General features: G+C 70.1%; 56 protein-coding genes (2 of these 56 cut by a window edge). 23 read left to right on the top strand and 33 right to left on the bottom strand.

All coding sequences use genetic code 11. The features are described from left to right. The 6 genes from treY to rpsP all read right to left on the bottom strand — a co-directional run. Window positions 1–2,144: the 5' portion of a malto-oligosyltrehalose synthase gene (gene treY / locus ACTIFV_RS09430; RefSeq protein WP_439592528.1), read on the bottom strand. The gene continues 178 nt to the left of window position 1, outside the view; 2,144 of the gene's 2,322 nt are visible here — the first part of the coding sequence; it begins with the start codon at window positions 2,142–2,144; its stop codon lies beyond the left edge, outside the window. Window position 2,145: 1 nt separating this feature from the next. Then, a complete protein-coding gene (gene glgX, locus ACTIFV_RS09425; RefSeq protein WP_439592692.1) occupies window positions 2,146–4,356 on the bottom strand; it encodes a glycogen debranching protein GlgX in 2,211 nt (736 codons plus the stop codon). Window positions 4,357–4,443: 87 nt separating this feature from the next. Further along, complete coding sequence (gene trmD / locus ACTIFV_RS09420; protein ID WP_439592527.1) at window positions 4,444–5,133, bottom strand: tRNA (guanosine(37)-N1)-methyltransferase TrmD; 690 nt, start codon at window positions 5,131–5,133, stop codon at window positions 4,444–4,446. A 1-nt stretch (window position 5,134) separates the two neighbouring features. Continuing rightward, window positions 5,135–5,731 (bottom strand): ribosome maturation factor RimM, encoded by a 597-nt coding sequence (gene rimM / locus ACTIFV_RS09415; protein ID WP_439592526.1) that lies wholly within the window; start codon window positions 5,729–5,731, stop codon window positions 5,135–5,137. Continuing rightward, the gene (locus ACTIFV_RS09410; RefSeq protein ID WP_248149121.1) at window positions 5,731–5,961 is read right to left on the bottom strand and encodes an RNA-binding protein; all 231 of its coding nucleotides are present in this window, start codon (window positions 5,959–5,961) and stop codon (window positions 5,731–5,733) included. The genes rimM and ACTIFV_RS09410 overlap by 1 nt, the downstream gene beginning before the upstream one ends. A 4-nt stretch (window positions 5,962–5,965) precedes the next feature. Continuing rightward, window positions 5,966–6,394, bottom strand: a complete 429-nt coding sequence (rpsP, locus tag ACTIFV_RS09405) for a 30S ribosomal protein S16 (RefSeq protein WP_439592525.1) — start codon at window positions 6,392–6,394, stop codon at window positions 5,966–5,968. Window positions 6,395–6,585: 191 nt separating this feature from the next. On the opposite strand from rpsP, the gene ACTIFV_RS09400 reads away from it, so the two are divergent. Continuing rightward, the gene (locus ACTIFV_RS09400; protein WP_439592524.1) at window positions 6,586–7,749 is read left to right on the top strand and encodes a glutamate--cysteine ligase; all 1,164 of its coding nucleotides are present in this window, start codon (window positions 6,586–6,588) and stop codon (window positions 7,747–7,749) included. Here the strand turns inward: ACTIFV_RS09400 and ACTIFV_RS09395 are convergent. The 6 genes from ACTIFV_RS09395 to ACTIFV_RS09370 all read right to left on the bottom strand — a co-directional run bounded on the left by ACTIFV_RS09395 (window position 7,735) and on the right by ACTIFV_RS09370 (window position 14,381). Beyond that, window positions 7,735–9,405 carry a glycosyltransferase gene (locus ACTIFV_RS09395; RefSeq protein ID WP_439592523.1) on the bottom strand — a complete coding sequence of 557 codons (1,671 nt, stop codon included), beginning with the start codon at window positions 9,403–9,405 and terminating at the stop codon, window positions 7,735–7,737. The two genes, ACTIFV_RS09400 and ACTIFV_RS09395, sit on opposite strands and share 15 nt — an antisense overlap. Then, window positions 9,402–10,559, bottom strand: coding sequence for a hypothetical protein (locus ACTIFV_RS09390; protein WP_439592522.1), 1,158 nt, complete (start codon window positions 10,557–10,559; stop codon window positions 9,402–9,404). Before ACTIFV_RS09390 ends, ACTIFV_RS09395 begins: the two co-directional genes overlap by 4 nt. A 94-nt stretch (window positions 10,560–10,653) precedes the next feature. Continuing rightward, window positions 10,654–12,207, bottom strand: a complete 1,554-nt coding sequence (ffh, locus tag ACTIFV_RS09385) for a signal recognition particle protein (protein WP_439592521.1) — start codon at window positions 12,205–12,207, stop codon at window positions 10,654–10,656. Window positions 12,208–12,219: 12 nt separating this feature from the next. After that, window positions 12,220–12,714 (bottom strand): RNA polymerase sigma factor, encoded by a 495-nt coding sequence (locus ACTIFV_RS09380; protein ID WP_439592520.1) that lies wholly within the window; start codon window positions 12,712–12,714, stop codon window positions 12,220–12,222. Then, the gene (locus tag ACTIFV_RS09375) at window positions 12,711–13,328 is read right to left on the bottom strand and encodes a hypothetical protein (RefSeq protein ID WP_439592519.1); all 618 of its coding nucleotides are present in this window, start codon (window positions 13,326–13,328) and stop codon (window positions 12,711–12,713) included. Before ACTIFV_RS09375 ends, ACTIFV_RS09380 begins: the two co-directional genes overlap by 4 nt. Window positions 13,329–13,397: 69 nt before the next feature. Further along, window positions 13,398–14,381, bottom strand: coding sequence for a TetR family transcriptional regulator (locus tag ACTIFV_RS09370; protein ID WP_439592518.1), 984 nt, complete (start codon window positions 14,379–14,381; stop codon window positions 13,398–13,400). A 76-nt stretch (window positions 14,382–14,457) separates the two neighbouring features. Between ACTIFV_RS09370 and lipB the strand changes: the two genes are divergently transcribed. Together lipB and lipA are read left to right on the top strand one after the other, a co-directional pair. After that, complete coding sequence (gene lipB / locus ACTIFV_RS09365; protein WP_439592517.1) at window positions 14,458–15,096, top strand: lipoyl(octanoyl) transferase LipB; 639 nt, start codon at window positions 14,458–14,460, stop codon at window positions 15,094–15,096. Then, the gene (lipA, locus tag ACTIFV_RS09360; RefSeq protein WP_439592516.1) at window positions 15,093–16,115 is read left to right on the top strand and encodes a lipoyl synthase; all 1,023 of its coding nucleotides are present in this window, start codon (window positions 15,093–15,095) and stop codon (window positions 16,113–16,115) included. Before lipB ends, lipA begins: the two co-directional genes overlap by 4 nt. A gap of 20 nt (window positions 16,116–16,135) precedes the next feature. Here lipA and ACTIFV_RS09355 read toward each other — a convergent pair whose 3' ends face one another. The 3 genes from ACTIFV_RS09355 to smc are packed head-to-tail and all read right to left on the bottom strand — an operon-like array spanning window position 16,136 to window position 21,091. After that, window positions 16,136–16,636 (bottom strand): DUF2004 domain-containing protein, encoded by a 501-nt coding sequence (locus tag ACTIFV_RS09355; protein ID WP_439592515.1) that lies wholly within the window; start codon window positions 16,634–16,636, stop codon window positions 16,136–16,138. A 57-nt stretch (window positions 16,637–16,693) separates the two neighbouring features. Next, on the bottom strand, window positions 16,694–17,566 hold the full coding sequence (gene ftsY / locus ACTIFV_RS09350; RefSeq protein WP_439592514.1) for a signal recognition particle-docking protein FtsY: 873 nt from the start codon (window positions 17,564–17,566) through the stop codon (window positions 16,694–16,696). A 9-nt stretch (window positions 17,567–17,575) separates the two neighbouring features. Then, window positions 17,576–21,091, bottom strand: a complete 3,516-nt coding sequence (gene smc, locus ACTIFV_RS09345) for a chromosome segregation protein SMC (protein ID WP_439592513.1) — start codon at window positions 21,089–21,091, stop codon at window positions 17,576–17,578. Between the two features lie 461 nt (window positions 21,092–21,552). Between smc and ACTIFV_RS09340 the strand changes: the two genes are divergently transcribed. The 4 genes from ACTIFV_RS09340 (at window position 21,553) to ACTIFV_RS09325 (ending at window position 25,166) form a co-directional block, all read left to right on the top strand. Continuing rightward, window positions 21,553–21,819 (top strand): hypothetical protein, encoded by a 267-nt coding sequence (locus ACTIFV_RS09340; RefSeq protein ID WP_439592512.1) that lies wholly within the window; start codon window positions 21,553–21,555, stop codon window positions 21,817–21,819. A gap of 68 nt (window positions 21,820–21,887) precedes the next feature. After that, a complete protein-coding gene (locus tag ACTIFV_RS09335) occupies window positions 21,888–22,973 on the top strand; it encodes a GNAT family N-acetyltransferase (protein ID WP_439592511.1) in 1,086 nt (361 codons plus the stop codon). Then, window positions 22,970–24,070: a GNAT family N-acetyltransferase gene (locus tag ACTIFV_RS09330; protein ID WP_439592510.1), complete on the top strand. Its 1,101-nt coding sequence runs from the start codon at window positions 22,970–22,972 to the stop codon at window positions 24,068–24,070. The genes ACTIFV_RS09335 and ACTIFV_RS09330 overlap by 4 nt, the downstream gene beginning before the upstream one ends. Then, a complete protein-coding gene (locus tag ACTIFV_RS09325) occupies window positions 24,063–25,166 on the top strand; it encodes a GNAT family N-acetyltransferase (protein WP_439592509.1) in 1,104 nt (367 codons plus the stop codon). Before ACTIFV_RS09330 ends, ACTIFV_RS09325 begins: the two co-directional genes overlap by 8 nt. Before the next feature lie 115 nt (window positions 25,167–25,281). Here the strand turns inward: ACTIFV_RS09325 and mutM are convergent, their stop codons facing one another. The 6 genes from mutM to ACTIFV_RS09295 all read right to left on the bottom strand — a co-directional run bounded on the left by mutM (window position 25,282) and on the right by ACTIFV_RS09295 (window position 30,434). Continuing rightward, complete coding sequence (gene mutM / locus ACTIFV_RS09320; RefSeq protein WP_439592508.1) at window positions 25,282–26,196, bottom strand: bifunctional DNA-formamidopyrimidine glycosylase/DNA-(apurinic or apyrimidinic site) lyase; 915 nt, start codon at window positions 26,194–26,196, stop codon at window positions 25,282–25,284. Then, the gene (gene rnc, locus ACTIFV_RS09315; protein WP_439592507.1) at window positions 26,189–26,881 is read right to left on the bottom strand and encodes a ribonuclease III; all 693 of its coding nucleotides are present in this window, start codon (window positions 26,879–26,881) and stop codon (window positions 26,189–26,191) included. Before rnc ends, mutM begins: the two co-directional genes overlap by 8 nt. 19 nt (window positions 26,882–26,900) lie before the next feature. Next, on the bottom strand, window positions 26,901–27,110 hold the full coding sequence (rpmF, locus tag ACTIFV_RS09310; protein WP_208503539.1) for a 50S ribosomal protein L32: 210 nt from the start codon (window positions 27,108–27,110) through the stop codon (window positions 26,901–26,903). A gap of 2 nt (window positions 27,111–27,112) precedes the next feature. Next, on the bottom strand, window positions 27,113–27,628 hold the full coding sequence (locus ACTIFV_RS09305; RefSeq protein WP_439592691.1) for a YceD family protein: 516 nt from the start codon (window positions 27,626–27,628) through the stop codon (window positions 27,113–27,115). A gap of 106 nt (window positions 27,629–27,734) precedes the next feature. Then, on the bottom strand, window positions 27,735–28,232 hold the full coding sequence (coaD, locus tag ACTIFV_RS09300) for a pantetheine-phosphate adenylyltransferase (protein WP_439592506.1): 498 nt from the start codon (window positions 28,230–28,232) through the stop codon (window positions 27,735–27,737). A gap of 30 nt (window positions 28,233–28,262) precedes the next feature. Next, complete coding sequence (locus ACTIFV_RS09295; RefSeq protein ID WP_439592505.1) at window positions 28,263–30,434, bottom strand: ATP-dependent DNA helicase RecG; 2,172 nt, start codon at window positions 30,432–30,434, stop codon at window positions 28,263–28,265. Window positions 30,435–30,510: 76 nt separating this feature from the next. Between ACTIFV_RS09295 and ACTIFV_RS09290 the strand changes: the two genes are divergently transcribed. Continuing rightward, entirely contained in the window at window positions 30,511–31,098 is a 588-nt protein-coding gene (locus tag ACTIFV_RS09290) for a 1-acyl-sn-glycerol-3-phosphate acyltransferase (RefSeq protein WP_439592504.1), read from the top strand. Window positions 31,099–31,102: 4 nt separating this feature from the next. Next, on the top strand, window positions 31,103–31,660 hold the full coding sequence (gene rsmD / locus ACTIFV_RS09285; protein WP_439592503.1) for a 16S rRNA (guanine(966)-N(2))-methyltransferase RsmD: 558 nt from the start codon (window positions 31,103–31,105) through the stop codon (window positions 31,658–31,660). A 28-nt stretch (window positions 31,661–31,688) separates the two neighbouring features. Here rsmD and thiL read toward each other — a convergent pair whose 3' ends face one another. Then, window positions 31,689–32,666, bottom strand: a complete 978-nt coding sequence (thiL, locus tag ACTIFV_RS09280) for a thiamine-phosphate kinase (protein ID WP_439592502.1) — start codon at window positions 32,664–32,666, stop codon at window positions 31,689–31,691. Between the two features lie 50 nt (window positions 32,667–32,716). On the opposite strand from thiL, the gene ACTIFV_RS09275 reads away from it, so the two are divergent. Then, the gene (locus ACTIFV_RS09275; protein WP_439592501.1) at window positions 32,717–33,205 is read left to right on the top strand and encodes a DUF3515 family protein; all 489 of its coding nucleotides are present in this window, start codon (window positions 32,717–32,719) and stop codon (window positions 33,203–33,205) included. A 4-nt stretch (window positions 33,206–33,209) separates the two neighbouring features. Here the strand turns inward: ACTIFV_RS09275 and ACTIFV_RS09270 are convergent, their stop codons facing one another. The 6 genes from ACTIFV_RS09270 to leuC all read right to left on the bottom strand — a co-directional run bounded on the left by ACTIFV_RS09270 (window position 33,210) and on the right by leuC (window position 39,584). Next, a complete protein-coding gene (locus ACTIFV_RS09270; protein ID WP_439592500.1) occupies window positions 33,210–34,289 on the bottom strand; it encodes a D-alanine--D-alanine ligase family protein in 1,080 nt (359 codons plus the stop codon). Further along, window positions 34,189–35,337, bottom strand: coding sequence for an NAD(P)H-dependent glycerol-3-phosphate dehydrogenase (locus ACTIFV_RS09265; protein WP_439592499.1), 1,149 nt, complete (start codon window positions 35,335–35,337; stop codon window positions 34,189–34,191). The genes ACTIFV_RS09270 and ACTIFV_RS09265 overlap by 101 nt, the downstream gene beginning before the upstream one ends. Continuing rightward, window positions 35,327–36,082, bottom strand: a complete 756-nt coding sequence (locus ACTIFV_RS09260) for a lysophospholipid acyltransferase family protein (protein ID WP_439592498.1) — start codon at window positions 36,080–36,082, stop codon at window positions 35,327–35,329. The genes ACTIFV_RS09265 and ACTIFV_RS09260 overlap by 11 nt, the downstream gene beginning before the upstream one ends. A 4-nt stretch (window positions 36,083–36,086) precedes the next feature. Next, window positions 36,087–37,454 (bottom strand): UDP-N-acetylglucosamine 1-carboxyvinyltransferase, encoded by a 1,368-nt coding sequence (gene murA / locus ACTIFV_RS09255; RefSeq protein ID WP_439592497.1) that lies wholly within the window; start codon window positions 37,452–37,454, stop codon window positions 36,087–36,089. Between the two features lie 77 nt (window positions 37,455–37,531). Next, window positions 37,532–38,128: a 3-isopropylmalate dehydratase small subunit gene (leuD, locus tag ACTIFV_RS09250; protein WP_439592496.1), complete on the bottom strand. Its 597-nt coding sequence runs from the start codon at window positions 38,126–38,128 to the stop codon at window positions 37,532–37,534. Window position 38,129: 1 nt separating this feature from the next. Continuing rightward, on the bottom strand, window positions 38,130–39,584 hold the full coding sequence (leuC, locus tag ACTIFV_RS09245) for a 3-isopropylmalate dehydratase large subunit (protein ID WP_439592495.1): 1,455 nt from the start codon (window positions 39,582–39,584) through the stop codon (window positions 38,130–38,132). A gap of 234 nt (window positions 39,585–39,818) precedes the next feature. On the opposite strand from leuC, the gene ACTIFV_RS09240 reads away from it, so the two are divergent. Together ACTIFV_RS09240 and ACTIFV_RS09235 are read left to right on the top strand one after the other, a co-directional pair. Next, window positions 39,819–41,147: an O-acetylhomoserine aminocarboxypropyltransferase/cysteine synthase family protein gene (locus tag ACTIFV_RS09240; protein WP_439592494.1), complete on the top strand. Its 1,329-nt coding sequence runs from the start codon at window positions 39,819–39,821 to the stop codon at window positions 41,145–41,147. Next, window positions 41,144–42,460, top strand: a complete 1,317-nt coding sequence (locus ACTIFV_RS09235) for an LLM class flavin-dependent oxidoreductase (RefSeq protein WP_439592493.1) — start codon at window positions 41,144–41,146, stop codon at window positions 42,458–42,460. The genes ACTIFV_RS09240 and ACTIFV_RS09235 overlap by 4 nt, the downstream gene beginning before the upstream one ends. Before the next feature lie 12 nt (window positions 42,461–42,472). Here ACTIFV_RS09235 and ACTIFV_RS09230 read toward each other — a convergent pair whose 3' ends face one another. After that, window positions 42,473–43,588, bottom strand: a complete 1,116-nt coding sequence (locus ACTIFV_RS09230; protein WP_439592492.1) for a TerC family protein — start codon at window positions 43,586–43,588, stop codon at window positions 42,473–42,475. A gap of 228 nt (window positions 43,589–43,816) precedes the next feature. Here ACTIFV_RS09230 and ACTIFV_RS09225 point away from each other — a divergent pair, with 228 nt between their 5' ends. After that, entirely contained in the window at window positions 43,817–44,395 is a 579-nt protein-coding gene (locus tag ACTIFV_RS09225; protein WP_439592491.1) for an RNA polymerase sigma factor, read from the top strand. Next, window positions 44,392–45,531, top strand: coding sequence for a DUF4349 domain-containing protein (locus ACTIFV_RS09220; protein ID WP_439592490.1), 1,140 nt, complete (start codon window positions 44,392–44,394; stop codon window positions 45,529–45,531). The genes ACTIFV_RS09225 and ACTIFV_RS09220 overlap by 4 nt, the downstream gene beginning before the upstream one ends. Before the next feature lie 47 nt (window positions 45,532–45,578). On the opposite strand, the gene ACTIFV_RS09215 is transcribed toward ACTIFV_RS09220, so the two are convergent. Genes ACTIFV_RS09215 through ACTIFV_RS09205 form a run of 3 tightly spaced genes read right to left on the bottom strand, consistent with a single transcriptional unit; the run spans window position 45,579 to window position 48,607 of the window. Then, window positions 45,579–46,202 carry a class F sortase gene (locus tag ACTIFV_RS09215; protein ID WP_439592489.1) on the bottom strand — a complete coding sequence of 208 codons (624 nt, stop codon included), beginning with the start codon at window positions 46,200–46,202 and terminating at the stop codon, window positions 45,579–45,581. A gap of 7 nt (window positions 46,203–46,209) precedes the next feature. Then, entirely contained in the window at window positions 46,210–47,019 is an 810-nt protein-coding gene (locus ACTIFV_RS09210) for a DUF4397 domain-containing protein (RefSeq protein ID WP_439592488.1), read from the bottom strand. Window positions 47,020–47,050: 31 nt separating this feature from the next. Next, on the bottom strand, window positions 47,051–48,607 hold the full coding sequence (locus ACTIFV_RS09205) for a hypothetical protein (RefSeq protein ID WP_439592487.1): 1,557 nt from the start codon (window positions 48,605–48,607) through the stop codon (window positions 47,051–47,053). Window positions 48,608–48,677: 70 nt separating this feature from the next. Here ACTIFV_RS09205 and ACTIFV_RS09200 point away from each other — a divergent pair, with 70 nt between their 5' ends. The 8 genes from ACTIFV_RS09200 (at window position 48,678) to ACTIFV_RS09165 (ending at window position 53,704) form a co-directional block, all read left to right on the top strand. Continuing rightward, complete coding sequence (locus ACTIFV_RS09200; RefSeq protein ID WP_439592486.1) at window positions 48,678–49,025, top strand: DUF2834 domain-containing protein; 348 nt, start codon at window positions 48,678–48,680, stop codon at window positions 49,023–49,025. A 20-nt stretch (window positions 49,026–49,045) separates the two neighbouring features. Further along, complete coding sequence (locus ACTIFV_RS09195; RefSeq protein WP_439592485.1) at window positions 49,046–49,399, top strand: HNH endonuclease; 354 nt, start codon at window positions 49,046–49,048, stop codon at window positions 49,397–49,399. Between the two features lie 101 nt (window positions 49,400–49,500). Then, window positions 49,501–49,962 (top strand): peptide-methionine (R)-S-oxide reductase MsrB, encoded by a 462-nt coding sequence (gene msrB, locus ACTIFV_RS09190; protein WP_439592484.1) that lies wholly within the window; start codon window positions 49,501–49,503, stop codon window positions 49,960–49,962. Then, entirely contained in the window at window positions 49,959–50,513 is a 555-nt protein-coding gene (gene msrA / locus ACTIFV_RS09185; RefSeq protein WP_439592483.1) for a peptide-methionine (S)-S-oxide reductase MsrA, read from the top strand. The genes msrB and msrA overlap by 4 nt, the downstream gene beginning before the upstream one ends. Window positions 50,514–50,576: 63 nt before the next feature. Next, window positions 50,577–51,158, top strand: a complete 582-nt coding sequence (locus ACTIFV_RS09180) for a DUF2510 domain-containing protein (protein WP_439592482.1) — start codon at window positions 50,577–50,579, stop codon at window positions 51,156–51,158. A 235-nt stretch (window positions 51,159–51,393) separates the two neighbouring features. Next, complete coding sequence (locus ACTIFV_RS09175; RefSeq protein ID WP_214466252.1) at window positions 51,394–51,597, top strand: cold-shock protein; 204 nt, start codon at window positions 51,394–51,396, stop codon at window positions 51,595–51,597. A gap of 106 nt (window positions 51,598–51,703) precedes the next feature. Further along, window positions 51,704–53,335, top strand: a complete 1,632-nt coding sequence (locus tag ACTIFV_RS09170) for an FAD-dependent oxidoreductase (RefSeq protein ID WP_439592481.1) — start codon at window positions 51,704–51,706, stop codon at window positions 53,333–53,335. A 24-nt stretch (window positions 53,336–53,359) separates the two neighbouring features. Continuing rightward, complete coding sequence (locus ACTIFV_RS09165; RefSeq protein ID WP_439592480.1) at window positions 53,360–53,704, top strand: UBP-type zinc finger domain-containing protein; 345 nt, start codon at window positions 53,360–53,362, stop codon at window positions 53,702–53,704. Here the strand turns inward: ACTIFV_RS09165 and ACTIFV_RS09160 are convergent. Next, complete coding sequence (locus ACTIFV_RS09160; RefSeq protein WP_439592479.1) at window positions 53,701–55,113, bottom strand: DUF5979 domain-containing protein; 1,413 nt, start codon at window positions 55,111–55,113, stop codon at window positions 53,701–53,703. The genes ACTIFV_RS09165 and ACTIFV_RS09160 overlap by 4 nt on opposite strands. A 115-nt stretch (window positions 55,114–55,228) precedes the next feature. Here ACTIFV_RS09160 and ACTIFV_RS09155 point away from each other — a divergent pair, with 115 nt between their 5' ends. Next, window positions 55,229–55,386: the start of an FAD-dependent oxidoreductase gene (locus tag ACTIFV_RS09155; RefSeq protein WP_439592478.1), read on the top strand. The gene runs 1,129 nt beyond the window's last position; only the first 158 of its 1,287 coding nucleotides appear in the window; the start codon lies at window positions 55,229–55,231; the stop codon falls past the right edge of the window.

The raw sequence follows: 55,386 nt of genomic DNA, 5'->3' as shown, positions 1-55,386 counted from the left end.
CGCGTGGCCACCGTGACCGCGCCGCCGGTGTCGTAGGCGATCGCGTGCGGTGCCGCCTCGCCGACGACGGTGAGCGGCCGGTAGCGCGTGTACAGCTCGGGTCGGTCGCGTCGCAGGCGCAGCGCGCGCGAGGTGATGAGCAGCTTGGCGGCCCCCGAATCGTCGACGAGCGGGACCGCTCCTGCGTCGAGCTCCGCGAGCATGCGCCGACGGAGGGCGAAGTCGACCGGGCGGCGGTTGTCGGGATCGACGAGCGACTGCTCCCACAGCTCCGAGCCCTGATACACGTCGGGGACTCCGGGACCGGTGAGCTGCAGCGTCTTGGCCGCGAGTGCGTTCGACCAGCCGGCCGGAGAGATCTCGGTCACGAACCGCTCGACGGTGCCGCGCGCCGCACCGAAGGCCGAGTCCACGAGCGCGTGCATGCGCTCCTCGAACGCGGCGTCGGGATGCCACCATCCGGTCGCCTCGGCGGCCTCCCGCGCCGCCTTCTCGGCGTAGGCGTGCAGCCGTTGCGCCGACGCGGGCCACGATCCGACGATCGCCTGCCACAGCAGGTCGTCGAACGGCCCGTGTCCGGTGGAGCCGACCGCCCGCAGCTCGGCGAGCGTCCGGGCCCAGGCATCCGGGATCTCCGACAGCACCGCGAGGCGCGCGCGCACATCCTCCCCCCGCTTCGTGTCGTGCGTCGAGAGGGCGGTCATGGCGTGGGGCCACGTGGCCAGGCGCGACTGCCGCGCGCGATGGAACTCCGCGACCGACAGCGAGAAGACGCTCGGGTCGCCCCCGACCTCGGTCAGCGTGCCGAGCCTGTTGTAGCGGTAGAACGCGGTGTCCTCGACGCCCTTGGCCATGACCGGACCCGTCGTCTGCTGGAAGCGCCGCGCGACGGGATTCGAGGGATCCGAGAGCACCGGTACGAGCGCGCCGATCGCTTCCGCGAGATCGGGACGCCGGACGGATGCCTCGGCGGCAGCGGTGCGCAGATGCTCGATCCCCGCAGGGAGATACGACCGATAGACCGGGAAGCACGCCAACAGCTCCGCCAGGGCGTCCTCGGCGTGCGGGATCGAGGTGGGCAGTTCGCGCGCGAGGCGGCAGATCTCCGCGACCTGGATCGTGTCGGCGATCATGCGCTTGGTCGTGTGGATGAGGTCGTGCCAGTCCTCCGGTCGCCCCCGGAGCCGCGTCGCGAGCTCGTCGAGCGCCGTCTCGCCGCCGGGGTCCACGAGCACGCGGTCGATCTCGCCGAGTGCGTCGTAGCCCGTCGTGCCGGCCGTGCGCCAGTCGCCCGGGAGATCCTCGCCGTGCTCGAGGATCTTCTCGACGAGGACGTACGCGTCGCCCGTCGCCTCCGCGAGCCGGCTCAGGTATCCGCCCGGATCGACGAGGCCGTCCGGGTGATCCACGCGCAGACCGTCGACCAGCCCGTCATCGGTCCACCGCAGGATCTCGGCGTGCGACTCGGCGAAGACCTGCGGGTCCTCCACCCGCAGGCCCGCGAGCGTGGTGACGGCGAAGAACCGGCGGTAGTTGAGTTCGCCCGCCTCGTCGCGCCAGAATCGCAGCTCGTAGTTCTGCGCATCGACCACCGCGCGCGTGTCGTCCGCTCCCGCCGTGCCGGACGCGAGCGGCAGCACGTGGTCGAAGTAGCGCAGTGTGCCGTACGGCGCGTCCGGTGCGGCATCGGTCACGATCTCGATGTCATCGCTCACGTCGTCCAGCGGTGCGGCGAGGATCGGCAGCCGCACCTTTCCGTCGCCCGCCGCCCAGTCGATGTCGAACGCGACCGCGTATCGCGAATCCCGACCGCGCATGAGCACATCCCACCACCACGGGTTCTCGCGCGGCGCACCCACGCCCATGTGATTGGGCACGATGTCGACCAGGATGCCGAGGCCCTCATTCCGCGCCGCGTCGACGAATCGGGCGAAGCCCTCCGCGCCACCGCGAGCGGGATCGATGCGCGAGGGGTCCACGACGTCGTAGCCGTGATCCGACCCCTCGCTCGCCGTGAGGATCGGCGACAGGTACACCCACGACACCCCGAGATTCCGGAGGTAGTCGGTCACCGCGGCCGCGGCATCCAGATCGAAGTCCCGGCGAATCTGGAGCCGGTAGGTCGAGATCGGATGCCGGGTCATGTCACAGCTCCGACTTCGGCGCCTGCGCCGGCAGATCGTCGGGATGCAGGGGGTTCGCCTGCGCCGTGAGAGATGCGGCGACCGAGTGGTCGACCTCGGGCTCGGGGAGATAGTGCTCGCGCAGCACCATGAGCGATTTCCCCTCCAGAGGCACGACCTCGCCGGGCTCGATCGGTTCGGTGTTGGCGCGCGAACCGGCCGTGTCGATCAGTACGTCCCACTCCGGGCTGAAGCGCGGCGACGGCAGCTGGAAGTCCGTGGTCTCGTCGCCCGCGTTGAACAGGACGATGAAGTGGGTGTCGGCGATCTCCGTGCCGCGACGGTCGCGCTCGCGGATGCCGCCGCCGTTGAGGAACACGCCGATCGCGCGACCGAACCCGGAATCCCAGTCCTCGGGCTGCATGACCGAGCCGTCGGGTCGCAGCCACACGATGTCGGGGATCGGCGAGCCCTCCTCCATCTTCACGGGGCGCCCGTCGAAGAAGCGGCTGCGTCGGAACGTCGGATGCTCGCGCCGCAGGCGCGCGAGCGCGGCCGTGAACTCGACGAGGGGCTGATCGACATCGGACCAATCGATCCAGGTGATCTCGTTGTCCTGCGCGTAGCCGTTGTTGTTGCCGCCCTGCGTACGGCCCAGCTCGTCGCCGTGGAGCAGCATCGGCACGCCCTGGGACAGCAGGAGGGTCGCGATGAAGTTGCGCTGCTGCCGGGCACGCAGCGCATTGATCTCGGGGTCGTCGGTCGGCCCCTCGACGCCGAAGTTGGACGAACGGTTGAACGACTCTCCGTCGTTGTTGTCCTCGCCGTTGGCCTCGTTGTGCTTGTCGTTGTACGAGACGAGGTCGCGCAGGGTGAAGCCGTCGTGCGCGGTGACGAAGTTGATGGATGCCACGGGCCGCCGCCCGGAGTGCTCGTACAGATCGGCGGAACCGGTCAGGCGCGACGCGAACTCGCCGAGCGCCTGCGGCTCGCCGCGCCAGAAGTCGCGCACGGTGTCGCGGTACTTGCCGTTCCATTCGGTCCACTGCGGGGGGAAGTTGCCGACCTGGTACCCGCCGGGCCCGACATCCCACGGCTCGGCGATGAGCTTCACCTGCGAGACCACGGGATCCTGCTGCACGAGCTCGAAGAAGGTGGCGAGCCGATCGACCTCGTAGAACTCCCGCGCGAGCGTCGATGCCAGGTCGAACCGGAACCCGTCGACGTGCATCTCGAGCACCCAGTAGCGCAGCGAGTCCATGATGAGCTGCAGGGTGTGCGGGTGCCGGACGTTGAGGCTGTTGCCCGTGCCCGTGTAGTCGGTGTAGTACCTCTTGTCGTCGTCCTCGAGGTGGTAGTAGGCGGCGTTGTCGATGCCGCGCATCGAGAGCGTCGGGCCCATGTGATTGCCCTCGGCGGTGTGGTTGTAGACGACGTCGAGGATGACCTCGATGCCCGCCGCGTGGAGCGCGCGGACCATACCCTTGAACTCCTGCACCTGCTGCCCGCGATCGCCGGTCGAGGAGTAGGTGTTCTGGGGCGCGAAGAACGCGATCGTGTTGTAGCCCCAGTAGTTCGAGAGCCCCTTGTCCTGGAGCGTCGAGTCGTCGACGAACTGGTGCACCGGCATGAGCTCGATCGCCGTGATGCCGAGCTTGACGAGGTGGTCGATCACAGCCGGGTGCGCGACGCCGCTGTACGTGCCGCGCAGCTCCTCGGGGACGTCGGGATGCAGTTCCGTCAGCCCCTTCACATGCGCCTCGTAGATGAACGATTCCGCGTAGGGAGTCTTCGGCTGCCGATCGCCGGTCCAGTCGAAGAACGGACTGATGACGATGCCCTTCATCATCGCGGCCGCGGAGTCGTCGTCGTTGCGCGAGTCGGGGTCGCCGAAGTCGTAGCCGAACACCGACTGACCCCACTGCACCTGACCTTCGACCGCCTTCGCGTACGGATCGAGCAGCAGCTTGTTGGGGTTGAAGCGCAGGCCGCGCGACGGATCGTTCTCCCCGTGCACGCGATAGCCGTAGCGCTGACCCGGTCCGACATGCGGCAGGTAGGCGTGCCAGACGAAGGCATCCACGTCGACGAGCTCGACGCGCGTCTCATGCCCCCGCTCGCCGAAGAGACAGAGCTCCACCTTCGTCGCACCTTCGCTGAAGAGCGCGAAGTTCGTGCCGTTCCCGTCGAACGTCGCCCCCAGCGGGTAGGTCGATCCCGGCCATGCCTCCACGGCGTCCCCCATTTCCGGCGGTTCATCGTCCGCCGTACTCAGGCTAGTCAGCCGTGTGGCCGCGGGAGGCGGCTGGACTCCGCGGGTTCAGTCGGGTAAGAGGTCGGGCCGGCGTTCACGTGTGCGCTCGACCTGCTGATCGCGGCGCCAGCGTGCCACCTTGCCGTGGTCGCCGCCGCGCAGGATCTCGGGCACGTCGTAGCCCCGCCACGACGCGGGCTTCGTGTAGGACGGATACTCCAGCAAGCCGTCCTCGTGAGACTCCTCGACGAGGCTCTCGGGGTTGCCGACGACCCCGGGCACGAGGCGCCCGATCGCCTCGATCATCGCCATCGCGGCGACTTCGCCGCCGTTGAGCACGTAGTCGCCGAGGCTGACGAGGCGCACCTCCCCGAGCGTCGCGGCGTAGGCGAACACGCGCTCATCGATGCCCTCGTAGCGGCCGCAGCCGAAGACGAGGTGCGGCGCCCCCGACAGCTCGCGCGCGGTCGCCTGCGTGAAGCGCTCCCCCGCCGGCGACGGGAAGACGAAGACGGGGCGGGATGCGGCATCCATCGCCACGGCATCGAGCGCCTCGCCCCACGGCTCGGGCTTCATGACCATGCCGGCGCCGCCGCCGTACGGGGTGTCGTCGACCGTGCGATGGCGGTCGTGGGTGTGATCGCGCAGGTCGTGGACGCGGATGTCGAGGATGCCCTTGCCGCGGGCCCTGCCCAGCAGCGAGACCTCGAGCACGTCGAAGAACTCGGGGAAGATCGAGACGACGTCGATGCGCACGTCAGTCCTCTACGGGCTCTTCCTCGACGGGCGCCTCTTCGGCCTCGGCGTCGGGGACCTCTTCGAACAGGCCCGGCGGGGGCGTCACGATGACACGGCCGGCGACGACGTCCACCTCGGGGACGATCGCCTTCACGAACGGCACGAGCACTTCGCCGCCCGCGGTCTTGACGATGAGGAGGTCCTGCGCGGGGAGATGGTCGACGCGGATGACGCGGCCCACGGTCGCGCCGTCGCGCACGACGTCGAGGCCGACGAGCTGGTGGTCGTACCAGGCGTCCTCCTCGGCGGGCGCGTCCGTGGAGTCCTGGTCGATCCAGAGGATCGCGCGGATGAGCTCTTCGGCCGTGTCACGGTCGTCGACGCCCTCGAAGAATGCGACGGCGTGGCTGTTCATCCAGCGGAACTCGCGCACCGTCAGCGGCTTGCCGTGCCACGGGGAGGATTCGGGAACCTGCAGCGTGAAGGTCGTGCCCGGTGCGAAGCGACCCTCGGGGTCGTCGGTGTAGAGCTCGAGCTTGAACGCGCCCTTGAGTCCGTGCGCCTTGACGAGGCGACCGACACGGAGCTGCGTGCGGTCTGCGGGTGCGGCGGCCATCAGTCGTCGGCGACGTCGACGCGCACGCGGCGGCCGTCGGCGAGAGCGGAGATGAGCGTGCGCAGCGCCTTGGCCGTGCGGCCGCCGCGCCCGATCACGCGTCCACGGTCGTCCGGGTGCACACGCACCTCGAGGACGTCGCCGCGAGGAGACGTGGACGAGTGGATGCGGACGTCGTCCGGGTGATCGACGATCCCCTTGACGACGTGCTCGAGCGCGGCGGCGAGCAAGGTCTTACTCGGCCGGTGCGGCGTCGGCCTCAGCGGCCTCCGCCTCGACAGGAGCCTCGGCGACGGGCTCTTCGGCCTTCTTCTCGGCCTTGGGCTTGACGACCGACTTCTTCGACGAGTCGACCTCGAAGGCCTCCTTCGTCGCGGCCGTCTGCACGGTCGAGACGGCGTCGGCGTCGCCCTGGAACTTGCCCCAGTCGCCGGTCAGCTTGAGAAGCACGAGGACCTGCTCGGTCGGCTGCGCGCCGACGCCGAGCCAGTACTGCGCACGCTCGGAGTCGACCTCGATGAACGAGGGCTGCTCGGTGGGGTGGTACTTGCCGATCTCTTCGATGACACGACCATCGCGCTTGGTGCGCGAGTCGGCGACGACGATGCGGTAGTACGGCGCGCGGATCTTGCCCATGCGCTTGAGACGGATCTTGACAGCCACGATTCTCCTGAATGTGTGGGAGTGGACGAACTGGTCGCCTGGAGAGTGGGGTGCACACCCGGCGGAAGCTCTGAAGGGGGACGCTCGCACTGGATAGAGGGTCGAGTACGTCGTCCGACCCTCTATTCTGCCAGATGACACGGCACGTCGCGAACCATCGCGCGACGCGACGCGCGTGCCAGACTGAGCGGATGACGGAGGCTTTCGCGACATCCGCCCGCGCGTCGGTCGGATTGGAATGGGAGCTCATGCTCGCGGACGGCGAGACGGGCGATCTCGTCCCGCGTGCCCCCGAGGTGATCGACGTCCTCGAAGACGTCACCGAGCACGAGCGCTACACCGTGACGGGTGAGCTGCTCACGAACACCGTCGAGGTCACGAGCGGCATCGGCGACACCATCGCCGCCGCGGTCGACGACATCGCCGACGCGATCGCCGCCGTTCGCACCGTCACCAACCCGCTCGACATCGAGCTGCTGTGCGCCGGCAGCCACCCGTTCGCCCAGTGGTACGACCAGCAGGTCACGGACAAGACGCGGTACCACAAGCTCATCGAGCGCACGCAGTGGTGGGGCCGCAACATGATGATCTGGGGCATCCACGTGCATGTCGGCGTCGAGGACGTCAACAAGGTCTTCCCCATCATCAACGCCCTCACGGTGTATCTCCCCCACCTTCAGGCGCTGTCGGCATCGAGCCCGTTCTGGGCCGGGGAGCGCACGGGGTACGCCTCGAACCGTGCGCTGGTGTTCCAGCAGCTGCCGACCGCGGGACTCCCCTGGCCGCTGCGCGACTGGGCGGAGTTCGAGACCTACCTCGACGGGATGGTGCGCACGGGGGTCATCGCCGACGCGAGCGAAGTGCGGTGGGACATCCGGCCCGCTCCGCGCTGGGGGACGATCGAGGTGCGCGCGTGCGACGGGATGTCGACCCTGCCCGAGCTCGCGGCCGTGGCATCCCTCGTCCAGGTGCTCGTCGAGCACTTCTCACGCGAACTCGACGAAGGGCGCGAGCTCGTCACGCTTCCGCCGTGGTTCGTGCGTGAGAACAAGTGGCGCTCCGCGCGCTACGGACTCGACGCCCGGGTGATCGTGGATGCCGAGGGCACGCAGCGACCGGTCGCGGAGCATCTGCGCGAGACGACGGAGCGACTCGCCGACATCGCCGTCGACCTCAAGTGCGCGCGCGAGTTCGCGGGGCTCGAGAGGATCCTGACGGAGGGCGCGAGTTCGACGCGCCAGACGCTCGTCGCCGACGCCGCGAACGGCGACCTGCGCGAAGTGGTGCAGCACCTCATCCGGGAGTTCCGCGCGGGACCGACGCTGCGCGAGCACCTCGCATCACTGGGGCACTGACGCCGGCTCCTCCTCCAGCACGAACGTCGACAGTCCGTGCTCGGTCTTCTGCCAGTAGTGCGGCTTCGTGATGAGCTGCCACAGCGCCTTGTACGACGCCGCGGAGTGCAGCAGCCAGTAGACCGGGTTGAGGACCGCCCATCCGACGAGCCAGAACGCGCCGCGCTTGTACGGGCCCATCATGTTGAGGTACACCATCAGCGCGTTCCCGATCAGGAAGTTGAGCAGGCACAGCCACAGCACGACGGGCGGGAACGCGGCGGACGCATCGAACCACGGGAACACGAACGAGACGATCGTCAGGGCCGTGAACGGGATGACCCCGAGGAAGGTGAGCGGCGTGCCGGCGATGAGCAGCGCGAACGCGGCGAATCGCCGGAAGCCGATCTCCCGGATGAGGGCGAACGGACGCCGCGCATGCACGAGTGCCGTCTGCATATAGCCCTTGATCCACCGGCTCCGCTGGCCGATGAAGATCCCCATGTGAGAGGTCGCCTCCTCCATCGTGGTGGAGTCGACGACACCGACGCGGTAGCCCAGAGCGCTGGCGCGGATGCCGAGGTCGGCATCCTCGGTGACGTTGTACGGATCCCAGCCACCGAGCTCGCGCAGCGCTCCCGTGCGGAAGTGGTTCGACGTGCCGCCGAGCGGGATCGGCAGGTCGCGCACGTCGAGTCCCGTCAGCATGTAGTCGAACCAGTAGCTGTACTCGAGCGAGAACATGCGGGTGAGGATGTTCTCGCGCGCGTTGAAGTAGTTGAGCGCCGCCTGCATGACGACCACCGACGGATCGGCCCGCGAGAAGGCGATGAGGGTCTTCTTGAGCTGATCGGGCTCGGGGGCGTCCTCGGCGTCGTAGATCACGAGGTATTCGCCGCGGGCGACCTCGAGGCCCACGTTGCACGCGCGGGGCTTGGTCTGCGGTGAGCCCTTCGGGATCGTGACGACCGTGAAGTTCGCAGGCGGATCGCTCACCGCGATGGCATCCCGCGTCTCGTCGTCCTCCTCCTCCACGAGGATCAGGATCTCGAGCTTCTCGGCGGGATAGTCCAGCCGACCGAGGTTCTCGACGAGACGGCCGACGATGCGCGCCTCGCGGAACACGGGGACGAGCACCGTGTAGATCGGCAGCTCCTCATCCTTCAGCTGAGCGATGTCGCCCTTGCTCACATGCGCGACGAGGTCGTAGCGCGAACCGCGCAGCGCCACGACGAACTTGAAGAGCGTGCTCGCCAGGAAGACGGCGCTCGCGACCGCGATCAGCGCGATGAGGGTGGGCAGCGGCCACACGACGGCGCAGGCGAGGACGACGACGAGCAGGATGACGCCCACGACCTTCTGGGATCGCGACAGCACGGCGCGCGCCGACAGCACGGGGTCGATGCGGTAGAGACCGTCGGCGGCCTGATCGGCGAACTCGGCGCTGAAGCGGTCGGTGAGCACGCCGACGATCGCCGACTGCGCCACCTCCGTCTCGCGGATCGGCGCGCCGATCGCGGCTTCGATCCGCGCGCGACGGCGAGGCGTCACGGGCGCGGACACCGCGACATCCACGACGTCTCCGTCGCGCCGGACGGGCAGCCACCCCTCGGTCGCGTACGTCGTGCGGAGTCCGGGGTCGAGCAGCGTCGTGTCGACCTGCAGTGGAGCTGTCATGACGCGCCTCCTGTCAGTACACCCATCCAGGCGGTCACGGTGGGGTTCGCGAAGGCCTGAGCCCACCCGATCGCCCACAGCACCACCGACGTCGCGATCGTGAGCACGCGATCGCGGGTGGTGAGGGCGAGCGGCACGACGGCGACGGCGAGCAGCAGCATCATCGTGTAGTTGATGCCCGCGACGCCCGTGGGGGTCAGTCCCACGATGAAGGCCAGCAGTGTCACCGCGGTGAGCATGGCGGCCGTCAGCCCGACACCCGGAAAGCGCAGGAACAGCGCCGTGATGATGACCACGATCGTCGGCGCGAGGTAGAGCAGTCCGCCGGGGCTCAGCAGATACGAGCCGACGGACGTCGCACGCTCGGGGTTCCACGCGAGGTCGCCGCGGATCATCGCGAGCGGTCCGACGCGGAAGATGACACCGAGCAGCATCAGCGAGCCCAGGAACGCGAGCGTCGGGAAGATCACGACGATCGCGTTCGCCGCGCGCGAGCCGTCGCGCGAGCGGATGATGAAGGTGGATGCCGCGGCCGCCACGAGCGCGGCGAACAGGCCGGTCGAGTCCGAGAACGCCGACGCGGCGAAGAGCAGTCCGGCGCGGAAGCCCGCCTGCGTGTTGGCGAACGTCACGAAGCGCACGAGGTCGATCATGCCGAGGCCGAAGAAGGTCAGCCCGAGCGTCGCTTCGAAGCTCGTCGTGACGATGTACGCCCACAGGGGCGTGAGCGCCAGGGTGAGGACGAACACGAGCCGGACGGGGAGCACGAATCCCTTGCGCTGCATGGACTGCACGACGAGCTGCAGCATGAGCCCCCCGACGAGGCATCCCGTGATCGCGAGCCCGAACGCCCCACCGGGGATCACGAGCGCGAGCAGGCTCGTGATCGGCGGATACAGCTGGCCGAGGGTCTCGACCTCGGACGATCCCCAGGGCAGCGACTGGACGCGCTCGGCGAGCACGCCGTTGGCGGTACCCGTCCAGTCTCCGCCCGAGGCGAGCTGGAACCAGATCGCGATCGCGAGGAACGGCACTGCCACGATCAGGCGCACCGCCCACCGCAGCCAGCGGTTGGCGGGGAACTTCCCGATGTGTCCCGTGTCGCTCTCCACGAAGAGCGGGATGTCTCTGACGAAGACGCTGCTAGCGCTCACCCATCCTCAGCCGTTCCCCCCATAAACCCGCTCGCGCGGCCCCCAGCCGTACGCAGTCCGCTCAGGCTATCGGGGGAATCGACGCAGTGGCCAATCAGCCACGCCCGAGGAGCTTCTGCAGCTCCGCGAGGTCGGCCTCGCTCGGCGCGCCCTTCGCGCCGCCGAGGCCGAAGCCCGAGCCGGTCGGGGTCGCCGGCTGCGCGGCGATGCCGGCGTTCTCGGCGGCGCGCTTCGCCGGATTGCCCGAACGCGACCCCTTGGCCTTCTGCTGCTTGCCGCGCTTGGCCGATGCTCCGGGGCGCTGACCGGGGATGGGACCCATGCCGGGGATGTTCGGCGTGCCGCCCCGGGCGACGGTCTTCATCATCTTGGCGGCCTGGTCGAAGCGCTGCACGAGCTGATTGACGTCGGTCACGGTCATGCCAGAACCGCGCGCGATGCGCAGGCGCCGCGAGCCGTTGAGGAGCTTCGTGTTGCGGCGCTCGGCGGGCGTCATCGAGCGGATGATCGCCTCGGTGCGGTCGATCTCGCGCTCGTCGAAGTCGTCGAGCTGCTGCTTCATCTGGCCCATGCCCGGCAGCATCCCGAGCATCTTCTTCATCGAGCCCATCTTGCGCATCTGCTGCATCTGGGCGAGGAAGTCCTCGAGCGTGAACTGCTCGGTGGCGAGCTTCTCGGCCATCTTCATGGCCTCTTCCTCGTCGAAGGCCTGCTGGGCCTGCTCGATGAGGGTCAGGATGTCGCCGAGGTCGAGGATGCGGCTCGCCATGCGGTCGGGGTGGAACGGCTCGAGATCGTCGAGCCCCTCTCCCGTGGAGGCGAAGATGATGGGGCGGCCCGTGATCGAGGCGACCGAGAGCGCGGCTCCGCCCTTCGAGTCGCCGTCGAGCTTCGACAGCACCACGCCGGTGAAGTCGACGCCCTCCTGGAACGCCTTCGCGGTGTTGACGGCATCCTGCCCGCTCATCGCGTCGATGACGAAAAGCACCTCATCGGGATCGGTCGCGCGGCGGATGTCACCGGCCTGCTTCATGAGCTCGGCGTCGACGCCGAGGCGGCCGGCGGTGTCGATGATGACGATGTCGTGCTGCTGGCGCCGCGCGGTCTCGACGCCGTCCTTGGCGACCTTGACGGGGTCGCCGACGCCGTTGCCGGGCTCGGGTGCGTAGATCGCGGCGCCGGCCTGCTGCGCGACGACCTGGAGCTGGTTGACGGCGTTGGGCCGCTGGAGGTCGGCCGCGACGAGCAGGGGCGTGTGTCCGTCCTTCTCGAGCTGCTTGGCGAGCTTGCCCGCGAACGTCGTCTTGCCCGAGCCCTGGAGCCCCGCGAGCATGATGACGGTCGGCGGGTTCTTGGCGAACTGCAGCCGTCGCTGCTGCCCGCCCAGGATCGCGACGAGCTCCTCGTTGACGATCTGCACGACCTGCTGCGCGGGGTTGAGCGCCCGGTTCACCTCGTCGCCCAGGGCGCGCTCGCGCACCTTGGCGGTGAAGTCCTTGACGACCGGGAGCGCGACGTCGGCCTCGAGCAGCGCCCGGCGGATCTCGCGGACGGTGCCGTCGACGTCGGCGGGGGTGAGCTGCCCCTTCTTCCGCAGATTGCGGAAGGTGTCGGTCAGCCGGTCGGAGAGTGTGCCGAAAGTCGCCATGATGCGCCAAGTTTACGCGTTCGCGGTGACTCCCAGCGTTGCGCGCAACTGTTCCCTGACACGCGCGTATCGCGTGCGCGCGGTCGAATCCGGGATGCCGAGCAGTTCGGCGGCCTGGACGAGCGTCATCCGCTCCCAGTGCACGAGTCGAACGAGTTCCGCGTCGTCCGGATCGAGCCGCTCGACGGCGTCGCGCACCTCGAGTCCGGCGTCGGCGGGCGGCGCTGCGGCATCCCCCGTCGTGTGCCGGATGCGGTCGGCGAGGGCCCAGCGACGACGCTCGCCCCGCGCGTGGTTCTGCAGGGTTCCGCGCGCGATGCCGAACAGCCACATCCGCGCGCGCTCGGGATCACCGGGCAGGTCGGCGATCCGCCGCCACGCCACCACCATCGTCTCGCCGAGCAGATCCGGGGCGTCGTCGAGCCCTGCGCGACGCTGCAGATAGGCGAGGAGATCGCCGGATGCCGCGGTCAGTGCGCCGGTGAGCCTCCGCTCGTCACGGCTCACGGGGCGGTGTCCGGCCCGGTCGGGAACGTAACGGAGCCGTTCTCGTCCATGCAGAAGGTCAGCGACTGCTCGGCGCTGAACACGCCCGCGCCGAACCCCGCGCTTTCCGCCTCCAGGGCGATGCGTTCCCACACCGCGGCGCTGACCGCGGACCAGTAGCGCTCGTCCGGTGACTGCCGCTCGGCATCGGCGGCCGGTGGATCCTCCTTCTCCCACTGCTCCATTCGCGCCAGGTATCCGTCCACGTCGGCGAGCGCGACCAGATCGTTGCGGCCTGCGAACTCGCGGAGCCACTGCTCTGCGTCGGCGTTCATGCTGTCGACCTCGAAGATGCGCTGCTCGCACTGGATTCCGCTCGGGAGCCGATACTCGAAAGATACGTACGGGTCCTTCTGCGGGCCCGCCCACGGGAAGAGATCGGTTGCGGTCGCGACGCCCGCACCGCCGAGGATCACCGCCGCGAGCACGCTCGACGCGATGACGATGCGGCGTCGGCGCGGCCGGGGAGCCTTCCCGTGCGCCTCGGCGATCATCGCCGCGAGGTCGGCGTCTCGGGGCGCGCGGATCGCGGGGGCCGAGCGATCGAGCAGATCGTCGAGCAGGTCGGGGGTCATGTCGCCTCCATCGTCAGGGATGTCTCACCCCGTACGTGTCCGGCATGCGCGCTTCCGTCCGCGCGACCGTCACCCCTCCGGTCCGAGTTCCTGGAAGATCGTGAGCTGGAGATCGGCCGGCCCGCGGAGACGGGCGTTGACGGATCGCCACGGCGTTTCGCGGGCGGATGCCTCGATCACCGCTCCCCCGGCCACGAGGCGGTCCACGGCACCCGCGGTGTCGGCGACCTCCAGCCCGACGCGCAGGCGCTCGCTCGGGGCATCGCCGCCGGTCTCCACCCCGTCGATGAAGGCGACCTGCGCGAGGTTGGCGAGCTCGAGTGTCGCTCTGCCGGCATCCAGGATCACGACGCGTGCTCCGCCGTCGGCCTCGTACGCCTCGGCCTGCGGCATCCCGACGACATCGCGGTAGAACGCGAGCGCCTCTTCGAACGCGGGCGCCTGCACGACCAGGCGCAACTGGCGCACGGCACCGGCCGGCTCTCCCGCGGCGAGCGACGCGGCGCGCTCGAGGAATCGATCGAGCGAGGTGCGACCGGCGCCGTCGTGCGCCCATGCCTCGATCGCGGCGAGCACGGCTCCGCCCCACGCGGCGCCCGCGATGTCGGCGGCGAGCCGGTCGCGTCCGCCGCGCACGAGACGGTCGGCGACGAGGGAGGCGATGCGCGCACGGCGGAGCGCGGCCTCGCGCTCCAGTTCGAGCTCGAGTCCCATGGCGCCCGTGTTGACGATCGCGAGGGCGAGCGGGTCGGGCGTGAAGCCGGATGCCACGGCGACCACCGCCGCGCGCACGGAGGCGGCGGCATCCGTCGTCTCGTCATCCCGCAGGCGCGCCTCGAGGGTCGCGATCCGCGCGTCGAGACCCGACCACAGGATGTCGGACTTCGAGCCGAAGTAGTTGAAGAAGCTCGAGCGGCTGACGCCCGCCCGCTGCGCGATGTCGACGACGGACGTCGCCTCGAATCCGCGTTCGAGGAAGAGCTCGCACGCCGCTTCCGCGAGGGTCTCTCGGGATGACGAACGGGGTCTGCCAGCGCGGGACTCGGTGCTCACGCCTCCACGCTATTGCGCGACCGGCCGTCTTGACCATCGTCTATTGTTAGACGCGATCCAATAACCGGAGGGCGTCATGCTCGATATCCAGTACGCGGGGCTCGCGCCGTCGTTCGTGCCCTACCTCGACGGCTGGGCGCTGCAGCGCAGCATCCATTCCGACGTCGTCTCCGGCGACCGTCCCGACACCCTCCTGCTCCTCGAGCACGAGGCCGTGTACACGGCGGGCAAGCGCACCGAGCCGCACGAGCGCCCCGCCGACGGCACTCCGGTCGTCGATGTCGACAGGGGCGGCAAGATCACGTGGCACGGACCGGGGCAGCTCGTCGGCTACCCCATCGTGCGACTGCCGGAGCCGGTCGACGTCGTCGCGCACGTGCGCCGCATCGAGCGGCTGCTCATCGACGCGCTGCGCGAGCACGGCGTCGACGGGTATCAGGTCGATGGCCGCAGCGGTGTGTGGGTGCGCCGGCCGCTGTCCGAGGACAAGGTCGCCGCGATCGGCGTCCGGGTCGAGAAGGGTGTCACGATGCACGGCTTCGCCGTCAACTGCGACAACACCCTCGCGGGATTCCGCGGCATCATCCCGTGCGGCATCACGGACGCCGGCGTGACGACCGTGAGCGAAGTGGTGGGACGGGACGTCTCGCCCGCGGACATCGTCGATTCCATCGCCCGCGCGTTCACGGCCGAGTACGCGGGGGTCGCCGCGTGAGCGCGTGCGGAACGCCGGCGTCCTCCGCTCCGGCGACGGGTCCGGACGGGCGCAGGCTCCTGCGCCTGGAGGTGCGCAACGCGCAGACGCCCATCGAGCGCAAGCCCGAGTGGATCAAGACGAAGGCCAAGATGGGGCCGGAGTATCAGGCGCTGCATGCGCTCGTGAAGTCGGAGGAGCTGCACACCGTCTGCCAGGAGGCGGGATGCCCCAACATCTACGAGTGCTGGGAGGATCGCGAGGCCACGTTCCTCATCGGCGGCTCGCAGTGCACGCGTCGCTGCGACTTCTGCCAGATCGACACGGGCAAGCCCGCCGACTACGACACGGACGAGCCCCGTCGCGTCGCCGAGAGCGTCGTGCGCATGAACCTGCGCTACGCGACGGTCACCGGCGTCGCGCGCGACGACCTGCCCGACGGCGGAGCCTGGCTGCACGCCGAGACGGTGCGGCAGATCCACGCGATGAACCCCAATACCGGCGTCGAGATCCTCGCGACGGACTTCGATGGCGACCCGCACCTGCTCGGCGAGGTGTTCGACAGCCGCCCGGAGGTGTTCGCCCACAATGTCGAGACCGTGCCGCGCATCTTCAAGCGCATCCGCCCGGCCTTCCGCTACGAGCGCTCGCTCGATGTGCTGACGCAGGCGCGAGCGGCGGGGCTCATCACGAAGTCGAACCTCATCCTCGGCATGGGCGAGGAGCCCGAAGAGGTCGTGCAGGCGCTGCAGGACCTGCACGAAGCCGGCACCGACATCATCACGATCACCCAGTACCTGCGGCCCTCGCCGCGTCACCTCCCGGTGGCACGCTGGGTCAAGCCGCAGGAGTTCGTCGAGTTCAAGGACGAGGCCGAGCGCATCGGGTTCCTCGGCGTGCTCGCGGGGCCGCTCGTGCGCTCCTCGTACCGTGCGGGGCGTCTGTGGGCGCAGTCGATGGTGTCGAAGGGTCGCGTCATCCCGGACCACCTCTCGCACTTCGTCGAGTCGGCCGAGACGGACTTCGCGCAGGCCGTGTAGCCGCCGGCACGCAGGCTCGCTCAGTCCGCGGAGGTGACCGAGAGCACGTCGCCGTCGGAGCCGATGTTCACCAGGAGCACGTCGTCGGCCGAGTCGGGCTCGAGCGCGTACTCGAGGACGGCGAAGGGGTCCTGGCCGCCGAGCTCGTCCGCGAGGATCGTCATGCTCATGAGCGACAGCGATCGGATGACGTCGATCTGCACGTCGCCGGAGATGTCCACGAGCACGTCCTCGAGCTCTTCGCCGAGCTCCTCCTGCTGCTGGAGGATGTACTCCGTCACTTCGCTCGTGCGATTGTCGAGCTCGTTGACCATCGCGTTGCGCGCGTTTCGGTCGATCTGCTCGAGCCCCGAGATGAGGCCGGCCGCGACATCCAGCGCCGCCTCGGACACGTCGTCCTGATCGGGCGCGGTCAGGTCGACCGTGACCGCCTGGTCGCCCAGCTCCACGGTCTCGGACCAGAAGATCGAGCCGTCGGGGCCCGACTCGAGGAGTCCGAAGTAGTCGTGCTCGATCGCCATGTCCCCATGAAAGCAGGGTGAGGGCCCGGGTGCCAGTCCCGGCGGCGGGTCGGCGTGTCAGTCCACGAGCGACGCGGCGAACACGTGCGGCGTGAAGCCCGTGAGATCGCCGATCCCCTCGCCCTGACCGAGGAGCTTGACGGGGATGCCGGTCTTCTCCTGCACGTTGAGGACGAAGCCGCCCTTGGCCGACCCGTCGAGCTTCGTCAGGACGAGACCCGTGACACCCGCGTGCTCGAGGAAGGCCTGCGCCTGCATCACGCCGTTCTGGCCGGTCGTGGCATCCAGCACCAGAAGCACCTCGCTGATGGGCGCCTGCTTCTCGATGACGCGCCGGATCTTCGTGAGCTCGTCCATCAGGCCGCCCTTGGTGTGCAGGCGCCCCGCGGTGTCGACGAGCACGATCTCGGTGCCGGTGCGCTTGGCGTACTCGATGGTCTGGAAGGCGACGGATGCCGGGTCCTGACCCTCCTGCTGCGGACGCACGATGGTCGCCCCACCGCGCTCGGCCCACGTCGCCAGCTGGTCGACGGCGGCCGCGCGGAAGGTGTCGGCGGCACCCACGACGACGGAGCGCTCGTAGCGCTTGAGGAAGTTCGCGAACTTGCCGATCGTGGTCGTCTTGCCGACGCCGTTGACTCCGACCACGAGCACGACGGCGGGACGCTCGGTGAGCTTCAGGGTCGTGTCGAACTTCGCGAAGTGCTCCTCGAGCGTCTCGACGAGCATGCGCTTGAGGTCGCGCGGATCGGTCGTGCGGTACCGCTCGACCTTCGCCTGCAGCTCGTCGACGATGCGCTCGGTGATATCGGGCCCGAAGTCCGCCGTGAGGAGCGCGGTCTCGAGGTCGTCCCAGGTCGTCTCGTCGATCGTGGGCTTGACGAACATGCCGCGCAGGGCGCGGCCGAGCGACCAGGAGTTCTCTGCCATGCGTCCAGCCTACGAGGCGACGCGCTCGCCCACTCGCTGACCGACGACGGCCGAGACGCCGTCCTGCCGCATCGAGACGCCGTACAGCGCGTCGGCGATCTCCATCGTGCGCTTCTGGTGCGTGATGACGATCAGCTGGCTGGATGCCCGCAGCTGCTCGAAAACGCCCAGCAGACGGCCGAGGTTCGCATCGTCGAGCGCCGCCTCGACCTCGTCGAGGATGTAGAAGGGGCTCGGCCGCGCCTTGAAGATGGCGGTCAGCAGCGCGACCGCGGCGAGCGATCTCTCGCCGCCCGACAGCAGCGACAGTCGCTCGATCTTCTTCCCCACGGGCCGCACCGCGACCTCGATGCCGGTCGTGAGCGGGTCGTCGGGGTTCGTCAGCGAGATGCTGCCGGTGCCGCCGGGGAACAGGATCGGGAAGACCTCTCCGAACGCGACCTTCGTGTCCTCGAACGCCGCGAGGAAGATCGTCTGCATTCGCTCGTCGAGCTCTTCGATGATCGTGACGAGGTCCTTGCGCGTCTGCGTGAGGTCCGCGAGCTGTTCCGTCAGGAACACGTGGCGCTGCTCGAGGGCAGCGAACTCCTCGAGCGCGAGCGGATTGACGCGACCGAGCTGCGCGAGCTTGCGCTCGGCGTCGGCGAGTCTCCGGCGCTGGGCGGCGCGGTCGTAGGGAGTGGATGCCGCATCCTCCCCTTCGCCGGGGATGTCCTGATCGGGACCATATTCCGAAATGAGAATGTCCTCGTCGAGACCGAGTTCCGAGGCGACGCGCTCGAGCAGGCCCGTCACGTGCAGACGCTTCTCGTGGATCTGCAGCTCGAGGCTGTGCACGCTCTCGGTGAGTCCCGCCAGTCGCTCCCGCAGAGCCGTCTCCTGGCTCCGAAGCGTCGCGAGCTCTTCGGTCAGCGCCGTGCGCGCCGACTCCGCCGCGGCCAGCTCGACGCGCGCGACCGAGACCGAGCGGTCGACCGAGTCCAGGACCGCCGGCAGCTGTTCGGCGACTCCGGCGGCGATCTCGCGCTGGGCGCGCCGCACGACCGCGCGCCGCGCTGCCTCGGCCGCCGCTTCGCGCTCGCGCTCGCGCTGTCGCTCGAGCTGCACGACTCGGGACTCGCCCGCGCGGATGCGCTCCTTGAGCGTCTCGACGTCGAGCCGCGCGCGCATCTCGGCATCGCGCGCCGCCTCGAGGTCGGCGAGCATGCCGTCGCGCGCGGACGCGTCGAGGATGGGACGCGGGGCTTCGAGGGCGTTCGTGAGCTGATCCTCGGCCGAGCGGGCCGACGCCTCGGCGTCCTCGACGGCCGCCGCGGCCTGCGCGAGGCCGGCCTCGAGCCGCTCGCACTCGGCGACGGCGGCTTCGTGCCGCACCGTCGCCCGGTTCACCTGCTCGGTGTGGGCCGCGAGGGCGGCATCGTGCTCGCGGAGCGTCGTGAGCGCGCCCTTCGTGCGCTGTCTCGCGGACTCCAGCGCGCCGACGGCATCGGCGAGAGCCTCGCGCAGCGAGTCCGCGACCACGATGATCTCGTCGCGGCGCTCTGCCGCGGCATCCCGTTCCGCAACGAGCTCCAGCCGCGAACGGCCCTGCCCCGAGCCCGCTCGCACCGTGTACTCGGTCACGACCTCGCCCGATCGCGTGACGATCGTGACGGGGCCGCCCACCTCGGCGGCAGCGAGCACGGGCCCGGCCGCGACGGCGGCATCGAGGTCGTCTGCGACGACGACGAACGCGAGGATGCCGAGGACGCCCTCGGGCGCCGTCACGACGTCCCGTGCCGGGGTGATGCCGGCCACGACCGGGAAGCGCGGGGTCACCGTGCCGGCGTCGGCGATCGCGATGTCGATCGCTCCGAGGTCTCCCTCGCGCACGAGCCGCGCCGTCGCGACGGCGTCCGTGCGCGAGTCGACGAGCACGCCCTCGACGAGGGGACCGAGCGCCGCGGCGATCGCGGCTTCGTAGCCTGCGGTGATCTTCACGGCGTCGCCGAGCAGTCCGCGCACCCCCGCGGCGCCCAGCGCGACGATCTCCGCGGCCGCATTGCGCCCGTCGAGCGCTCGCCCGAGAGCAGTCGTCTGCGCCGTGAGAGCCTCGAGCTCCCGCTCGGCCGCGTGGAGGCGCTCGCGCAGCGTCGCGGCAGCCGATTCGGCATCCGTCGCGTCGCGCTGCGCGCGCTCGTACGCCGACGCGTACTCGGCCCCCGAACCCTCGGGCACCAGGTCGGGGTCGACGCCGGCGAGGGTCTCGGCCGCGTCGGCACGACGGGCGAGCGCGGCATCCAGCGCCTTCTGCTGGCGGTCGACGGCGGTGCGGACGGCGGTGAGTGCGGATGCCGCGGCCTCCGCCGTGCCGCGGAGCGCGGTGATCCGCATGTCGTGCTCCGACACCAGCGCGCTCTGCGCCGCGATGTCGACGTCGAGGGCGTCCAGCTCGGCCCGCGCCCGCATGACGTCGCGCGACGCAGAGGCGGCGGCATCCTGAGCATCGCCGAGCCCCGCGGCGATCTCGTCGATCTCCGTCCGCGCCTCGTCGATCATCGCCTGCGACACCGTCGTGAGCTCGAGGCGCTCCTCGCCGTCGGGATCACCGAGCAGCGCGAGGCGCTGACCGGCGAGCGAGTACAGCGACCGCAGCCGCTCCTGCACGCGTTCGAGGCCGTGAACGACCCGGCGCGCCTCATCGACCGCCTCGCTGCGCTGGTCCGTCTCGAGCTGCTCGATCCGCGCGCGCACGTTGTCGGACTGGTCCTGCAGCACGAGCCGCTCGGTGTGCCGCGACTGCTCGCTGCGCACGTGATCCGCGAGCTGCGCGCGGAGGCCTGCGAGGTCGTCGGCGAGCAGGCGGGCCTTCGCGTCGCGCACGACGGCGGCGATCGTCGCGGCCTCGCGCGCGATCTCGGCCTGACGACCCAGGGGCTTGAGCTGGCGGCGGAGTTCGCCGGCCAGGTCGCTGAGACGCGTGAGATTGGCCTCCATCGCCTCGAGCTTGCGGAGCGTCTTCTCCTTGCGGCGGCGGTGCTTGAGTATGCCGGCGGCCTCTTCGATGAATCCGCGGCGGTCCTCGGGCGTCGCCTGGAGCACGCTGTCGAGGCGGCCCTGCCCGACAATGACGTGCATCTCGCGGCCGAGCCCGGAATCGCTGAGGAGCTCCTGCACATCGAGCAGGCGACACGTGTCGCCGTTGATCGCGTACTCGCTCGCGCCGTTGCGGAAGAGCGTCCGGCTGATGCTCACTTCGGAGTACTCGATCGGCAGCGCGCCGTCGCTGTTGTCGATCGTGAGCTGCACTTCGGCACGGCCGAGCGGGCCGCGGGTCGCCGTGCCGGCGAAGATGACGTCCTCCATCTTGCCGCCGCGGAGCGTCTTGGCCCCCTGCTCGCCCATGACCCACGCGAGGGCGTCGACGACGTTCGACTTGCCCGAGCCGTTGGGGCCGACGATGCACGTGACACCGGTCTCGAAGGCGAAGGTCGTCGGCTGGGCGAACGATTTGAAGCCCTTGAGCGTGACGCTCTTCAGGTGCATACGATCGCCTCCGGCCTGGACATCCCGTCAAAACTATCCGACGAGCGGAGGGATGCCGCGGCGGCGGGCCGTCGGGACGCCACGTCGATCGCGACACGCCCGGGTTACTTGACGAGCTGTGAGAACTCCGCTAGCGTCGCTTCTCGCGTCAGAAGTCGAAAGGAGGTCGCCCCATGATGATTCGCATCACTGCCACTGGAATGAACCCAGCCGCCCGTGCACACCGCACTGCTGCTCGCGGATTCTTCGGTGCCTCGGCGACCGGGTCCTTCTGCGTGTTCGCACCCACCGCCGGCTGATCAGGCCACGGGAGAACTCCGTCCTCTGACGGGTCGATCGACGGCATCCGCCGTCACGCACTCCCGCGACCGCCGCCCCGCTGCGCCTCTCGTGCGCACCCCGGATCCTCGCGATCCGTCCGGACCCTTCACATCCTTCTTCGACTCGAAAGAGACACCACCATGTCCAAGCAGATTCTGGACGTCCGCACCCTGGACCTCCATCCGCCCTCGCAGCTCGTTCCCGAGCTGTCCGATCTGCGCTCTCCGCTGAGCCTCACCGACCGCGCGTCCCTGCGACTCGGCCTCTGGCTCCTCCTGCGCAGCTCCCGCAGCGCGACTCGTCGCGCGGACCATGCGAGCCACTCCCGGCTCGTGACCAACGAACAGTCGCGGCTCGCCCGCGAGGCCGCGACTCTGCGTCTGCAGCACCAGCGGCCGCAGCTGTGACGGTGGTGCGGTCGTCATCCGACCGCACCACCGTCCCCACGACACGCACTTCTGACGAAAGAGACACCATGAACACCACCACCACGACGGGCCTCGAGCTGCGGCCCCTCGTCATCCCCGCGTCGATCGACGCCGCCGACGCGAGCGACTTCGTCGCGATGGTCGACGTCCGCAACCGGGTCTTCGAGGAGATCGACGGCCATGGCGACGAAGCGATCACCGCTGCCGAGCTGCTCCCCCACTATCAGCCGGACCCCGACCAGCTGCGCTTCATGTGGGTTGCGATCCTCGACGGCGAGTTCGTCGGCCGAGTGGCCGTCGACATCCCGCAGCACGAGGGCTCGAAGACGGCGTTCTGGCTCATCGAGCTGCTCCGCAAGGCCTGGGGCAAGGGCATCGGCGCCGCCGGGTACGAGCTGATCGAGCAGACGGTGCGGGAGCACGGTCGGACCGTGCTGCAGTCGTGGGCGTCGCATCCCGCCTCCGATGGCCCGCACATCGAAGCGCCGACCGGGTTCGGCTCGATCCCCGACGATCGCGCCGCTCACTTCTACCGGCGCCGCGGATACACGCTCGAGCAGGTCGAGCGGAACAGCGCCTTCGACCTCCGCGGCGACTGGGCCGACGTCGAGCGCCTGCACGCCGAGGCGCTCGAGGCCTCCCGGGACTACCGCGTCGTGCAGTGGTCGCCGCCGACGCCGGCGGAGTACGTCGACGGCTACGCGTGGATGAAGTCCCGCATGGCGACCGACGCGCCCGCCGCCGAGATGGAGTTCGACGAGGAGGTGTGGGACGCTGCGCGCGTCGCCCGCCACGACGCGCTCTACACCGACTCCGAGCGGCTGCTGCTGGTGACTGCGGCGCAGCACATCGAGACCGGTGAGCTGTGCGCCTTCAACGAGCTCGTCGTGGGCAAGGACCGCACCGAGGCATCCCATCAGGAGGACACCCTGGTGCTGAAGGACCACCGCGGCCACAAGCTCGGCACGCTCGTGAAGTGCGCGGGCCTGCTGACGTGGCGCGACCTCGTGCCCGACTCGCACCGGGTGCTGACGTACAACGCGGAGGAGAACCGCCCCATGCTCGACATCAACGAAGCCATCGGCTTCGCACCGATCGCCTATGGCGGCGCATGGAAGAAGGTGCTGACATGACGAAGACGATGGATGCGTCGCAGCTGACGATCACGCGGATCCCCGTGCCGGCGACGATCGACGCCGCCGACGCCGGCCCGCTGATCGCGGCCGCGCGGATCGCCGACGCGGTATGTCGCTTCGACGCCGGGCACGACCACTTCGACCAGGACGCGTCGGAGTGGCTGCCCGGCTGGCAGGACCAGACCGACCGTCTGCAGTACGGGTTCATCGCCGAGCGGGACGGACTGATCGTCGGCGCTCTGACGATCACGGTGCCGCTCGAGGACGGCGCCGAGAACATCGAGTTCGACGCCATGGCGCTCCCCGAGCACCGTGACGCCGGCGTAGAGGACGCCCTCTTCGCCCTTCTCGAGCGCGAGGCGGTCGCCCACGGGCGCACGGTCCTGCAGACCTGGACGCTGCACAAGCCCGACCTCTCGGGCCGGCAGCTCGCCTCGCCGACCGGGTGGGGATCCATCCCGGCGGACGACCCGCAGACGGTGCTCATGCTCGCGCAGGGCTACTCGTTCGAGCAGGCGGAACGCAACAGCGTCTTCGACCTGACGGCGCCGATGGATGTCGTGGAGTCGATGCTCGACGACGCGATCCGCACGGCCGGAGACGACTACCGGCTCCTCGCCTGGACGTCGCCCACACCCGAGGAGCACCGCGACGGATTCGCCTACGTCATCTCGCGCATGTCGACCGACGTGCCGACCGGAGCCCTGGTATGGGCCGAGGAGACCTGGGACGCCGACCGCGTCGTGCGGCGCGACGCCCGCATGGCCGCCGCCGGCCAGACGGTCTCGGTCGCGTGCGCGCAACACGTGCCGACCGGCGCGATCGTCGCCTACAACGAGCTCGTGATCGGAGCGGACCACACGGCGCCCACACACCAGTGGGGGACCCTCGTGCTGAAGGAGCACCGCGGCCACCGCCTCGGCGCCCTGGTGAAGTGCGCGAACCTGCTGCGGTGGCGCGACCTGATGCCCGACTCGCCGCGGGTGTCGACGTTCAATGCGGAGGAGAACCGCCCGATGCTCGACATCAACGAGGCCATCGGCTTCGTGCCGGCATCGTACGGCGGTGCGTGGAAGAAGATTCTCGATGCCTGATCAGATCACCCTGACGCCGATCCCCGTCCCCGACCGTGTCGAGCAGATCGGCTCACGCGAGTACGCCGACTTCCGCGTCGCCGTGGACATCCGCAACCGCATCTCGGCGCTGCTGATCGGAGATGACGCTCCCGAGATCACGCCCGAGATGTCGCATCCGCACTGGCTGCGGCCCGATGAGGAGGTGCACGGCTGGCTGCTGCGCCTCGACGACGAGGTCGCCGGTCGAGCGATGATGTGGCTCCCGCTCGAGACGGGCTCGCGCCGGGCACAGGTGCGGGTCGAAGTGCTGCCCGAGTTCCGCCGACGAGGTGCCGGCCGGCATGGTCTGGACTTCCTCGTCCAGGAGGCGGTTCGACGCGGTCGCGTGATCCTCCAGGGATGGACGGAGCATCCCGTGCTCGGCGAACCCGAGCACGCCCAGCCGCCAGGGGCGATGATCACGGCGCGGACCGGATTCGGCGCGGTGCCTGACGATGCCACCGCCCGCCTCGCCGCACGTGCCGGGTTCGCGCTCGAGCAGGTGTACCGCATCAGCACCCTGCACCTCGACGGCGACCTCGCCGTTCTCGATCCCCTTCTCGAGGAGGCCGAAGCGGCGAGCGATGGCTATCGGTACGTGTCGTGGACCGCGCCGGCGCCCGAGGAGTGGGTCGCCGACTACGCGTGGATGAAGTCACGCATGTCGACGGACGCGCCGGCCGGCGACTCCGTGCTGGACGAGGAGGAGTGGGACGCCGCGCGCGTGCGCGCACTCGAGAAGATGTACGCCGACAGCGGCATGACTCTCATCGTCGGCGCGGCGCAGCACGTCGCATCGGGGCGCCTCGTCGCCTTCACCGAGCTGGTCTCGTTCCGCCAGGAGGGAAAACCCATCGAGCAGAACGACACGCTCGTGCTCGCCGAGCACCGCGGGCATCGCCTCGGAGCTCTCGTCAAGATCCATACGCTGCGGCTGGGGCGGGAATCGTTCCCCGAGGGGCATCGCATCGTGACCGGCAACGCCGAGGAGAACCGGCCGATGCTCGCGGTGAACGAGGCGATGGGCTTCATCCCGACCCGCTACTCAGGCGAGTGGCAGAAGATCGTGTCCTGAGCCGCGCACGCCGCGCGCGAACCCACCCACTTCCGCCGAACCCACACACTCTGGTCGACGAAACCGAGTGGGTTCGATGAGAGGGAGTGGGTTCGGCGCGGCAGGGACTTGGGTGTCAGAGACGCGGGAGCTTCTGGCATCCGGCGCAGAAGTGGCTCGAGCGGTTCATGAAAGAGACGCGCACGATGGGCCGGCCGCACCGGTCGCAAGGCTGGCCCGTGCGGCCGTAGGCGTGCAGCGAGTGCGCGAAGTACCCGGCCTGCCCGTTGACGTTGACGTATTGCGCGTCGAAGCTCGTACCTCCCTCGGCCAGGGCCTTCTCGAGCACGGCCCGCACCTCGGCCAGGAGCCGGTTCACGGCGCGCGTCGAGAGCGAGGACGCGCGGGTTTCGGGATGGACGCGCGCGCCCCACAGCGCTTCGTCCGCGTAGATGTTGCCGATGCCGCTCACGACCGTCTGGTCCAGCAGCACGCGCTTGATCGCGGAGTCCTTGCGCGCCAGAGCGCGGCGGAACCCGGCGTCGTCGAACGCGGAGTCGAGCGGATCCCGCGCGATGTGGGCGACTTGCGTCGGCACGACAGGGTCTGCCGACCCGAAGCCGCCGGGCGCGGCATCCGTCGTCGGCACGAGCGGGTCGATCGCGAGGGAGCCGAACGTGCGCTGGTCGGCGAAGACGATCGAGAGATCGCCGTGCACGGGATGCTGCAGGTCGATGCGCACGCGTTCGTGCCGCTCGAGCGGCGCACCGGGCTCGCGGAGCAGCAGCTGGCCGCTCATGCCGAGATGTCCGACGAGCGCCTCGGTCGCCGGTCCCGGCGCGAGGGGCTCGAGCGGGAGCCACAGGAACTTGCCCCGCCGCGCCGCGGCGCGGATCGAGCGACCCGCGAGCGCGGCTTCGAAGTCCGACCCCGTGCCGGGATGCCGGGTGAGCGCGCGCTCGTCGAAGACCGAGACCCCCATGACGCGCGCGCCCGTCACCGCCGGCGCGAGGCCCGCACGCACGACCTCGACCTCGGGAAGCTCAGGCACGACCCGTGAGCTCCTTCCAGGCGCGCAGCGCGGCCGCCATCTCGGCGAACTTCTTGCTGGTTCCCTCGCCCTGCGCCGATGCGTCGCCCACGAAGACGGTCGCGGTGAAGCGACGCTCGTGATCCGGCCCGGTCGAGGTCACCTCGTAGCGCGGCTGGCCGATGCCGCTCCGCGCGGCGAGTTCCTGCAGGCTCGTCTTGGGGTCCGTCGCCGCGCCGTAGCGTTCGGGATCGTCGAGCAGCGGATCGATGAGTCGCAGCACGAGGGCGGTCGCGGCATCCGGCCCCGCCGACAGATACGTCGCGCCGATGAGGGCCTCGGTCGTGTCGGCGAGGATCGAGTCCTTGTCGCGGCCTCCGGTCTGGTCTTCACCGCGGCCGAGCTTGAGGTACTCCCCCAGCCCGATCCCCCGGGCGATCTGCGCGAGTGCCACCGTCGAGACGACGCTCGCACGCCGTTTGGCGAGGGCGCCCTCTTCGAGATCGGGATGACGCGTGTACAGCCGCACCGTCACCGCCTGCCCCAGCACCGAGTCGCCGAGGAACTCCAGTCGCTCGTTATGGGGCACCTGACCGTTCTCGTACGCCCAGGAACGGTGGGTCAGCGCCAGCGACAGAAGCTCGGGGTCGATGTCGACCCCGAGCTTGTCGGTGAGGCTCGAGAGCCCCGATGTGACGTCGGTCACCGCGTCAGCCGCGGATCGATCAGACGTCGGCGACCTTGCGGCCCTTGTACTCCAGGAACAGCTCGGTGCCCTGCGAGTCGGTGACGACCTTCGCCTGGTGCGGACGGCTGTAGACGACCTTGCCGTTCTCGATCGTCTTGACGAGCGGCGTGGCCTCGGCCTTCCACTGCGCGCGACGCGAGCGGGTGTTCGAGCGGGAGACCTTCCGCTTGGGGGGGTTACCTGCCATGACTAGCTCTCTTCTGTGTTCTCGACGGTGCTGCTCACGGCCGTGCGGCGCGGAGCATCGTCGTCGTGGTCTGTGGTGTAGTCCTGGAGCGCGGCCCAGCGTGGATCGAGGGGTTCGCGCTGCTCTTCGCCGGCGTTCTCGGCCAGCCTCTCACCCGTGTTCGGATCGAGTCCGGGGCAATCCGGCTGGCATACCGGCTGAAACGGAAGCGACAGGACGATCGCATCCCTGACCGGAGTTTCAAGATCCACGTGGTCGTCTTGAACCTCGAAGTCAGTTGTTTCCTCTCCAGGATACGCGAAAAGCTCCTGGATCTCGACTCGGAGCGGCTCGGCGATGTCGGTGAGGCATCGTCCGCACACGCCCTCGTACCCGGTGTCGACGGTGGCCGACACGAGGATCCCCTCGTGCACCGACTCGAGGCGCCCCTCGATGACGATCGTCTCGCCCTCGGGAACCGCGACGAGGCCCTCGCCCCACTTCTCCTTCACGGGGAGCTCGAGCGTTACCTCGCGCATCTCGCCGGAGCGGTGGACGATGTCTCTGACGGGGACGGCGAAGGGGCCGTGACGATGCCTGCTCACAAGCGTCGATCCTACCGGGAGCACACCCGGGAGAGGCCTGTCAGCGCTCCTCGACGCCCGTCGCGAGGAAGCGGGCGACGGGGGCCGGGACGAACGGCGACACATCGCCGCCGAGGCCCGCCACCTGCCGCACGAGCGAGCTCGAGACGAGCGCGTGCGACGGATCGGGCAGCAGGAAGACGGTCTCGACGTGCGCGAGGTGGCGGTTGACGATCGCCATGGGCGTCTCGTACGCCACGTCGACCTGCGAGCGGATGCCCTTGACGAGCACGCCGGCATCCACGTCCACCGCGTAGTCCACGAGCAGACCCATGCTCCACGACGCGACGACGACGTCGCCGTCGATACCGGCTTCGTCGATGGACTGCTCCAGCAGTGCGAGTCGCTGCGCGATGGGCAGCATCGCCTCTTTGCCCGGGTTGTGCACGACGAGCACATGGAGCTGGTCGTAGAGACCCGCTGCGCGGCGGATGACGTCGAGGTGGCCGAGGGTCGGCGGGTCGAAGGACCCGGGGACGACGGCGATCCGAGGATTCACGCCTCCAGCGTACCCGGGGCGGTGACGTGGTCAGTTCCGCGCGAGAGCAGCTCTCTCGGCCATGCCGACGCGACGCTCGATGGCGGCTTCGAGACCGGGATGCCGGCGCAGCGCGGGATCCTCTTCGAGCACCTTCTCGGCGGCGACGCGGGCCTCGGCGATGAGGTCGGCATCCTTCACGACGCGCAGGAGCCGCAGCGATGAGCGGGCGCCGGACTGGGCGTCGCCGAGGACGTCGCCCTCGCCGCGCAGATCGAGATCGACCTCGGCGAGCTCGAATCCGTCGAGCGTCGCCGCGACCGCCTCGACCCTCTGGCGCGCCGGCGATCCGGGTGGCGCCTCGGTCACGAGGAGGCAGAGTCCGGGAACTCCCCCGCGGCCGACGCGTCCGCGCAGCTGATGCAACTGCGAGACGCCGAAGCGGTCCGCTTCGAGGATCGCCATCGTCGAGGCGTTCGGCACGTCGACGCCGACCTCGACGACGGTCGTGGCGACGAGCACGTCGATGTCGCCGCGCGCGAACGCCTGCATGACGGCATCCTTCTCGTCCGACGGCATCTTGCCGTGCAGGATCTCGACGCGGATGTCGTCGAAGGCGGGATGCCGCGACAGCAGGTCGGCGACCTGCACCACTCCCCAGCGGGTCTTCTCGGACTCGCCCTCGAGCATTCCGGCGTCGGGCTGCTCCGCGTCGGCCTTGGGATTCTTCGCGAGTGCCTCCGCGTCGATCGCCGCGCACACGACGAACGCCTGGCGCCCTTCGCCGACCTCCTCGGCGATGCGCTCCCACACGCGCCCGAACCAGGCCGGCCGTTCGGCGAGCGGGGCCACGAAGGTCTCGATGCCGGCGCGCCCCTGCGGCATCGTGCGGATCGTCGAGACGTCGAGATCGCCGAACACCGTCATCGCGACCGTCCGCGGGATCGGCGTCGCCGTGAGCACGAGGGCGTGCGGCGACGACCCCTTCGCGCGCAGGGCCTCGCGCTGCTCGACGCCGAAGCGGTGCTGCTCGTCGACGACGACGAGCCCGAGGTCGGCGAACGTGGTCGTGTCGCTCAGCAGCGCGTGCGTGCCGATGACGATCCGCGCCTGTCCCGACGCGGCGCGCAGTGCGGCCTTTCGGCGCTCGGCCGCCGGGAGCTGGCCGGTCAGCAAGGTCGGCATGAGCTCGGGCGCGAGCTGGGGGCCGAGCATGCGGGCGATCGAGCGCAGGTGCTGACCGGCGAGGACCTCGGTCGGCGCGATGAGCGCGGACTGGCCGCCGCTCTCGGCGACCTGCAGCATCGCGCGCAGCGCGACGAGCGTCTTGCCCGAGCCGACCTCGCCCTGGACGAGCCGGTTCATGGGCCAGTCGCCCTCGAGATCGCGCGCGATCTGGTCGCCCACCGAGACCTGGTCGGGCGTGCGCTCGAAGGGCAGGATCGCGTCGAAGCGCTCGAGGAGCGCGCCGGGCCGCCGACGCGTCGCCGAGAGTGCGCGCACGAACTGCCGCTGCTGCAGGAGCGCCGCCTGGAGCACGAACGCCTCGTGCATGCGCAGCGTCGCGCGCGCGCGCTCGTACTGCTCCTCGGACTGCGGGCGATGCATCCACTCGATCGCCTCGCGCGCACTCACGAGACCGTGACGCTCGCGCAGGTCGTCGGGCAGCGGATCGGCGACCGGGCCCAGCCCGTCGAGCACCAGCTCGACGATCTTGGTGAGCTGCCAGCTCGCGAGCGTGCTCGTGGCCGGGTAGATCGGGATGGGCACCGTCGCGTAGGCCTGAGCGTTCTCGCGCGCCTGGTCCTCGTCGTCGAAGAGCTCGTAGTCGGGATGCGCGAGCTGCGTCGCTCCGCGGTACTCGCCCACTTTGCCCGCGAAGATGCCGCGTCGCCCGGGGCGGAGGTCCTTCGACCGCCACGCCTGATTGAAGAACGTGAGCGAGAGACTGCCCTGGCCGTCGCTGATCGTCACCTCGAGCAGGGTGCCCTTGCGGTTCTGCATGCGCCGTTCGTTCACGCGGACGACCTCGGCCACGATCGTGACGGGTTCGCCGAGCGGCAGCGACGAGATCGGGGTGAGCTCGCCACGGCGCGCGTAGCGGCGCGGATAGTGCGACACGAGGTCTCCGACCGTGCGCATGCCGAAGGCCTTCTCGAGCGCCGACGCCGTCTTGCCCCCGACGGCGCCGTCGAGGCGCGACTCGAGGGTCAGATCGGCCATGCTCCGAGTCTAGGGAGCGTCGGCGACCTCGGGTTCCATGCCCCGACCGACATGGGCCAGGGCGTACGGTTGCGGCATGATCCGTCGACTCCTCGCGCGCGTCTACTGGGCGTGCAGCCGCTGGAGTCTCGTCTCCCAGCCCGCACCCACGACGCCCACGGTGCTCATCGGCGCGCCGCACACGTCGAACTGGGACTTCGTCCTGATGCTCGCGATCGCATGGCGCCTGGGCATCCCCGTCCGCTGGCTCGGCAAAGACTCGCTCTTCCGGGGCTGGCGGGGTCCGATCATGCGAGGGCTGGGCGGCATCGCCGTCGATCGCGCGAAACCCGCGAACGTCGTGGCCGACGTCGTCGCGAGGGTGCGCGCCGGCGAGGTCTTCGGGCTCGTCGTGACCCCCGAGGGGACCCGCGGATCGGGCGAGTACTGGAAGTCCGGCTTTTACCGCATCGCCCGCGAGGCGGGACTGCCCGTCACGCTCGGCTACGTCGATCGCACGACGATGACGACGGGACTCGGCGTCACGATCGAGCTCACCGGCGACGTCCGCGCCGACATGGACCGCGTCCGCGCGTTCTACGCCGACAAGGCCGGGCTCCGGCCCGAGTACCGCACGACGCCGCGCCTGCGGGAAGAGGACTCCGCGTCCGCGCCGCTATCGTGAGCGTGTGACACGCATCATCTCCGGCCGGGCCGGCTCGTTGGCCTTGGAGGTTCCGGATGCCGGCACCCGGCCGACCTCCGACCGCGTGCGCGAATCCCTCTTCGGTGCCCTGGAGTCGGCCGACGCGGTGCGCAGCGCGGCCGTGCTCGACCTCTACGCCGGCTCCGGAGCGCTCGGGCTCGAGGCGCTCAGCCGGGGCGCGGCATCCGTCGACCTCGTGGAGAAGGCGCCGCGCGCGGCCGGAGTCGCGCAGCGCAACGCCGACCGCGTCGTGAAGTCTCTCGGCGGCGGAGTGGCACGCGTGCACCGCACGGCCGTCGACGCCTTCCTGCGCGCGGCGCGCGGGCCGTTCGATCTCGTGCTGATCGATCCGCCGTACGACCTCGGCGAGACCGAGCTCACGACGGTGCTCGCGCTCCTCGCGCCGTCGCTCGGCGCCGACGCGACCGTCGTGATCGAGAGGTCGTCGCGCTCGCCCGAGCCGACGATGCCCGATGAGATCGCGATCGAGCGGTCCCGGAAGTACGGCGACACGACGCTGTGGTGGGCCGGGCCCGCCTGAGGTCCGCTCCTCGACGGCAGAGCGCGGCTCAGCCGCGGTGCGCGTCCCAGTCCTGATACGGGTCCCATCCCCCGCGCCCGTCGTGAGGGCGTCCGTCGACGAGCACCGGATGCGCCCCCCGATCCACGACCCGACCGATGGTCCGGAAGCCCTCCGGCACAGCTCCGGCGAAGGTGGCGAGCAGCGCGTGGTCCTCGCCGCCCGTGAGCGCTGGATCCGGATCGTCGCCGAGCCCGGCGGTGTCGAGGTCGAGGGTCACGCCCGAGGCCGCTGCCATCCGCGTGGCGTCCAGAACGAGACCGTCGGAGACATCCATCATCGCCGTCGCTCCGGCGTCGGCCGCGGCCCGGCCGAGCGCGATGGGCGGTGACGGTCGCAGCTGAGCGACCAGGTCGCGGTCGGTGCGCGTCACGTCGTCGACCGGGATCGGGCGGCCTGCGGCATCCCGGAATCGACCGAACAGCTTCGCGAGACCGCGCCCCGCGGCGCCGAGCCCGCCTGCGACGGCGACGACGTCGCCGGCCCGCGCACCCGAGCGCAGCACCGGCGCCCGCCCGTCGAGCGAGCCGAGTGCCGTGACGGCGATCGTGAGCGTGTCCGAGACGGTGAGGTCGCCGCCCTCGACGGAGCAGTCCGGCGCGAGCGACTCGCAGGCTTCGCGGAGACCGTCGGCGAGACCGTGAACGAACGACAGGCGCGTGTCGTCGGGCATCGCGAGCGCGACGAGCAGCGCGGTCGGGCGCGCGCCCATCGCGGCGATGTCGGCCAGGTTCACGGCGGCCGCCTTCCAGCCGAGGTCGTAGGCGCTCGACCAGGCGAGACGGAAGTCCGGGCCGTGCACGAGTGTGTCGACCGTCGCGACGACACGGCCGTCCGGCGCAGCGAGAACCGCGGCATCGTCGCCCGGGCCGATCTCGGCGCGCGACGGTCCGAGCCGCGCGAGGATCGCTCGCAGCACGGCGCCCTCGGTCAGCTCACCTACGCGCGGGTCGGCTGCAGCATCCATCACCCCCACGGTAGCGCCGATCAGTGATCGGGCGCGGGTAGCCTGGAGGGGTGCGTGCATCCCGGATCCTGGCGGCCCTCGTGACGGCCGTCGCGCTGACCGGCTCGCTCGCGGCGTGCACGTCGACGGTGTCGATGGATGCCGCGGACGACGCGAACGATCCCCTGTGCGCCGACGTCATCGTGCGCCTGCCGGGGACGATCGACGGTCAGGACCGACGGTGGACGGATGCCCAGGCGACGGGCGCGTGGGGCGATCCCGACGCGGCGATCCTCCTCACCTGCGGCGTGACGCCTCCCGGCCCCACCGAGGCGCGCTGCATCACGATCGGCGGCGTCGACTGGGTGGTCGACGAGTCCGAGGCCCCGAAGTACCGCATCACCACCTACGGGCGCACGCCCGCCGTCGAGGTCTTCCTCGACAACGAGGTCGTGGGGTCCAACAACGTCCTCGACCGGCTCGGCCCGATCGTCAGCGGCGCGATCCCCGCCGAGAGCGCGTGCGTCGACTCCGAGTCCGTCCTGCCCGACGAGGGCTGACCGCTCAGGACGCGGCGTCGATGAGCTCGCTGATGAGCTCGGGATACGACATGCCCGACGCGATCCAGCACTTGGGGAACATCGAGATCGGCGTGAAGCCGGGCATCGTGTTGACCTCGTTGACGAAGAACTCCGTGCCGGTGAAGAAGAAGTCCACGCGCGCGAGCCCTTCGCCGCCCAGCGCCTCGAACGCCTGCACGGCGATCCGCTGCATCTCGCGCAGCTCGCCGTCCCGCAGATCGGCGGGGCACACGAGCTCGACGCCGGGCGCGTCGAGGTACTTCGCCTCGAAGTCGTAGAACTCCCGTCCGGTCACGACGATCTCGCCCGCGAGGCTGACGCGCGGCTCGCCCCCGTCCACGCCCGGAAGCACACCGCACTCGACCTCGCGCCCCGTGATCCCCTGCTCGACGAGCACGGTCGCGTCCTCCGCGAAGGCCACGTCGAGCGCGGAATCCAGCTCAGTCCAGTCCGTCACCTTCGAGACGCCGACACTCGACCCCGCGCGGGCGGGCTTGACGAAGGCCGGCAGACCGAGGGAGCGGATGCGACGGCGCCAGAGGTCGCCGTCGCGGGAGAGGTCGCTGCGCGTCACCGTGACCCACGGCACGACGGGCACGCCCGCGGACTTCAGGACGCTCTTGGTCGCGTGCTTGTCCATGCCGATCGCCGACATGAGCACGCCCGCGCCGACGTACGGCAGACCCAGGAGCTCGAGCATCCCCTGGATCGTGCCGTCTTCGCCGAAGCGGCCGTGCAGGATCGGGAAGACGACATCGACGTCGCCCAGCGAGCGCGTGGCGCCCGAGGCATCCGTCACGCGGAGCTCGCGGGTCAGGGTCGAGTCGGGCCAGAGGATGCGCGTGCCGTTGTCGAGGACTTCGGGCAGGCGATCCTTGTCGAGGGCGAACTTGTCGGGGTCGTCGTCCTCGAGGACGAAGGCGCCGTCGCGGGTGATCCCGATCGGGATGACGTCGAACCGCTCACGGTCGATCGCCCGCAGCACCCCTCCCGCCGTGGCGGAACTGATCGAGTGCTCGCTGGAGCGACCTCCAAAGAGCACCGCCACCGCCGTTCTGGCCATTCTGCGTCCTCTCGCCCATCGGCGTGTCGTCGTCGGTCGTCAGGTGCGGCGCGATGTCGCGCGGGTTCATCGTTCCGTCGAGCACCATCTTGACCTGCTCGACGATGGGCATCGCGACGCCGACCTCGCGCGCGAGCTGCAGGATGGGGGCGACGGATGCCAGGCCCTCGGCGGTCTGGTTCATCTGCTTGACGACGTCGTCGAAGCGGTAGCCCTGACCCAGCAGGCGTCCGGCGGTGTTGTTGCGGCTGAGCGGCGACTGGCACGTCGCGATGAGGTCGCCGAGGCCCGCGAGGCCCTGGAGCGTCTCGGGGTGCGCCCCGAACGCGACGGCGAAGTCGGTCATCTCGACGAGTCCGCGCGTGATGATCGACGCCTTCGTGTTCTCGCCGTAGCCGACGCCGTCGACGATGCCGATCGCGACGGCGATGAGGTTCTTGAGCACGCCGCCGAACTCCGTGCCGATCACGTCGGTGTTGACGAACGTGCGGAAGTAGTCGTTGCGCGCGCGGCGGGCGACGGCATCCGCCGTCTCCTGACTCGTCGAGGAGATGACGGCGGCCGTGGGCTGCTCCCGCGCGATCTCGAGGGCGAGGTTGGGTCCGGATGCCACGGCGATCCGATCAGGGTCGCAGTGCAGCTCCTGCTCGATGACCTGGCTCATGCGCAGACCCGTGCGCCGTTCGACGCCCTTCATGAGCGACACGATCGGAGCCTCGGTCTGCGCGATGAGCGGCCTCACGGCCTTGAGGTTCTGGCGCACCGCCTGGCTCGGGATCGACAGGTAGACCTGCTCGGCACCGTCGAGCGCTTCGGAGAGATGATGCGTCGCAGACATCGACCGCGGCAGGTTGATGCCCGGCAGGTACTCGCTGTTGCGCTTGGCCTCGTTGATCTCCTGCGCGAGTTCGGGGCGGCGCGCCCACATCGTCACGTGCGCACCGCCGTCGGCGAGGATCTTGCCGAACGTCGTGCCCCAGCTGCCGGCGCCGACGACGGCGACGCGGGGCTGCGATCCGCCGCGGCGGGCGTCCTGTCTAGGAGTCAAGGCGCCCCGTCTCCTTCTGCCCGTGCACGGCCGGGTCCCAGCGCTCGGCCGGCGCCTTCTCGTCGCGCAGTTCCTCGAGGAGCGCCGTGACGGCGTTCATGAGATGGGTCGTCGCCTCGATCAGCAGCGAGTTCGTGAGGGGCTTGCCGCGGAACGCGGTGAGGTCGACGGGGGCGCCCACCCGCACCGCGACGGGCCGACGCAAGGGCCACAGGCGGAACTTCCCGTAGCGCGGCATGATCGCCTGCGTTCCCCAGTGCGCCATCGGGATGAGCGGGATGTCGGCCTCGAGCGCGAGGCGCACGGCACCGGTCTTGCCGCGCATGGGCCACATGTCGGGGTCGCGCGTGAGCGTGCCCTCGGGATACACGATGACCCCGCGGCCGTGCTCGACGAGAGTCTCGGACGCGCTCAGCGTCTGCTTCGCCGACGCGCTCGACGACGATCGCGCGACGGGGACCATTCCGGTCGCGCGCAGAGCCCATCCAAGTACGGGCACGCGGAAGAGGCTCTCCTTCGCCATGAAGCGGGGCGGGCGTCCGAGCCGCCAGACCGCGACGGCGACGATGAGGGGGTCGACCTCGGAGTAGTGGTTGGGCGCGAGGACGTAAGCGCCGCTGGGCTGCAGCTTCTCACCCGAGATGCGGATCTTCGCGATCAGCCCCACGAGCGGCACGACGATCGACGCCAGCAGCCAGAAGACGAAGGGGCGCGGTTCGCGCGGCGTCGCCGAGGATCCCGTCATGGGGTCAGCCGATGACGTCGACGTCGGCGCCGAGGGCGTCGAGCTTGGGCAGGAACTTCTCGTACCCGCGGCGGATGATGCCGACGTTGCTGACCGTCGACTCGCCCTGCGCCGCGAGCGCCGCGATGACGTAGCTGAACCCGCCGCGCAGGTCGGGGACCTCGACGTCGGCGCCGCGCAGCGGTGTCGGACCGTTGATGACCGCCGCCTGCTCGAGCGCACGGCGCGGCACTCGCCGATCGGCCGCGTCGATCCCGTGCGGGTGCACGACGATGTCGGCGCCCATCTGCACGAGCGCGGCCGTGAAACCCAGACGGTTCTCGTACACCGTCTCGTGCACGACCGACTGCCCATGGGCCTGCGTCAGCGCGACGATGAGCGGCTGCTGCCAATCGGTCATGAAGCCGGGGTGCACGTCGGTCTCGACCGTGACCGGCTTGAGCGGGGCATCCCCTCGACGGAACCGGATGCCGTCCTCGTGCACGTCGAACGAGCCGCCGGCCTTGCGGAAGACGTTGAGGAACGTCAGCATCTCCTGCTGCTTGGCTCCGCCGACGTAGATGTCGCCGTCGGTCGCCAGCGCGGCGCAGGCCCACGACGCGGCCTCGTTGCGGTCGAAGATCGCGCGGTGGTCGTACCCCTGCAGGGCATCCACTCCCTCGATGAGGATGACCCGGTTGGGCTCGTAGGAGATGATGGCGCCCATCTTCTGCAGCACCGCGATGAGGTCCATGATCTCGGGCTCGATCGCCGCGTTGCGCAGCTCGGTCGTGCCCTTGGCCCGCACAGCCGTGAGCAGCACCTGCTCGGTCGCGCCGACGCTCGGATACGGCAGCGCGATGTTCGCGCCGTGCAGACCGTTGGGAGCCGTGATCCGGATGCCCTCGTAGCTCTTGTCGACGACGGCGCCGAAGGCGCGGAGGGCGTCCATGTGGAAGTTGATCGGCCGGTCGCCGATGCGGCAGCCGCCGAGATCGGGGATGAGCGCTTCGCCGAGCAGGTGCAGCAGCGGACCGCAGAAGAGGATCGGGATGCGGGACGCCCCGGCATGCGCGTCGATCTCCTCGAAGTGGGCCGCGACCGCGCCGCTGGGATCGAAGTGCAGCGTGCCTTCCTCGTCGCCGTCGTCGACGCGGACGCCGTGCACCTCGAGCAGGGAGCGCACGACCCCGACATCGCTGATCTCGGGCACGTCGCGCAGCGTGCTGGGCGTCTCTCCGAGGAGAGCCGCCACCATCGCCTTCGTGACGAGGTTCTTGGCGCCCTTCACCTCGATGCGCCCGCTGAGGGGACGACCACCTCGGATCGAGAGGACCTCCCCTGCTGGCTGCGGGTTGCCTGACGGTGCGGCATCGCCGAGAAGGGTCTTCATCCAGTGAACCTCATTTGTGTCTTCGAGGGGGCGTGCGGTCGGGCCGTGCCACCGTTGTGCGGTGGCCTTCCCTGGCCTCAGCGGACGGGGAGCGTCCGTGGTCGCCACGCCTCGCGGCGAGCCTCGAACTGCGCGATCTTGTCTTCGTTGCGCAGCGTGAGCCCGATGTCGTCGAGCCCTTCGAGAAGCCGCCACCTAGTGTAATCATCGATGTCGAAAGCGATCTCGAGATCGCCGATCGTCGCCGTGCGGGCGCCGAGATCGACGGTCATCCGGATGCCGGGATCCGCCGTGATCGCGGCCCACACGGCCTCGAGATCGGACTCCGAGATGACTCCCGTCACCAGACCCTGCTTGCCGGCGTTGCCGCGGAAGATGTCGGCGAACCGCGGGCTCAGCACGACCTTGAAGCCGAAATCGCGCAGCGCCCAGACCGCGTGCTCGCGGCTCGACCCCGTGCCGAAGTCGGGGCCGGCGACGAGGATGGATGCCCCCTGGTAGGCGGGCTGGTTGAGCACGAAATCGGGATCCTGCCGCCAGCTCGCGAAGAGGGCGTCGTCGAAGCCCGTCTTCGTGACGCGCTTGAGGTACACCGCGGGGATGATCTGGTCGGTGTCGACGGCCGAGCGCTGCAGAGGAGCGGCGATGCCCGTGTGGGTCGTGAACTTCTCCATGTCAGGCCTCCACCGTCTCGCGTGCGGGCAGATCGCTGGGGCTCGCGAGTCGGCCGACGACGGCTGTCGCCGCCGCCACGAGCGGCGAGACGAGGTGCGTGCGGCCGCCCTTGCCCTGCCGACCCTCGAAATTGCGGTTGCTCGTCGAGGCGCAGCGCTCCCCCGGAGCGAGCTGATCGGGGTTCATGCCGAGGCACATCGAGCAGCCCGCGAAGCGCCACTCGGCGCCGAAATCGGTGAAGATCTTGTCGAGCCCCTCGGCTTCGGCCTCGAGGCGCACTCGTGCCGAGCCGGGCACGACCATGACGCGGACGCCGTCGGCCTTCGTGCGGCCCTCGATGACGGATGCGAAGGCCCGGAGATCCTCGATCCGGCTGTTGGTGCACGAGCCCATGAAGACCGCGTCGACCGCGACCTCCTTCAGCGGCGTGCCCGCCTGGAGATCCATGTACTCCAGCGCACGCTCGGCGGCAGCGCGCTCGTTCGCGTCGGCGAACGACGCGGGCTCCGGGATGACGCCCGAGAGCGACACGCCCTGCCCGGGGTTCGTGCCCCACGTGACGAACGGCTCGAGCGCGTTCGCGTCGAGGAACACCTCGGCGTCGTACACGGCGCCCTCGTCGGACGGCAGCGTGCGCCAGTAGGCGACCGCCTCGTCCCAGTCCTGACCCTGCGGGGCGTGCGGCTTGTCCTTCACGTACGCGAACGTCGTCTCGTCGGGGGCGATCATTCCCGCCCGCGCGCCGGCCTCGATCGACATGTTGCACATCGTCATGCGCCCCTCCATCGAGAGGGACCGGATCGCGCTGCCACGGAACTCGAGCACGTAGCCCTGACCGCCGTTCGCGCCGATCTCGGCGATGATCGCCAGGATGATGTCCTTCGCCGTCACGCCCGGACGGAGATCGCCCTCGACCGTGATCGCCATCGTCTTGAAGGGCTTGAGCGGCAGGGTCTGCGTCGCCATGACGTGTTCGACCTCGCTCGTGCCGATGCCGAACGCCATCGCGCCGAAAGCGCCGTGGGTCGAGGTGTGGCTGTCGCCGCAGACGACCGTGATGCCGGGCATCGTGAGGCCGAGCTGCGGACCGACGACATGCACGATCCCCTGCTCCTTGTCGCCGAGGGAGTGCAGACGCACACCGAACTCCTCGGCGTTGCGGCGCAGCGTGTCGATCTGCGTGCGACTCGTCAGGTCGGCGATCGGCTTGTCGATGTCGAGCGTCGGCGTGTTGTGGTCCTCGGTCGCGATCGTGAGGTCGAGGCGGCGCAGCGGCCGCCCCTCGGCGCGGAGCCCATCGAACGCCTGCGGGCTCGTGACCTCGTGCACGAGGTGCAGATCGATGTAGATGAGGTCGGGTTCGCCGTTCTCGCCCTTCACGACGAGGTGGTCGTCCCAGACCTTCTCGGCCAGCGTTCGGGGGCGATCGGGGATGCCGGAATCAGTGGTGCTCATTGCTCAGTCGTTCTCCTGGGAAGAGGTGATCAAGCCCGCGACGAAACTCCGCGACGAGGGAGGCCTGGAACTAGGACTCGTCGCGGCCGCTAAGGAGGAGGCGAGCGATCCGCACCGGCCCAGACTACCACCGGCCGGACGGACGCCCTCCCGTAACACTGCTTCTCATTCGACCGGCAGTTCGCGCACTCCGTGGCACCCTGGGGCATCCGCTGTTCCCGAAAGGCCCGCACGATGACGACATCCGACCGCCGCGACGGCTTCACGACGCGGCAGGTGCACGGCAGCCTCACGCCGCACGCCGCGCGGTCGCGAACGACGCCGATCTACCTGACCGCGGGATTCCCGTTCGACGGCTTCGACGACGCTGCGGCGCACTTCGGGCAGGGCGACGGCTTCGGCTACACGCGCGTCGGCAATCCCACGATCGATGTCGTCGAGCGCCGGATCGCCCTCCTCGAGGGCGGCGCCCAGGCTCTGCTCGTCGCGAGCGGGCAGGCCGCCGTGACGGTCGCACTGCTGGGTCTCGTCGCGTCCGGCGACCACATCGTCACCTCGACGCACATCTACGAGGGCACGCGCGGGCTGTTCCTCGACAACTTCGCCCGCCTGGGGATCGAGGTCGACTTCGTCGACGACATCGACGACCCCGCCGCGTGGGAGGCGCTCATCCGCCCCACGACGCGCGCGCTGTTCTCGGAGTCGCTGGCGAACGCGCGAAACGACCTGCTCGATGTGCGCGCGATCGCCGACGTCGGCGATCGCCACGGCATCCCGCTCGTCGTCGACAACACCCTCGCGACGCCGTACCTGCAGCGCCCCCTCGAGCACGGCGCGGCGGTGGTCGTGCACTCGGCGAGCAAGTTCCTCTCGGGTCAGGGCTCGGTGCTCGGCGGCGTGATCGTCGACGACGGCCGCTTCGACGCCACAGCCTCGGGCGCGAAGTTCCCCCACCTGGTCGAGCCGACGCGCACGGGGGGCGCGAGCCTGTACGAGCGCCACGGCGGACTGGCCCGCATCGCGCACCTGCGCGAGACGGTCGCACCGCGCCTCGGCCCGACGCCGTCGCCGCTGAACGCCTTCCTCATCGGCCAGGGGCTCGAGACCCTCAGCCTGCGCGTGCGCGAGCAGTCCCGCAACGCCGCGCTCGTCGCGGCATGGCTCGAGGCCCGGCCCGAGGTGGCCTCGGTCGACTACGTGGGCCTGCCGTCGCATCCGCACCACCGGCACGTCGAGCGCTACCTGCCGGACGGCGCGGGGTCGGTCTTCACCTTCACCCTCGACGGCGGCACGGACGACGCGCGCCGGTTCGTCGAGGCGGGCGAGGTCTTCACGCACATGACGCACGTCGGCGACGTGCGGTCGCTCGTGCTGCATCCCGCGACGACCAGCCACGTGCAGCGCACCCGCGAGGAACGCGCGGCCCACGGCGTGTTCGACGGCACGCTGCGGCTGTCGATCGGAATCGAGGATGCCGCCGACCTCATCGCCGACCTCGACCGCGCCCTCGCCGCCGCCCGACCCGCCGTCGCGCCTGCCGTGGCCGAAGCGGTGCCGGCGTGAGCCGCCCTCAGCACTTCGGCTGGTTCCTCGCGCGCGGATTCGGCCCGCACGGCTGGGGCCACCCGTACCTCGACTGGAACTACCGCTGGACCGAGCCCGCGCTCTATCAGGAGTCGGTGCGCGCGCTCGAGCAGGCGGGCTTCGACCTGCTCATCATCGAAGACGCTCCCTCGCTCGGCTCGCCGGCCACGATCGACCTGCGCGTGCGGCAGGCCTTCGGCGGCCCCAAGCACGATCCGCTGCTGCTCGCTCCCTACCTCTTCGCCGCGACGCAGCACCTCGGCATCGTGCCCACCGTCAACCCCGCGGCCTACCTGCCGTACACGGCGGCGCGCCAGTTCGCGACGCTGCAGCACCTGAGCGGGCATCGGCTCGGACTCAACGTCGTGACCGACACGGGCAGCGCACGGCACTTCGGCACGACTCCCCCGCCCGGTCACGACGGCGCCTACGACCGTGCCGAGGAGTGGCTCGCGGGGATCAGGGCGCTGTGGAACAGCTGGCCCGACGGGGCGCTCATCGCCGACCCGGCTCGGGGCCGGTATGCCGATGGCACGCTCCTCGAGCACGTGCAGCACCGCGGCGAGTACTACGGCTTCGACGGCCCGCTCAACGCACTGCCCTTCACCGACGGCGAGCCCGTCATCGTCTCACCGGGCGGTTCGGGCCGAGGGCTCGGCTTCGCCGGCGCCAACTCGGGCGTCCAGCTCGCCCTGGCCCCGCTCGACCGCGAGAGCATCACGGCCTACCGCGCCAGGATCCACGCGGCTGCCGTCGAGGCGGGGCGCACCGCCGAGGACATCAAGATCCTCTTCGCGATCCAGCCGGTCATCGTGTCGTCCCCCGAGGAAGCCGATCGGGTGGTGGCGGCATCCCGCAATCCCGACGACGCGGCGATCGCCTACATCGCCGAGAAGCAGTCGAGCGACCTCGAGACGGATCTCACGGCGCTCGACCCGGATGCGCCGCTCGACCTCTCCGTGTTCGGCGGACACGTCTCGCAGGGCAGCATCGCGCGGCTCGTCGGAAAGCACGACGTGCACACCACTCCCCTTCGCACGATCCTCGCGGCCCACGCGCGCCTCGGCCGGATCTCCGATCGCACGGGCTTCGTCGGCACGGCGGGCGAGTTCGCCGACCTCATCGAGGAGCTCGGCGAGTGGGGCAACGACGGCGTGCTCATCTGGGGCGATCTGCATCCCGTGACGGTGCACCGGATCCTGGACGAGCTCGTGCCGATCCTGCGCCGCCGCGGCATCCTGCGATCGGAGTACGTCTCCGGCGGCCTCGGGGCGAACCTGCAGGCGTTCTGAGCGCGGGCGTGCTCAGCGCTCGTCGGGTGCGGGCGGCTGCTCGACCGTGGGCGGGGTGCCCTTCTCGTCGGCGACGACCGCGGCTGCCGCATCGGCCGTCGGTGCGGCTCCCGTGCCGTCGTCGATGGATGCCGCCTCCGTCGACGACGTCTTCTCGCGCGCCGACGCGATCAGGCTCGCGATCGTCGCGACGGCCATCGCGACGATGATCACGCCCAGAGACATCCAGGTCGAGATCTCGGGCGCCCATTCGATGTGCTCGCCGCCGTTGATGAAGGGCAGCTCGTTGACGTGCATCGCGTGCAGGACGAGCTTCACGCCGATGAAGGCGAGGATGAATGCGATGCCGTAGTGCAGGTACCGCAGGCGGTCGAGGAGCCCGCCCAGCAGGAAGTAGAGCTGGCGCAGACCCATGAGGGCGAAGATGTTCGCCGTGAAGACGATGAAGGGGCTCTGCGTGATGCCGAAGATGGCGGGGATCGAGTCGATCGCGAACAGCAGGTCGGTCACACCGATCGCGACGAAGACGATGATCATCGGCGTGAAGATCTTCTTGCCGTTCACGACGGTGCGGATCTTCGCGCCGTCGTAGTGGTCGCTGATGTCGATCGTGCGACGCAGCACCCGCACGATGAAGTTCTCGCGCTGGACGTCGTCGTCGTGGTCACCGCCGGGGAACGCCTGACGCCATGCGGTCCACACCAGGAACGCGCCGAAGATGTAGAAGATCCAGCTGAAGTTCTCGATGACGGCGGCGCCGAGCAGGATGAAGATGCCGCGCAGGACGAGCGCGATGATGATCCCCACCATCAGGACTTCCTGCTGGTAGCGCCGCGGCACGGCGAACTGGCTCATGATCAGCACGAAGACGAAGAGGTTGTCGATCGACAGGCTGTACTCCGTGAGCCAGCCGGCGATGAACTGCCCCGCGAACTCGCCGCCCGCGAAGATCCACATGAGGCCCGCGAAGATCAGAGCGAGCGTGACGTAGAAGACGACCCACAGGGTGGACTCGCGCGTCGACGGGATGTGCGGGCGCTTGAGGATCAGCAGTAGGTCGGCGACGAGGATCAGGGTCAGCACGACGAGCGAGCCCACTTCGAACCAGATGGGGAGGTCGAGGTCCACGTCAGGGCCTTTCGGGGATGCGGGAGGGTCGGTGGATGCCGAAAGTCTCTCCCCGCGGACCGGACCGGCCCGCGACGTGCACCCGGGGCCGCGCTGTCGGGGCCCGTGATGACGGATGCACGCTGTCGGGATACTCCCTCTCGCGGGTTCCAGGATAGCGGTGCCCGCGGGGTCACGACGCCAGACGAGACGATCCCGGATACGGCGACACCTCCACACTGAGAGACAATGGTGCACACCGATGGCGAGGTGAGGGTGGAGACGACGCGCAGCGACGCCGAGCTCGTGGCGATGGCCGCGAGCGGCAGCGAGCACGCCTTCCGCGCCCTGTATCGCGCCTACGTGCGTCCCGTGTACTGGATGGCGCACGGGCTGGTCGGCAATCCCGCCGACGCGGAGGACGTCGCGCAGGAGACCTTCCTCGTGGCGTGGCGCAAGCTCCCCGGTATGGAGCTCGCGGGCGAATCGCTCCTCCCCTGGCTCGCGACGATCTGCCGCTTCCAGGCGGCGAATCGCATCCGTCGTCAGAAGCGCGACCGCGAGCACACGGGCGCGCACATCGACGAGGCGATGGCCTCGACGGTGGATGTCGAGCAGCAGGTGCTGGGCGCCGACCTGGCCGAGCGGATCCTGCGCGAGGTCGAGGGGCTCACACCGCTCGATCAGGACATCTTCCGCCTGTGCGCCGCCGAGGGATACGCCTACCAGGCGGCCGCCGAGGAGCTCGGTGTCGCCCACGGCGTCGTGCGCAATCGTCTCTCCCGCATCCGCACGCGTCTGCGGACGGTCGTCAAGGAGAGCACATGAACACGCAGCGGGATGACACGTCCCTTCCCGAGCCCGCGCTCGCGGAACTCAGCGACGCACGCATCGACGAGATCGAGGATGCGCTGTTCGCCGACATCGCGCGGGAGCGCCGGACCGACCGTGCCCGACGCGCGAAGCGCGGGCGCATCTGGATGGCGGGCGGCGCTGCGGCGGCCGTCGTGGCCATCGCCGCCCTCATCGCCCCCACCGTCGGCGGGATCGTCAGCGGCACCGCGACCGACGAAGCGGGGTCGGCCGTGGCTCCCGCGACCGACGGCGGCGTCGACTTCGCGACCACCCCGATCGACGGCGCGAAGCAGCTCGACGGCGCCACGATGTCGGGCGGCTCGGAAGAATCCACGTCCGTCGGCGACGCCGCTCGCGAGATCATCACGACGGCCTCGGCGAGCGTGACGGTCGATGACGTGCCCGTCGCGGCACGCAGCGTCGGCCGCGCCGCGGAGGCCCGGGGCGGCTACGTCGAGTCGATGAACGTCGGCACGACGGGAGTCGTGCCCGTCGATCCGAGCACGGGCATGTCGCAGGACTCGATGATCGCTCCGTATCCGATGGACGGCGCGTGGGTCACGGTGCGCGTCCCCACGGATCAGCTGTCGGGGCTCGTGGACGAGCTGTCGGATCTCGGCGACGTGACGGCATCCTCCATCAACCGTCAGGACGTCACCGAGCAGACGGTCGACCTTCGCGCGCGGATCGACTCCGCACAGGCATCCGTCGACCGACTGACCCAGCTCATGGCCGAGGCGACCAGCGTCGCCGACCTCATCGCCGCCGAGTCGGCGCTCTCGGACCGCCAGGCGACCCTCGAGTCGTACCAGCAGCAGCTCGAGATGCTCGAGGGGCAGGTCGAGCTGTCCACACTCACCGTGACGCTCTCACCCGTCGTCGAGACCGTCGAGGCCGACCCCGCCGGCTTCTGGGACGGACTCGTCGCGGGGTGGAACGGCCTCGTCGCGACGCTCAACGGGATCGTGATCGCGCTGGGATTCCTGATCCCGTGGGTCGTGGTCGTGGGCATCGTCGGCGTGGGCGTCTGGGCGATCGTCCGGGCGGTGCGCCGTCGTCGGCGTGCGGAGGCCACCGCGTCGACTGCGTCCCCGGACGACGCCGACTGACCGCCTGCGGACCTCGTCGGCACAGGTCGCGTCGCCGGCTCGGCGCCTCACGGACGCAGCGCGGCGAAGACGATGAGGTTGTCGGTGTAGTGGCCGATCGACGAGTCGAAGGAGCCTGCGCAGGTGATGAGCCGCAGTTCCGGAGCCGGGACGTTGCTGTAGACGGCGTCGCTGGGGAAGTTCGACTTCTCGGACTGCGCCGAGCCCGTCACGACGAAGGTGAGCACGGTGGCATCCGACATCGTCACGAGCACCTCTGCGCCGGGCGCGAGTTCGCCGATGCGGGAGAACACGGCGGGAGCCGTCACCGAGTCGACGTGGCCCGCGATGATCGCGGGGCCGACCGCCCCCGGCACGACTCCTCCGTCGTACCACCCGGCCAGATCGAAGTCGACGGGGGGCGTCAGCTCGCCCCCCGGACCCAGACCCAGCGACTCGAGGGCGGAATCGACCCCGATCGACGGGATCGCGACCCGCACGGGTGTCGCGGTCGAGACCGTCTCGGCCCGCGGATTCGGATCCTGGAGCCCCCCGGCCGCGAACGGGTCGGCCGTGGCGACGGGTGCGGGGGCGGCAGCGGGCTCCGCGTCCGCGCTCGCGCACCCCGCGAGCAGAACCACCGACAGCGCCCCCGCGGCGAGCGCCGCGAGGACACGTGCCGGTCTGCTCATGAGCGCGTCACTCCGCGATGGCGGCGAACGAACGCACGGTGACGGCATCCTTCGACGCCAGCCATCCGCCGCCCGTCTGCACGCCGCCGATCGGCACGAGAGCAGCGGCCGCGCTGTCGAGCACGGGCACGATCGTCAGCCCGCCGTCAGAGGTGTCCAGCACGAACAGCGAGGTGACCGTGCCGGCCGCGACGCTCACGTCGGCGGAGTCCGACACTCCCGAGCCGGTGAGGCGGAGGGTCCAGTCGCCGCCCGGGACTTCGGCGTAGTCGGTGGCGGTTCCCGCTTTCACCTTGCTCGCGATCGACACGCCGGTGGATGTGCGGACGTCGACGCTCGGGGTGAGGGTGGAGGCCTGGATGACGCGGATACGCGCGTTGCCCGCCGTCGGGGCCGTCAGGTCGTCTTGATACAGCCGCACCTTCAGCGACTTCGTCGGACCGTAGGCGGCTGCGGTCGTCGCCGTGCCGCCCGCGATCTTGACCGTCGCCGACAGGGCGAGCTTGGTCCAGTCGTTGCTCCCCGCCGGCACCATGCTGACGGTGTAGGAGCCGGTCGGAAGCGCCTGGTAGGGCGAGACGTCGCCGTAGCCGACCCCGCTGAGCTCGAAGAGGATCGATCCGCCACTGAGCGCGGCCACGCGCACGTCGACGTTCTTCGTCTCGGGCGAGAAGTGGCCGAGCCGCAGCCAGCCCATGTCTGCGACGGCGGTCCGAGCGGGTGGCGCGGCGGTGGCCGCCGCGGGAGCGGCCAGGGCGGCGACGAGGGCGATGGCTGCGACGACGATCGCGCCGCGGATTCTGCGGGTGACTCTCATGATGGGACTTCCTTGTCTGGCGTTCGGGCGATCATTCGGGCGAGGTCTCGGAAGGGAGGGGGAAGCGGAGGACGAGGTCGGCGCCGTCGACGGACAGCGCGTCCAGGGCGTAGTCGCCGCTCAGCGCGTCGAAGATGGCGCGCGCCTGCTCGGACGGTTCGGCTCCCGAGACGAGCGGCACATCACCCACGCCCGACAGCGACACCTGACGGAGGGTGCGCCCCTCTTCGCCTGCGATCACCGGCAGGTCGGTCACCGTGACGACGCCGACGGCAGCGAGCGCGCCCAGGACGGCGCTGATGCGCTCGTCGACGAGGCCGCTCGCGAGAGCGACTCGATCCGGCGTCGACAGCTCGACCGCGGGGTTGCGCGAGATCTCGGCGCCGAACTCGCGACGCGTCGCAGCGGCGGATCGCTCGGATGCCGCGGCGATGACCGCGCCCTCCGGCACGACGCGACGGATCTCGAGGTCGCCGAACGTCGCTGCCGGAACGGAGCTCCGGATCGCCGCGTCCGTCGTCGCATCCCCGCCGTCTCCCGCGGAGGCGACGTAGGCGATCTCGCGCCACTCGGTGGTCGAGGCATCCCCTGCCGTCAGCACGTCGCCGGGCGCCCACCCCGCGTCGACGAGGCCGGGGACCAGGGCGGCATCGACGATGATCGGCCGGCCGGGAACGGCATTGTCGATGAGCCAGGCTTGAGCGGCCGTCTGCGTGTCGGACAGAGCCGGGGCCGCGGCCGTCGCCTGCGGGGGGCTCACCGCCGTGTAGACGGCGGCTCCCGTGAGGAGTCCGACGATGGCGACGACCGGGACGAGGCTGATGACGATGGCCCTGCGGTCCGTCATCCATTCGCGCACCCGCGTGCGCACGCGGGTGGTGCTTCCGGCGAGTCGTTCGGCGGCGCTCAGCCGGCGCGGGAAGGGCGCGGGCGTCGCCTCGGGCACGCGCTCCACGGGCGTTACGACGGCGGGGACGTCGACTTTCTGCGGCGGGGACGCGGCCACGGCGGTGGGCGTGGCCGTCCGCGGGACGTACGGCGGCTTGGTGATCGCGGGCCGCTGGACGACGGAGATGGGCGCGGTGTCCACGGGAGCGGCGGTCCGCGACGGCGGCTCCGTCGCTGCGACCCCCTGCGGCTCCCGCGTCGTCGTGACGTCCTCGGCCGGGGCGGCGTCTCCGTCCGCAGATGCCTCCGCGCGCTCCCGCGGCGTCCCGGCCTCGATGGTCATGTGACCGTCGTGGACCGTGATGCGCTCGCCGTCGGTACGCGACTCCGCACCGGAGGCTGTGAAGTCCGCGTCGCGCGGCGCGCGGTCGCCAGTCGCTTTCTTCGCCTTCGCGGCGGGGTTCTTCGCGACAGGCTTCTTCGCTACAGGCTTCTTCGCGACGTCCTTCTGCGCGGCGGCCTTCTTCGCGACAGGCTTCTTCGCAGCAGGATTCTTCGCTACAGGCTTCTTCACGGCGGGCTTCGTCGCGGCAGGCTTCTTCGCGCTCTTCGTCGACGACGCGTGCGGGGAGTTCGCGGCCGACGACTTCGCTGGTGAGGTCGACGCCCCCGGTCCCCAGGAACTCTCGGGAGGAGTCATACCGGGGATTCGCAGTGCACGGCGATTCGGATTGCGCGGCGATAGCATCCGGGAAACGAACGGAGCACTCATGCGTCGCAACTGGACACCGCTCGCCGTCGCCTATCTCTGCCTGGCGATCGTCGGCCTCGTCGGCACGTTCGTGCTCAACGCCTGGACGGTCGTGCTCGGACGCGACTACTTCGGCGATCTGTTCGGGAGCGGCCCGGCCGTCTCGTCGATCGGGGTGGACCTGCTGATCGTCGCCGTCGCCGGTGCGGTCTTCCTCGTCGTCGAGGCTCGCCGTCTCGGGATGAAGCGCGCCTGGCTCTACATCGCGCTGTCCCTCGTGACCGCGTTCGCCTTCACCTTCCCGCTCTTCCTCGCGATGCGCGAGCGACGGCTGAGCGCCCGCGCGGCATCCGGAACCTCATCCTGACCCGCGCTAGCGTCGGCGGTATGGCAGTGGGACAGACCCGCAAGGCGCGCGCGGCGCGACGGCGGTCCCGGCGTGTCGCGGCATCCGGGAGCGATCTCACCGACGCCGAGTGGTTCCGGATCCTGGATGCGTGGGCACGCTGCGCCTACTGCGGCGCCGACGGCGTGGCGCTCCAGAAGGACTGCGTGCTGCCGATCTCGCGGGGTGGCCGGTACACGCTCGAGAACGTGGTCCCCGCCTGCCGCTCCTGCAACGCGAGCAAGTGCAACGAGGAGGTGACGTCGTGGATGCGACGGCGCAGACTCGACGAGCCGGCGTTCCTGCGATCGTGGGTCGAGGCCATCGGCCGCTTCCGCTCCGAAGCGGCGGGCTGAGAACTCACGGCGCGCTCCCAGTTTCGCGGGACCAAACCCGGCATGCGATCCGTTCTCTACAGTGACGCCCCAGCCAGGGGCGGAATCCCGGAGGGAATCCCATGAACGACTACCGCAGGACCCCAGAGGCCGTGAGCAGCCTCACCGACCTGCAGTACGCCGTGACGCAGGAGGCCGGCACAGAGCCGCCCTTCCGCAACGCGTACTGGAACAACCACGCCGCCGGCATCTATGTCGACGTCGTCTCGGGTCAGCCGCTGTTCTCGTCGACCGACAAGTACGACAGCGGCACCGGCTGGCCGAGCTTCACCAAGCCCATCGACGTCGATGCCGTGTCGACGAAGACCGACTGGAAGCTGCTCATGCCGCGCACCGAGGTCGTGTCGTCCGGAGCCTCGAGCCACCTGGGCCACGTGTTCCGCGACGGCCCACGGGATGCCGGAGGCCTGAGATACTGCATGAACTCGGCCGCACTGCGCTTCATCCCGGCAGCCGAGCTCGAGGCCGAGGGCTACGGCGCCTACCTCTCACTCTTCACCACCGATCAGGAGAACGGATCATGACCAGCGGACCCACCGACACCGGAACGATCACCCAGCACGCCGGCACCGAGACCGCCGTGCTCGCGGGCGGCTGCTTCTGGGGCGTCGAGGACCTCATCAGGCGCCAGCCGGGCGTGCTCAGCACGCGCGTCGGGTACACGGGCGGCCGGAACGACCACGCGACCTATCGCAACCACCCCGGCCACGCCGAGGCCGTTGAGATCGAGTTCGACCCCGCGCAGACGACGTATCGCGACATCCTGTCCTTCTTCTTCCAGATCCACGATCCGTCGACGAAGGACCGTCAGGGCAACGACATCGGATCGAGCTACCGTTCGGCCATCTTCCCGCTCTCGCCGGAGCAGGAGCGCGTCGCTCGCGAGACGATCGCCGACGTCGACGCGTCGGGACTCTGGCCGGGGAAGGCCGTCACGACGATCGAGCCCGCCGGTCCTTTCTGGGAGGCCGAGCCCGAGCACCAGGACTACCTGATCCGCTACCCCAACGGGTACACGTGCCACTTCCCCCGTGCCGGATGGGTGCTGCCCAAGCGCGCCGACGCGACGGCGTAGACGCATCGACACCGGATGCCGCGATCCCCTCGGGGGTCGCGGCATCCGTCGTATTGTCGAGACATGTCCTCCTCAGCGGAACCCGGCTGGTACGACGACGGCACCGGCAGACAGCGCTGGTGGGACGGCGCCCGCTGGACCGAGCATTACGTCGACCTGAACGAGCGCGACGTGGAGCTCCACACCGACGCGTCGACGCCGGCGATCAGCGCGGGGACGGCGGCGGGATGGTACGACGACGGCCGCGGACGCCAGCGCTGGTGGGACGGATCGCGGTGGACGGACCGAGCGCGGTTCAGCGGCGAGGAGCGCGCGCTCGCAGGCATCGTCGTCGATGGGCGGTGGATCCATTTCGGGATGCTGAGCCAGCCCGCCGCGGGCGCCCGGGCATCCGTCGAGTCCGGAGCCGAGCTGCTGCGCCGCGGCCGCCTCGAGAAGCCCGCGATCGCGCGCGTGCTGTACGGACCACGCGGGCAGATCACGCCGCACCAGCTCAAGCGGTCGGTCGATCCGCTGGCTGTGCACATCGTCGTCGACGTCGCAGGCCAGGTGTGGCTCACGTACGTCGCAACGGGCCAGGATGCCGAGGCCCGCGCGTTCGCCGGATGGATCTCCTCCGTCGGCGAGCACTACCGCTACCGCTGACCCCAGCCGGGCGTGCTAGTCTCGTCACGCCCACTCGGGTCACGCGTCGACTCCTCCGCGCATCGCACGGAGTTGCAGGCAGCATGACGCCCGGACGGTCGTCTCGACCTCCGCCCTCCCCCCATCCCACGACTGCATCCTCTGGATGCGTCCCCTGAATCGTCCGCTCCGCACACGTCGAAGCGGCACACATGGTCGCTTCGGCGGCCCGCAGAAGAAAAAAAGGTAGAACACGATGGCCACTGGCACCGTGAAATGGTTCAACTCCGAGAAGGGCTTCGGCTTCATCGCTCCCGATGACGGGGGTGCCGACCTGTTCGCGCACTTCAGCGCGATCACCGGAGAAGGCTACAAGGAGCTCCGCGAGAACCAGAAGGTCGAGTTCGAGGCCGAGCGCGGCCCGAAGGGCATGCAGGCGGCGAACATCCGTCCGCTCTGATCTCTCGATCTGAATCGGCCGGGGTGGCGAACGCCGCCCCGGCCGTTTTCGTTTCCCAGGTCCGGAACCGGCCCCCGAGGCTCGATGGGTCGCTAGCCTCGTTGCTGTGAAGGACGTCCAGCTCGATCCAGTCCAGCGCCCCACCCTCACCGACGACCAGTGGTCGAGGCTGCTCGCCTTCGGCGAGCCCCTCGACGTCGCCCCGGGCGACTACCTCTTCCGCTCCGGCGATCCCGACTACGACCTCATCCTCATCGAGGAGGGCGAGGTCGAGATCGTGCGCGATTCGCTCGGATGGGTCGAAGAGGTCGTCATCGCGAAGATGGGCCCCCGTTCGTTCGCCGGCGAACTCGGTCTGCTCAACGGGCAGAGCCCGTTCCTCTCCTGCCGTGCGACCGAGCCCGGCCGCATCCGCCGCGTCGACTATGCGGCGCTGCGACGCATCATGGCCGAGGACGACGAGCTGTCGGACATCATCCTGCACGCGCTCTGGGCACGCCGCGAAGGGCTGCGACACGGCCCCGCATCGCTGACCCTCAAGCTCGTCGGGCCGAAGTCCAATCGCGACTTCATGTTCCTGCGCCGCTTCGCCGAGCGCCTCGACCTCGTGCACACGGCGGTCGAGCTGGAGCCGGGCTCGCTCGGTCACCTCGACGACCACGGCATCACCGTCGACGATCTGCCCGTCGCCTTCCTCCAGGGCGAGCCGATGCTCCGCGCGACGCCCGGGATGGTGGCCGAGCGCCTGGGTCTGAGCTACCAGCCCCACGGCGACGAGATCGTCGACCTCGTCGTCGTCGGCGGCGGCCCGGCCGGACTCGCGGCGGCGATCTACGGCGCGTCCGAGGGCCTCAGCACGGTGCTCCTCGACTCGGTGGCTCCCGGCGGACAGGCCGCCGCGACCTCCCGCATCGAGAACTTCCTGGGCTTCCCGTTCGGCGTGAGCGGCGGCAGTCTCATCGGCCAGGCATCCCTGCAGGCCCTGAAGTTCGGCGTGCGCGTCTACGCTCCCTGCGAAGCGGTGGCTCTCACACCGGTCGGCGACAACCTCGACATCACGCTGAGCGACGGTCGCGTCATCCGCTCCCGCACCGCGATCGTGACCTCGGGCGCCGCGTACCGACGCCTGGACCTGGACCGCTGGGACGACTTCGAGGGCGCGGGGATCTTCTACGCCGCGACGCCCCTCGAGCTGCGTCAGGTCATGGACTCCCCTGTCGTCGTGGTCGGCGGGGCGAATTCCGCGGGCCAGGCAGCGCTGTACCTGTCGGCCAGCGGCTGCCCGGTGCGCCTCGTCGTGCGCGGCGACGACCTCGGCACGCGGATGTCGTCGTACCTCGTCGACCGTCTGCAGGAGGATCCGCACGTCGAGGTGCTCACGCGCTCGCGCGTCGTCGGGCTCGACGGCGGCACGTCGCTCGAGCGCGTGCGCATCGACCGCGTCGGCGAGGTGGAAGCCCGCGGCCTGTTCTGCTTCATCGGCGCGGAGCCCGCGACGACGTGGCTCACGGCCCTCGACCGCGACGACGACGGTTTCCTGCGGACGGGGACGGATGTCGCGATCCAGACCCTCGAGCAGTGGCAGCGGGTCGGGCGCGAGCCCCTGCCGTTCGAGACGTCGACGCCGCGCGTGTTCGCGGCGGGCGATGTGCGTCGGGGCTCGATGAAGCGCGTCGCGGCGGCTGTCGGCGAAGGCTCGAGCGCCGTGGCATCCGTGCACCGCGCCCTGGCGGGCTGAGCCGGGCACTGACAGGCTGAAGGCATGAGCGACGACATCGACCCCCGCGTTCCCCCGAGCGGCACGGGATGCCTCGAGTGCGACCAGACCGGCAGCTGGTGGGTCCACCTGCGCCGCTGCGCGAAATGCGGACACGTCGGATGCTGCGACGACTCGCTCAACAAGCACGCCACGGCGCACTGGCACGAGTCCGGGCATCCCGTCATGCAGTCGTTCGAGCCCGGCGAGGACTGGTTCTGGGACTATCGCACCGAGCGCACGACGCGCGGACCCGAACTCGCTCCGCCGCACAGTCACCCCGCATCGCAGACCGTGCCCGGTCCTGCCGAGCGCGTACCCGCGGACTGGCAGCGGGAGCTCGAGGGCTAGGAGCGCTGCCGACGACGGCCGCGCAGGACGAGCCACACGCCGCCCGTGAGGAGCAGCACGGCCGCCCCGAGCACGGGCACCGGCGCCGTCGCTCCCGATGGAGCGAGCGCCGGGGCGTACGAGTTGACCACCGCGGCGGCGGAGCCGCCCTGGGCGACCACCACCCGGCCGAGTCCCGTCGTGGTCACGGTGAGTGCCTCCGTCGTCGCGCCGTCGGTGGGCTCCGAGACCTCGCAGACCGCTCCGACGGGGATCTCGTCGATGACGAACTGCCGCGATCCCGTCGCACGGGCGGGGATGGTGAACGTCTCGTCGATGCCGCTGTCGCACGCGACGTCGATCGCGATCGCGCCCTGGCTCCCCGCCTCCGGACCGGAGATCGTCTTGGTCACGGTGAGGGCGGCCGTGAGCACGGGCACGGCGACGAACTCGGCGGTCGCGGTGACGTTCGCGACGACGTCGACGGTCTCGGCGAGGATGAGGCGCTGCGCATCATCCACCCCGGGCGTGTTGCCGTCGTAGATGTACACGTTGCCGCTCGGCACCTCGGACTCCCCCCGCGCCAGCAGCGTGACTTCTGCCCCGGGCAACGGGTCGGTCGGCACGAGCCACACCTGCGTGCCGTCGGGCACCGCCGTGCCCTGCGCGATCGGGGTCGTCGCCGACGCGTCGGCGTAGATCGTGCCGCCCGAGGAGAACAGCTCCGCGCCGGCCGCGGCGTTCGTGGCGATCGCGAACGGTCCGGCGGGTGTGCCGACCGGACCGGACTCGTCCGCGGGTGTCACGGTGAGCGACGGCGGGGTCGGGAACGGCAGCGGTGGCTGGACGCGTATCGCGTTGACGATCGCCTCGGTGTACGGGCGGATCGGATCGTTGGATGCCAGGACGAAGTAGTCCGTGAAGTACCAGATCGCCGCCTGCACGGCCGCGGCCCGGGCATTGACGTTCGGCGCCGACGCCGGTTCGTTCGTGTTCGGGTAGTAGTCGTTCAGCAGACGGGCGACGTAGCCGACGTTCGGCATGCCCGCCTGCTCCCAGCTGCCGTTGATGTATCCGAGGCCGGGGTACGTGTTCGTGCGGATGTCGATGCAGAACAGGCGCAGCTGCGTGCCCGTCTCGGCGCCCTGCGACGTGATGATCCCCGCGAAGTCCTGATTCGCGGTCGCGAATCCCGCCGGCGGCGCCGACGGATAGCCGACGCTGGGATCGCTCACCTCCGAGCCGATCGGCAGGCTTCCTCGAACACCCTGCCCCTCGGCGACGCCCGTCATCGTGATGTCGGTGTCGATGCCGTACGCGGGCGGCGGGCCGTCGTCGCCCGGCACGGCCAGGGCGGGCGTCGATGCCAGCAGGGCCGTGCCGACGACGGCGGCGACGACCCCCGCAGCGAACAGCGCTCTGCGACGCAATGGTTCCCCCCGTGCTCACTTCTCCTCGCAGACTAGTGCGCGCAGAGCGCGGCCGCGCGGACTCGACGGCCCTCCTCCGGCCCGGGCCTGCAGCGGAGCGCCTATCGTGAGGGGAATGGAGGCCTACGACGTCATCGTGATCGGCGCAGGACTCGCCGGCCTGCGGGCCTCCCGTGTTCTCGCGGGCGCGGGATGCGGCGTCCTCACCATCGATGCGTCGGACGCCGTGGGCGGCCGACAGCGCACCGATACCGTGGACGGGTTCCTCCTCGA

The organism is Microbacterium sp. (assembly GCF_051860965.1).
Taxonomy (GTDB): domain Bacteria; phylum Actinomycetota; class Actinomycetes; order Actinomycetales; family Microbacteriaceae; genus Microbacterium.
Note: the sequence above shows the minus strand (reverse complement) of the source record. Positions and strands in the feature narration are given on the sequence as shown.

What these genes read in the sequence shown, in the direction of transcription:
- rimM (WP_439592526.1), bottom strand. Translation starts at nt 5,731, where the DNA reads ATGGCCGCCGCACCCGCAGACCGCACGCAGCTCCGTGTCGGTCGCCTC.
- ACTIFV_RS09400 (WP_439592524.1), top strand. Translation starts at nt 6,586, where the DNA reads ATGACGGAGGCTTTCGCGACATCCGCCCGCGCGTCGGTCGGATTGGAA.
- ACTIFV_RS09395 (WP_439592523.1), bottom strand. Translation starts at nt 9,405, where the DNA reads ATGACAGCTCCACTGCAGGTCGACACGACGCTGCTCGACCCCGGACTC.
- ffh (WP_439592521.1), bottom strand. Translation starts at nt 12,207, where the DNA reads ATGGCGACTTTCGGCACACTCTCCGACCGGCTGACCGACACCTTCCGC.
- ACTIFV_RS09375 (WP_439592519.1), bottom strand. Translation starts at nt 13,328, where the DNA reads ATGACCCCCGACCTGCTCGACGATCTGCTCGATCGCTCGGCCCCCGCG.
- lipB (WP_439592517.1), top strand. Translation starts at nt 14,458, where the DNA reads ATGCTCGATATCCAGTACGCGGGGCTCGCGCCGTCGTTCGTGCCCTAC.
- ACTIFV_RS09355 (WP_439592515.1), bottom strand. Translation starts at nt 16,636, where the DNA reads ATGGCGATCGAGCACGACTACTTCGGACTCCTCGAGTCGGGCCCCGAC.
- ftsY (WP_439592514.1), bottom strand. Translation starts at nt 17,566, where the DNA reads ATGGCAGAGAACTCCTGGTCGCTCGGCCGCGCCCTGCGCGGCATGTTC.
- smc (WP_439592513.1), bottom strand. Translation starts at nt 21,091, where the DNA reads ATGCACCTGAAGAGCGTCACGCTCAAGGGCTTCAAATCGTTCGCCCAG.
- ACTIFV_RS09340 (WP_439592512.1), top strand. Translation starts at nt 21,553, where the DNA reads ATGTCCAAGCAGATTCTGGACGTCCGCACCCTGGACCTCCATCCGCCC.
- ACTIFV_RS09335 (WP_439592511.1), top strand. Translation starts at nt 21,888, where the DNA reads ATGAACACCACCACCACGACGGGCCTCGAGCTGCGGCCCCTCGTCATC.
- ACTIFV_RS09330 (WP_439592510.1), top strand. Translation starts at nt 22,970, where the DNA reads ATGACGAAGACGATGGATGCGTCGCAGCTGACGATCACGCGGATCCCC.
- ACTIFV_RS09325 (WP_439592509.1), top strand. Translation starts at nt 24,063, where the DNA reads ATGCCTGATCAGATCACCCTGACGCCGATCCCCGTCCCCGACCGTGTC.
- rpmF (WP_208503539.1), bottom strand. Translation starts at nt 27,110, where the DNA reads ATGGCAGGTAACCCCCCCAAGCGGAAGGTCTCCCGCTCGAACACCCGC.
- ACTIFV_RS09305 (WP_439592691.1), bottom strand. Translation starts at nt 27,628, where the DNA reads ATGCGCGAGGTAACGCTCGAGCTCCCCGTGAAGGAGAAGTGGGGCGAG.
- ACTIFV_RS09295 (WP_439592505.1), bottom strand. Translation starts at nt 30,434, where the DNA reads ATGGCCGATCTGACCCTCGAGTCGCGCCTCGACGGCGCCGTCGGGGGC.
- ACTIFV_RS09290 (WP_439592504.1), top strand. Translation starts at nt 30,511, where the DNA reads ATGATCCGTCGACTCCTCGCGCGCGTCTACTGGGCGTGCAGCCGCTGG.
- thiL (WP_439592502.1), bottom strand. Translation starts at nt 32,666, where the DNA reads ATGGATGCTGCAGCCGACCCGCGCGTAGGTGAGCTGACCGAGGGCGCC.
- ACTIFV_RS09270 (WP_439592500.1), bottom strand. Translation starts at nt 34,289, where the DNA reads ATGGCCAGAACGGCGGTGGCGGTGCTCTTTGGAGGTCGCTCCAGCGAG.
- ACTIFV_RS09260 (WP_439592498.1), bottom strand. Translation starts at nt 36,082, where the DNA reads ATGACGGGATCCTCGGCGACGCCGCGCGAACCGCGCCCCTTCGTCTTC.
- murA (WP_439592497.1), bottom strand. Translation starts at nt 37,454, where the DNA reads ATGAAGACCCTTCTCGGCGATGCCGCACCGTCAGGCAACCCGCAGCCA.
- leuD (WP_439592496.1), bottom strand. Translation starts at nt 38,128, where the DNA reads ATGGAGAAGTTCACGACCCACACGGGCATCGCCGCTCCTCTGCAGCGC.
- leuC (WP_439592495.1), bottom strand. Translation starts at nt 39,584, where the DNA reads ATGAGCACCACTGATTCCGGCATCCCCGATCGCCCCCGAACGCTGGCC.
- ACTIFV_RS09240 (WP_439592494.1), top strand. Translation starts at nt 39,819, where the DNA reads ATGACGACATCCGACCGCCGCGACGGCTTCACGACGCGGCAGGTGCAC.
- ACTIFV_RS09225 (WP_439592491.1), top strand. Translation starts at nt 43,817, where the DNA reads ATGGTGCACACCGATGGCGAGGTGAGGGTGGAGACGACGCGCAGCGAC.
- ACTIFV_RS09220 (WP_439592490.1), top strand. Translation starts at nt 44,392, where the DNA reads ATGAACACGCAGCGGGATGACACGTCCCTTCCCGAGCCCGCGCTCGCG.
- ACTIFV_RS09215 (WP_439592489.1), bottom strand. Translation starts at nt 46,202, where the DNA reads ATGAGCAGACCGGCACGTGTCCTCGCGGCGCTCGCCGCGGGGGCGCTG.
- ACTIFV_RS09210 (WP_439592488.1), bottom strand. Translation starts at nt 47,019, where the DNA reads ATGAGAGTCACCCGCAGAATCCGCGGCGCGATCGTCGTCGCAGCCATC.
- ACTIFV_RS09205 (WP_439592487.1), bottom strand. Translation starts at nt 48,607, where the DNA reads ATGACTCCTCCCGAGAGTTCCTGGGGACCGGGGGCGTCGACCTCACCA.
- ACTIFV_RS09200 (WP_439592486.1), top strand. Translation starts at nt 48,678, where the DNA reads ATGCGTCGCAACTGGACACCGCTCGCCGTCGCCTATCTCTGCCTGGCG.
- ACTIFV_RS09195 (WP_439592485.1), top strand. Translation starts at nt 49,046, where the DNA reads ATGGCAGTGGGACAGACCCGCAAGGCGCGCGCGGCGCGACGGCGGTCC.
- msrB (WP_439592484.1), top strand. Translation starts at nt 49,501, where the DNA reads ATGAACGACTACCGCAGGACCCCAGAGGCCGTGAGCAGCCTCACCGAC.
- msrA (WP_439592483.1), top strand. Translation starts at nt 49,959, where the DNA reads ATGACCAGCGGACCCACCGACACCGGAACGATCACCCAGCACGCCGGC.
- ACTIFV_RS09180 (WP_439592482.1), top strand. Translation starts at nt 50,577, where the DNA reads ATGTCCTCCTCAGCGGAACCCGGCTGGTACGACGACGGCACCGGCAGA.
- ACTIFV_RS09175 (WP_214466252.1), top strand. Translation starts at nt 51,394, where the DNA reads ATGGCCACTGGCACCGTGAAATGGTTCAACTCCGAGAAGGGCTTCGGC.
- ACTIFV_RS09165 (WP_439592480.1), top strand. Translation starts at nt 53,360, where the DNA reads ATGAGCGACGACATCGACCCCCGCGTTCCCCCGAGCGGCACGGGATGC.